The sequence below is a fragment of the Stenotrophomonas sp. STEN020 genome, assembly GCF_056760195.1.
Genome location: NZ_JBRREI010000007.1, coordinates 1 through 57398 on the forward strand (window position 1 = coordinate 1; position 57398 = coordinate 57398).

The window sequence follows — 57398 nt, forward strand, 5'->3', positions numbered from 1 at the left end:
TCGCTCGCCGGGGCGTGGGCGCCCCGGCCCCCTCCTCTTCCTCCTCCTGTTCCCCCCACATCCTCTCCGTCTCTCCTCGCCCCCCCCCCCCCCCCCCCCCCCCCCCCCCCACTACAGTGGTCCGGTTTTCTGCCTGGCATGGCCCGGTATTGCGCTGCAAACATACGCGGCAGTAGGGATTGCGCCAGAACCGGTGCTGCAACTTGGTCGCAGTGGTGAGCTAGACTGTGGGCCCTGTCGTGGCCGTAAGGCCGCCCTGAACGGAATTGTCATCCCGCATGAGTTGGCTCAGCAAGTTGATGCCGTCCGGCATCCGTACCGACAACACGCCCTCCAAAAAACGCAGCGTCCCCGAGGGGCTGTGGGAAAAATGCAGTAGCTGCGGCGCGGCCCTGTACCGCCCGGAGCTGGAAGAAAACCTTGAGGTCTGCCCGAAGTGTGGGCACCACATGGCCATCCGCGCGCGCGCGCGCCTGGCCTCGTTGTTTGATGCTGACAGCACCAGCGAGATCGCCGCCCGTCTCGGGCCGACCGACGTGCTCAAGTTCAAGGACCAGAAGAAGTACGTCGAGCGCATCAAGGCCAGCCAGAAGAACACCGGCGAGTACGACGCGCTGGTCGCCATGCGCGGCCTGCTGAAGGGGCGTCCGTTGGTGGCATCTTCGTTCGACTTCGCCTTCATGGGCGGTTCGATGGGGTCGGTGGTCGGTGAGCGTTTCGCGCTGGCGGCGGAAACCGCGCTGGAGATCGGCTCGCCGTATGTGTGCTTCTCCGCTTCTGGCGGTGCACGCATGCAGGAAGGCCTGTTCTCGCTGATGCAGATGGCCAAGACCTCGGCCGCGCTGGCCAAGCTGCGTGAAGCCGGTCTGCCCTATATTTCGGTGCTGACCCATCCCACCACGGGTGGTGTGTCGGCCTCGTTCGCGATGCTGGGCGATATCAATATCGCTGAGCCGCAGGCGCTGATCGGCTTTGCCGGCCCGCGCGTGATCGAGCAGACCGTGCGTGAAAAGCTGCCGGAAGGTTTTCAGCGCTCGGAGTTCCTGCTCGAGCACGGTGCCATCGACCAGATCTGTGACCGCCGCGAAATGCGCGATCGTCTGGCCGACCTGCTGGCCATGCTGGGGCGTCAGCCGCAGCACGAGGAAGCGGCTGCCTGATGGGCGCGCGCAAGTACTTTGGTACCGACGGCATCCGTGGCCGGGTCGGCAAGGGCGTTATTTCCGCTGATTTCGTGCTGCGCGTCGGCAATGCATTGGGCCGCGTGCTGGTTGCACGCAGTGGCGGCCAGCAGCCGACCGTGGTTATCGGCAAGGACACTCGCATCTCCGGCTATATGTTCGAGTCGGCGCTGGAAGCGGGTCTGGTGGCTGCAGGTGCCAATGTGCAGCTGATTGGGCCGATGCCGACCCCGGCGGTGGCATTCCTTGCGCACACCTTGGGTGCCGATGCCGGCATCGTCATCAGTGCCTCGCACAACCCGCACTACGACAACGGCATCAAGTTCTTCTCGGCCGAAGGCGAGAAGCTCGATGACGCCACCGAACTGGCGCTGGAAGCCGCGATGGATCAGCCGTTCTCGACGGTGGAATCCGAGCAGCTGGGCAAGGCGGTCCGTGCACGTGATGCAGTGGGTCGTTACATCGAGTTCTGCAAGGCCAGTGTGCCGCGCAATTTCTATCTGCGCGGGCTCAAGGTCGTGCTCGATTGCGCCCATGGCGCCACCTATCACGTCGCGCCGCTACTGTTCCGCGAGCTGGGGGCGGACGTGACTGCGATCGGTGCCGAGCCGAACGGCATCAATATCAATGATGGCGTTGGCTCGATGCACATCGACAGCCTGGCGCGCAAGGTGACCGAGGTTGGTGCCGATATCGGCATTGCCTTCGATGGCGATGGCGATCGCGTGCTGATGGTCGATCACACCGGTGCGGCCGTGGATGGTGATGGCTTGCTGTACGTGCTGGCCAAGGCGTGGCAGGCCAATGGCCGGCTGCGTGGGCCGGTAGTCGGCACGTTGATGACCAACTACGGGATGGAGCAGGCGCTGGAGCGTCTGGGTATTCCGTTCGTCCGCGCCAATGTCGGCGACCGTTATGTACACAAGGCGCTGGTCGAGGGCAATGGCGTACTGGGCGGCGAAGCCTCCGGCCATATCCTGTGCCTGGATCGTGCCACCACCGGTGATGCGATTGTCAGCGCGTTGCAGGTGCTGGAAGTGCTCGGCGGTGCCGGTGTGAATCTGCGGCAGGCCCTGCAGGGGCTGGTGATGGTGCCGCAGAAGACGATCAATGTGCGCTTGGAAACGGGTGCGCGCGAAGTCGTTGCCAGTGCCCCGGTGCAGGCTGCGCTTGCGGCCGCTCAGGCAGCGGTGGCCGGGCGGGGCAGGGCATTCCTGCGGCCGTCGGGTACCGAGCCGGTGGTGCGGGTCACGGTCGAGGCCGATGAGGCTGGGCTGATGACCGCCACCCTTGAGGCGCTGGCCGGCGCGGTTCGTTCGGCTGCCGCACAGGTTTGAGCTGGATCATAGTGGTGTTGCCGGGACGTCGGTTTCAATAGCCGGCGTCCCGTTCCCTTCTTTGGAGTTTTGTATGAGTTCCCGTATTCCCACCCTCGATATCACCCGTTTCGATACTGACCGTGACGCCTTCGTGGCCGAACTTGGCGCGGCGTATCGTGAGTGGGGTTTCGCGGGTATTCGCAATCACGGCATTCCGCAGGCGGACATTGACGCCGCATATGACGTGTTCAAGGCGTTCTTCGCCCTGCCGGAAGATGTGAAGAAGCAGTACCACATCGCCGGCAGCGGTGGCGCGCGCGGTTATACCCAGTTCGGTGTGGAAACCGCCAAGGGTTCGGCGCACTTCGATCTGAAGGAGTTCTGGCATATCGGCCGCGAGATCGCCGACGATTCCAAGTACCGCGAGGTGATGCAGCCGAACCTGTGGCCGAGCGAAGTCCCCGGTTTCAAGGAGCACGGGTACGGCCTGTACCAGAAGCTCGACCAGCTGGGTTCGCGGGTACTGTCGGCGCTGGCCCTGCATATCGGTCTGCCGGAGAACTACTTCGCCGACAAGACCAATAACGGCAACTCGATCCTGCGCCCCATCCATTACCCGCCGATCACCACCGATGACATCCCCAATGTGCGCGCTGGCGCGCATGGCGATATCAACTTCATCACCTTGCTGGTCGGTGCCAGTGCGGCCGGCCTGGAAGTGCAGTCGCATGAGGGCGAGTGGGTTCCGTTCACCTCGGACGCCGACACCATCGTGGTCAATATCGGCGACATGCTGCAGCGTCTGACCAATCACGTGTACCCGTCCACCATCCATCGCGTGGTCAATCCCCCGGGTGAGTTGGCACGCAAGCCGCGTTATTCGGTGCCGTTCTTCCTGCACCCGAACCCGGATTTCCTGATCGACGTGCTGCCTTCCTGCATCACTGCGGAGAATCCGAGCCGCTATCCGGAGGCGATCACCGCCCACGGCTTCCTTGAGCAGCGCCTGCGCGAGATCAAGCTGAAGTAAGCCGGCGCTGGCTCCAGCAGCTGTCGCATCGACGCCGCCGCGGCCTTGGCCCGGCGGCGTTTTTGCATCTTGTCTTCCGTTGTCTGCAGTTTGTCCTGTGGATGTCCGCATATCGGCTATCCTTTGCCGATACTTTTTACCGGGGAGTTATGCCTGAATGCGCCAAAAAATCGTTGCTGGTAACTGGAAGCTGCATGGCAGTCGTCAATTCGCCACCGATCTGGTCGGGCAGGTGGCTGCTGGCCTGCCGCTGGCTGGTGTGAGCCTGGTGATCCTGCCGCCGCTGCCTTATCTGGGCGATCTGGTCGAGGATTTCGAGGGTACGGAGCTGCTGTTCGGCTCGCAGGATGTGAGCAGCAACGAAAAGGGCGCCTATACCGGCGAGGTTTCGGCCAGCATGCTGGTGGACGTTGGTGCCACTCATGGCCTGGTCGGCCACTCCGAGCGCCGCCAATACCACAACGAGAGCAGCGAGCTGGTGGCGCGCAAGTTCGTTGCCGCGATCAATGCAGGCCTGATTCCAGTCTTATGTGTTGGTGAGACGCTGGAGCAGCGCGAGGCTGCGCAGACCGAGGCGGTGATTGCCTCGCAGCTGGCACCGGTGTTGGATCTGGCCGGGGTCCAGGCCTTCGCCAAGGCAGTGGTGGCATATGAGCCGATCTGGGCAATTGGCACCGGCCGTACCGCCTCGCCAGAGCAGGCGCAGGCCGTGCATGCGTTCATTCGTGGCGTAGTCGCCGAGCGCGATGCTAGAATTGCCGATTCGTTGTCGATCCTTTATGGCGGCAGCGTCAAGCCCGACAACGCAGCAGAGCTGTTTTCACAGCCTGACGTCGATGGCGGGCTGGTAGGTGGCGCTTCGCTGGTGGCGGCTGATTTTCTGGCCATCGCGAGGGCGGCTGCCAGTCGCTAACGGGTAATTGTCCGGGACGGATTTCAAAAATGCTGATGTTGATCCTCAATGTGGTCTATGTGCTGGTGGCGCTCGCGATGATCGCGCTGATCCTGATGCAGCGTGGCTCTGGTGCTGCCGCTGGTTCGGGTTTTGGTGCCGGTGCGTCGGGTACGGTGTTCGGCGCGCGTGGCGCGTCCAACTTCCTGTCCAAGAGCACCAAATGGCTGGCCGTGGTGTTTTTCGGCATCAGCTTGTTCATGGCGTGGTACGCCAGCCACGGTTCGCGTCCGGCGGACCAGGGTGTGGGCCTGATGAGTGCGGTTGAAACGGCGGCTCCGGCCGCTGCGCCAGCGGCTCCGGCAGGTGAGTTGCAGGCCGTTCCGGCAGTTCCGGCTGCCGCGACGGTGGGTGAAGTGCCGCAGGCAACGGCTCCGGCGGAAAATATTCCTGCCAAGAGCGAAGAAAAGCCCGCTGAACCCGCACAGAAAGACTGAAGACGGTTACAATACGCGGCGCACTGCGAAGCAGCTGCGCTGACGTAAGCCCAGGTGGCGGAATTGGTAGACGCACTACCTTGAGGTGGTAGCGACTTAGGTCGTAGGGGTTCGAGTCCCCTCTTGGGCACCATTGTTTTATGCGGGTACACGGGTTGCAGCAGCTTCCCGTCGTGGCAAGTCCCGTTCATCCCCCATGCCTTGGCACCTGCAGGTGTCCCGGGCAGAGGCAAGAGAGAATCGCTGTGCTGGCCGAATATTTGCCGTCTCTGCTGTTTCTGATCGTCGCCACCGGCATCGGCGTCACGCTGATGTTGATCGGTCGGTTCCTCGCTCCGCGTTCGCCGGACACCGAGAAACTCTCCGCCTACGAGTGTGGCTTCGAGGCGTTCGAAAACGCGCGCATGAAGTTCGACGTGCGTTATTACTTGATCGCCATCCAGTTCATCGTCTTTGACCTGGAAATCATCTTTATTGTGCCCTGGACCCAGGTGTTCATGGAGCTCGGCGCGCGTTCGCTGGTCACCATGGGCCTGTTCGTGGGCATGCTGTTCCTCGGCTTTATCTACGTGTGGAAGAAGGGAGCGCTGGAATGGGAGTGATCCAAACTCTCGACGGCCTGATGAACAACCCCGTTCCGGAAGGGCGGGTTGATGACATTCTGCGGCCTGAAGGCGATAACCCCCTGCTCGAGAAGGGCTATGTGACCACCAGCGTTGATGCGCTGTTGAACTGGGCACGTACCGGCTCGATGTGGCCCATGACCTTCGGTCTGGCCTGCTGCGCGGTGGAGATGATGCACGCCGGTGCGGCGCGTCTGGACCTTGACCGTTATGGCGTGGTGTTCCGTCCCTCGCCGCGACAGTCCGACGTGATGATCGTGGCCGGTACCCTGGTCAACAAGATGGCCCCGGCGCTGCGCAAGGTCTACGACCAGATGCCGGACCCGAAGTGGGTCATCTCGATGGGTAGCTGCGCCAACGGCGGCGGTTATTACCATTATTCCTATGCAGTGGTGCGCGGTTGCGATCGTGTGGTGCCGGTGGACGTCTACGTCCCGGGCTGCCCGCCGACGGCCGAGGCGCTGGTGTACGGCATTTTGCAGCTGCAGAAGAAGATCTGGCGTACCCAGACCATCGCACGCTGACCCCCTTTCAAATCAAGAGCACGCCAGCCCCCATGGCCCAGCAAGCACCTTCTCTCATCGATAAACTTCGCGCCCGTTTTGCCGGTGCGCAGGTTGTGGTGGTCGAACCGCGCGGCGAAGTAACGCTGGAAGTGGCTGTTGCCGATTGGCACGCAACCGCTCTGGCGCTGCGTGATGAATTCGGCTTCGAGCACGCCACCGACCTGTGCGGCGTCGACTACCTCGGCTATGGCAGCGACGAGTGGGATACCTCGGACGTTTCCTCGCACGGCTTCAGCCGTGGCGTGGAAGGCAATGGCGCGGGTCGTTTCGCCTGGGGTGAATTCCCCAGCCACGAAACCGCTGACGGCGCCCAGCCGGACGCAATGCCCAAGCAGCGCTTCGCTGTGGTCTGCCAGCTGCGCTCCTACCAGCACAACCAGCTGCTGCGCATCCGTTGCTACGCCCCCAGCGAATCGCTGCCGGTGGTGGCTTCGCTGACCGACATCCATCCGGGCCTGAACTGGTTCGAGCGCGAAGCGTTCGATCTGTACGGCGTGATCTTCGAAGGACACCCGGACCTGCGTCGCATCCTGACCGACTACGGTTTCGTGGGCCATCCGTTCCGCAAGGATTTCCCGCTGATCGGCAACGTCGAAGTGCGTTACGACGAAGAAAAGAAGCGTGTGGTCTACGAGCCGGTGACTTCGGTCGAGCCGCGCGTAGGCGTGCCGCGTGTTATCCGCGACGATGCCCGCTTCCAGACTGCTGAAGGCGAGCGCGCGCAGACGGAGGCAAGCAAGTGAGTGCGGACGTAAAGAAGGAATTCCACCAGGCCTCGCAGGCCTTTGCGAGCAATCCTGCTGAAGCCAAGCAGGAGATTCGCAACTACACCATGAACTTCGGCCCGCAGCATCCGGCCGCGCATGGTGTGCTGCGCCTGATCCTGGAAATGGACGGCGAAACCATCATGCGCGCCGATCCGCATATCGGTCTGCTGCACCGCGCGACCGAGAAGCTGGCCGAGTCCAAGCCGTTCAACCAGTCGATCGGTTACATGGATCGCCTGGATTACTGCTCGATGATGTGCAACGAGCACGCTTATGTCCGCGCCATCGAAACCCTGGTGGGTATCGAAGTGCCGGAGCGTGCGCAGTACATCCGCACCATGTTCGACGAAGTCACCCGCGTCCTGAACCACTTGATGTGGCTGGGCTCCAACGCGCTCGATCTGGGCGCGATGGCGGTGATGCTGTATGCCTTCCGTGAGCGCGAAGAGCTGATGGACTGCTACGAAGCAGTCTCCGGCGCGCGCATGCACGCGGCCTACTACCGTCCGGGCGGCGTGTACCGCGACCTGCCGGACACGATGCCGAAGTACAAGGAATCGCGGTGGCACAAGGGCAATGCGCTGAAGCGTCTGAACGCTTCGCGCGAGGGCTCGCTGCTCGACTTCCTGGAGAACTTCACCAATGAGTTCCCGGGTCGCGTTGACGAATACGAAACCCTGCTGACCGATAACCGTATCTGGAAACAGCGTACCGTTGGCATCGGCGTGATCACCCCTGAGCATGCAATGGCTTGGGGCATGACTGGCGTGATGCTGCGTGGTTCGGGTATTGCCTGGGATCTGCGCAAGAAGCAGCCGTATGCCAAGTACGACGCGGTCGATTTCGACCTGCCGTTGGGCACCAAGGGTGACTGCTACGACCGTTACCTGGTGCGTATTGCCGAGATGCGCGAATCCAACCGCATCATCAAGCAATGCGTGGCTTGGCTTAAGGCCAACCCGGGCCCGGTGATGGTCAAGAACTTCAAGGTCGCCCCGCCGGCTCGCGCCGAGATGAAGGACGACATGGAAGCGCTGATCCATCACTTCAAGCTGTTCAGTGAAGGCTACTGCGTGCCGGCCGGCGAAACCTATGCGGCGGTTGAAGCGCCGAAGGGTGAGTTCGGTTGCTACCTGGTTTCCGACGGTGCCAACAAGCCGTTCCGCGCCCATCTGCGCGCGCCGGGCTTCGCTCACCTGTCCTCGATCGACTCGGTCGTGCGCGGCCACATGCTGGCCGACGTGGTGGCAATGATCGGCACCTACGACCTCGTATTCGGTGAGGTTGACCGGTAATGCCGGCGGATCAGACATCGTCCGTTGCCTGCGCGGTCCTGCCGCCGCGGGCATCGGTTTTTCAGCTTTTGGTATTCGTTGAGGTCGGCCTATGAAGGCGACGGGTAATTTCGAGGCGGCGCGCAACGTCGACCCGATGGTGGTGTTGAGCGACAAAACGCGCGCTCACATCGATCACTGGCTGTCCAAGTTCCCGCCGGACCGCAAGCGTTCGGCGGTGCTGCAGGGCCTGCATGCCGCACAGGAGCAGAACCAGGGCTGGTTGAGCGACGAGCTGATCGCCGGCGTGGCCAAGTACCTGGACCTGCCGTTCGTGTGGGCGTACGAAGTTGCAACCTTCTACTCGATGTTCGAGACCGAGAAGGTTGGCCGCAACAACGTCGCCATCTGCACCAACGTCAGCTGCTGGCTCAATGGCGCCGACGACATCGTCCGCCATTGCGAGAAGAAGCTGGGCATCAAGCACGGTGAATCGACCGCTGACGGCCGCGTCTACCTCAAGAAAGAGGAAGAGTGCCTGGCTGGTTGCGCTGGCGCACCGATGATGGTCATCAACGGCCATTACCACGAGCGCCTGACGCTGGACCAGGTCGATGCGCTGCTGGACGGGCTGGAGTAAGGCATGGCACACCACGAATCCAAGGGCCCGGTCGGACCGGCGCCGCTTCCGCACAACGTGGTCTACACCACGCTGCATTACGACACCCCGTGGTCGTACGAAAGCTATCTGAAGACCGGTGGCTACGCCGCGCTGCGCAAGATCCTCGAAGAGAAGATCCCGCCGGCCGACGTCATCGAGATGGTCAAACAGTCCGGCCTGCGTGGCCGTGGCGGCGCAGGCTTCCCGACCGGCCTGAAGTGGTCCTTCATGCCCAAGGGTGATGTGCAGAAGTACATCCTCTGCAACTCGGATGAATCCGAGCCGGGCACCTGCAAGGACCGCGACATCCTGCGTTACAACCCGCATTCGGTCGTGGAAGGCATGGCGATCGCCTGCTACGCCACCGGCTCGACCGCGGCGTACAACTACCTGCGTGGTGAGTTCCACCACGAGCCGTTCGAGCACTTCGAGCAGGCCTTGGCCGATGCCTACAAGCACGGCTGGCTGGGCAAGAACGTGCTGGGCAGCGGTTGCGACATCGATATCTATGGCGCGCTTGGCGCCGGCGCTTACATCTGCGGCGAAGAAACCGCGCTGATGGAATCGCTGGAAGGCAAGAAGGGCCAGCCGCGTTACAAGCCGCCGTTCCCGGCCAATTTCGGCCTGTACGGCAAGCCGACCACGATCAACAACACCGAGACCTATGCCTCGGTGCCGGCGATCATCCGCAACGGCGCGGAGTGGTTCAAGAACCTGAGCCTGACCAATAACGGCGGCCCGAAGTGCTTCTCGGTCTCCGGTTGCGTGGCTGTTGGCGGCAACTTCGAAGTGCCGCTGGGCACCACCTTCGACGACCTGCTGGCGATGGCCGGTGGCCTGCGTCCGGGCCGCACCCTGAAGGGCGCAATCCCGGGCGGCGTGTCGATGCCGGTGCTGACCGCCGAGCAGCTCAAGGGTCTGCCGATGGACTACGACACCATCCGTGCACTGGGCTCCGGCCTGGGTTCGGGTGCCATCGTGGTGCTGGATGACAGCGTCTGCTGCGTCAAGTTCGCTTGCCGCATCAGCCAGTTCTTCCACAAGGAATCCTGTGGCCAGTGCACCCCGTGCCGTGAAGGTACCGGCTGGATGCACCGTGTGCTGGAGCGCATCGTCGCCGGCCAGGCCACGATGGAGGACCTGCATCAGCTGAAGACGGTTGCGGGCCAGATTGAAGGCCACACCATCTGTGCGTTCGGTGAGGCGGCAGCGTGGCCGATTCAAGGCTTCCTACGCCAGTTCTGGAACGAATTCGAGTACTACATCGTCAACGGTCATTCGATGGTTGACGGCAAGAAGGTGGAGACTGCTGCCGCATGAGCGCGCAACCGGTAAATCCCAACGTACCACCGGATCACGTGACCATCGATATCGATGGTCAGTCCCTGGTCGTACCCAAGGGTTCGATGATCATCCAGGCCGCCGACAAGGCTGGCATTCCGATTCCGCGCTTCTGCTACCACGAGAAGCTGCCGATCGCCGCAAACTGCCGCATGTGCCTGGTCGACGTTGAAAAGTCGCCCAAGCCGTCGCCGGCCTGCGCAACCCCGGTCATGGATGGCATGAAGATCCAGACCCGCAACGAGAAGGCGCTCAAGTACCAGCGTTCGGTGATGGAGTTCCTGCTCATCAACCATCCGCTGGACTGCCCGATCTGCGATCAGGGCGGCGAGTGCGAGCTGCAGGACGTGTCGCTGGGCTACGGCCGTTCGGTCAGCCGCTTCAACGAGCGCAAGCGCGTTGTGGTCGACGAGGACATGGGGCCGCTGGTCGCCACCGAGATGACCCGCTGCATCCAGTGCACCCGTTGCGTGCGCTTCACCGCTGAAGTCGCTGGCACCTACGAGCTGGGTGGCATGTCGCGTGGTGAGAATCTGCAGATCGGTACCTACGACGGCAAGCCGTTGACCACCGAGTTGTCCGGCAACGTCATCGACGTGTGCCCGGTCGGCGCGCTGACCAACAAGGTGTTCCAGTTCAAGGCACGCCCGTGGGAACTGACCGCTCGCGAGTCGCTGGGTTACCACGACGCGATGGGCTCGAATCTGTTCCTGCACACCCGTCGCGGCGAAGTGCTGCGCGCGGTGCCGCGTGACAACGAGCTGGTCAACGAGTGCTGGCTGTCCGATCGCGATCGTTATTCGCATCAGGGCCTGTATTCGGCCGACCGCGCGGTCAAGCCGCTGCAGAAGGTCAATGGTGAGTGGAAGGAAGTGAGCTGGGCCGAAGGTCTGGCTGCTGCCCGCGAAATCTTCGAAGCCAACCGTGGCGACGAGCTCGGCGTGCTGGTGCACCCGGCGACGTCGAACGAGGAGGGCGCATTGCTGGCCCGCCTGGCCGCTGGCCTGGGTTCGAACAACATCGACCACCGCATCAACAACCGCGACTTCTCCGACGCCCCGGTTGCTGAAGCCTTCGGCATGTCGCTGGCCGACATCGAGCACGCTGATCAGATCGTTGTGCTGGGTAGCAATATCCGCCACGAACTGCCGCTGCTGCACGCCCGTCTGCGCAAGGCGCAGACCACCAACGGCGCCAAGATCCATTCGATCAACCCGGTCGATTTCGACTTTGCGTTCAAGCTGGCTGGCAAGCACATCGTTGCTCCGTCGCGCTTCGTTGAAGCACTGGGCAACGCGCAGCTGGTCGACGCGGTGAAGGGCGGCAACAACACCGTCATCATCGTCGGCGCGATTGCTGAAAATCACCCGCAGGCCGCTGCCATCCGTGCCGCTGCCAGCGCGTTTGCCGCTGCTACCGGCGCCAAGCTGTGCCGCATCCCGCAGGGTGCCAACGCAGTCGGCCTGGCCCGCGCTGGCGTGCTGCCGGCCGGCAAGGACGTCAAAGCAATGCTGGCGCAGCCGCGCAAGGCCTATGCCATCTACGGCATCGAGCCGGGCCTGGACTTCGCCGATACCGCCGCTGCCCGCAAGGCACTGGCCGGTGCCAAGGTTGTGGCCTTCAGCCACTTTGCCTGCACCTCGACCCGCGATGTGGCCGACGTGATCCTGCCGATCGGCGCGCTGCCGGAAATCGACGGCACGCTGACCAATCTGGACGGCCGCGAGCAGAACGCCCGCGCCGGTGGCAAGTTGCAAGGCGAGGCCCGCGAGGGCTGGCGCGTGCTGCGCGCCCTGGGCGGTGACATGCAGTTGGCCGGTTTCGGTTTCACCGATCTGGCAGGTCTGCGTGCTGGCCTGCAGCCGGTCTCGGTCAAGGTTGCCGCTTCGGCGCAGCCGCAGCTGGCAGGCGAGGGCTTTGAAGTGGCTTCGACTCCGGCGATCTACCGTACTGATGCCGTCGTGCGTCGTGCGCAGGCGCTGCAGTCGCATCCGCTCAACAACGATCCGCGCATCGTGCTCAATGCCGATGACGCCGCGCGTCTGCAGCTGAGCGAAGGCCAGATGGCCAAGGTCGGTACCGACGCTGGTCGCGCCACGCTGTCGGTTGTGGTCGACGCGCGCGTCGGCGCCGGTACGGTGTGGATTGAATCGGGCCACGGTGCAACCGCGCCGCTGGGTGCCGCTCGGGTAACGGTGGTGGCTGCATGAACGAGTTGCTGTTAAACGCGATCGACCCCTTGTTCCAGTGGTTCATGTCACTGGGTGACATCGGTATCGTGCTGTGGACGGTGATCAAGATCCTCTTGATCGCCATGCCGGTGATCATTTCGGTCGCCTTCTACGTGTTGTGGGAGCGCAAGCTGATCGGCTGGATGCACGTCCGCCACGGGCCGATGTATGTCGGTCTTGGTGGCTTGCTGCAGGCTTTCGCCGACGTCACCAAGCTGCTGTTCAAGGAAATCATTGCTCCGGCCAGCGCACACAAGGCGATGTACATCATCGCGCCGCTGATCGTGCTGGCACCGTCGTTCGCGGCGTGGGCGGTGGTTCCGTTCGACTACAAGCTGGTGCTGTCCAACGCCAACGTTGGTCTGCTGTACCTGCTGGCGATGACCTCGCTGGGCGTGTACGGCGTGATCCTCGCCGGTTGGGCCTCCAACTCCAAGTACGCCTTCCTCGGTGCGATGCGTTCGGCCGCACAGGTGGTCAGCTACGAAATCGCGATGGGCTTCGCCCTGGTTGGCGTGATGATCGCTGCCGGCAGCTTGAACCTGACCGACATCGTGCTGGCGCAGAAGGGTAACTCGGGTCTGTTCGACTGGTTCCTGCTGCCGCTGTTCCCGTTGTTCGTCGTGTATTGGGTGTCCGGCGTTGCCGAAACCAACCGCGCGCCGTTCGACGTGGTGGAAGGTGAGTCGGAAATCGTTGCCGGTCACATGGTTGAGTACTCCGGTGGTGCGTTCGCACTGTTCTTCCTGGCCGAGTACGCCAACATGATCCTGGTCAGCTTCCTGATCTCGATCTTCTTCCTCGGTGGCTGGCTGAGCCCGCTCCAGGGTTGGATCACGGCCGACATCTCGCCGTGGATCAACTGGATCTGGACCGGCGGTTGGCCGTGGCTGCTGCTCAAGGTGCTGTTCTTCGCCAGTGCGTATATCTGGTTCCGTGCCAGCTTCCCGCGCTTCCGTTATGACCAGATCATGCGTCTGGGCTGGAAGGTGTTCATCCCGTTGACCATTTTCTGGATCGCGGTGACGGCACTGATGGTGTTCTACGGCGTGATCCAGAAGGGCGTTTGATTCATGAATAAGATCACCCACTATTTCAAAAGCCTGCTGCTCCTGGAGTTGCTCGGCGGCTTGTGGCTGACGTTGAAATACACGTTCAAGCCCAAGTACACCGTGATGTACCCGATGGAGAAGTTCCCGCAGTCGCCGCGTTTCCGTGGCCTGCACGCCCTGCGCCGTTACCCCAATGGTGAAGAGCGCTGCATCGCCTGCAAACTGTGCGAAGCGGTGTGCCCGGCACTGGCGATCACCATCGACTCGGCCAAGCGCGAAGACGGCACCCGCCGTACCACGCGTTACGAAATCGATCTGTTCAAGTGCATCTTCTGCGGCTTCTGCGAAGAAAGCTGCCCGGTGGACTCGATCGTCGAGACCCACATTCTCGAGTACCACTTCGAGAAGCGTGGCGAGAACATCATCACCAAGCCGCAGCTGCTGGCAATTGGCGACCGGCTTGAAGCCGAAATCGCCGAGCGCCGCGCCGCCGACGCTGCCTTCCGCTGAGGTCTTGAGATGGATTGGGTAAATATTTGTTTCTGGTTCTTCTCCATCATTGCCGGCATTTCCGCGGCAGCGGTGATCAGCGTGCGCAACCCGGTGTACGCCGTGCTGTGCTTGATCCTGACGTTCTTCTCCATTGCCTGCGTCTGGCTGCTGGTGGGTGCCGAGTTCCTCGGTGTCACCCTGGTGCTGGTCTACGTTGGCGCGGTGATGGTGTTGTTCCTGTTCGTGGTGATGATGCTGGACATCGACACCACCAACCTGCGTGAAGGCTGGGTGCGTTACCTGCCGGTCGGCCTGGTGGTCGCGGTGGTGATGCTGGTGCAGATGCTGACCCTGATCGGCATCAAGGCACGTACCGCGCCGTTCCCGGCGGACAACGCCGCTGCGGTCGCTGCCGACACCTCGAATGTCACCTGGCTGGCACGCAGCCTGTTCACTGAATACCTGCTGCCGTTCGAGTTCGCTGCTGTGATCCTGACCGTGGCCGTGGTGGCAGCTGTGATGCTGACCCTGCGTCGTCGTGAAGGTCTGAAGACGCAGAACCCGACCGAGCAGACCATGACCAAGGCAAAAGACCGCCTGCGCATGGTCAAGATGGCCGCCGAAAAGCCGGTGGTGCAGGTCGATACGCAACATGACGGTGGCGAGGAGGCCAAGCCATGATTTCTCTGGGCCATATGCTCGCGCTGGGCGCGGTGATGTTCTGCATCAGCGTTGCCGGCATCTTCCTCAACCGCAAGAACATCATCGTGCTGTTGATGTCGATCGAACTGATGCTGTTGTCGGTGAACATCAACTTCATCGCCTTCTCGCGTGAGCTGGGCGACACCGCCGGTCAGCTGTTCGTGTTCTTCATCCTGACCGTGGCCGCAGCCGAAGCTGCAATCGGCCTCGCGATCCTGGTGACCTTGTTCCGTACTCGCCACACCATCAATGTGGGCGAAGTCGATTCGCTGAAGGGCTGATCCGAAGATGGAAATCACTCTCTCCAAGAGTCTGTTGATTGCAGTGGTGCTCGCGCCACTGTTCGGCAGCATCATCGCCGGCCTGTTCGGTCGTCAGGTGGGGCGCAAGGGCGCCCAGTACGTCACCATCCTAGGCGTGGCAATCAGCTGCGGCCTGTCGGCTTACATCTTCTCCCAGCTGTTGTGGGGCGGGGCGCAGCCGTACAACCAGAACGTCTACACCTTCTTTGAAGTTGGCCAGTACGCGGCCCACGTCGGTTTCATGATCGACCGTTTGACCGCGATGATGATGGTGGTGGTGACCTTCGTGTCGCTGCTGGTCCACATTTACTCGATCGGCTACATGTCCGAAGACGACGGCTACCAGCGTTTCTTCAGCTACATCTCGCTGTTCACCTTCTCGATGCTCACCCTGGTGATGAGCAACAACTTCCTGCAGCTGTTCTTCGGCTGGGAAGCGGTGGGCCTGGTGTCGTACCTGCTGATCGGCTTCTACTTCAAGAAGCCCACGGCCATCTTCGCCAACATGAAGGCGTTTCTGGTCAACCGTGTTGGTGACTTCGGCTTCCTGCTCGGCATCGCCGGCATCCTGTGGGCCTTCGGTTCGCTGGACTACGCCACCGTGTTCGCCAATGCCAGCACCGTGCTGGGCACTGAAACCACTGGTCACGCCATGGTGCAGCTGATCGGCGACCACCAGTGGAGCGTTGCGACCATCATCTGCATCTGTCTGTTCATCGGTGCAATGGGCAAGTCGGCCCAGGTGCCGTTGCACGTGTGGCTGCCGGACTCGATGGAAGGCCCGACCCCGATCTCGGCACTGATCCACGCCGCGACCATGGTCACCGCGGGTATCTTCATGGTCACCCGTATGTCGCCGCTGTTCGAGCTGTCGCAGACCGCGCTGGACTTCATCCTGTTCATCGGTGCCACCACCGCGTTCTTCACCGGCCTGATCGGCATCGTGCAGACCGACATCAAGCGCGTGGTTGCTTACTCGACCTTGTCGCAGCTGGGCTACATGACGGTTGCACTGGGCGTGTCGGCCTACTCGGGCGCCGTGTTCCACCTGATGACCCACGCCTTCTTCAAGGCGCTGCTGTTCCTCGGTGCCGGTTCGGTGATCATGGGCATGCACCATGAGCAGAACATGATGAAGATGGGCGGCCTGCGCAAATACATGCCGATCACCCACATCACCATGTGGATCGGTACGCTGGCCCTGGTCGGTACCCCGTTCTTCGCCGGTTTCTACTCCAAGGACACCATCATCGAAGCTGCCGCGATGCACGCGCACGCTGCCGATGCTGGTTGGGTTGCCCTCTACGGTTACTGGGCGGTGCTGGGTGGCGTGATCGTCACCAGCTTCTACAGCTTCCGTCTGCTGTTCCTGACCTTCTTTGGCAAGGAACGCTTCCGCGACGCGCATGATGACCACCACGCTGATCATGGCCACGGCCACGATGACCATCATGGTCATGGTGCGCACGAGCCGCATGAATCGCCGCTGGTGGTGACCGTGCCGCTGATCCTGCTTGCTATCCCGTCCATCCTCATCGGCTTCTTCACCATTGGCCCGATGCTGTTTGGTACCGGTTGGGACGGCCATGCCGCCGCTGCCGGCATTCCCGGCCAGACCATGTCGTTCTTCACCGGCATCGTCGACTTCTACGACCCGGCGCGTGACACCATTGCCGAAGTGGGCAAGGAGTTCTGGCACGGTTCGGTGGCCTATGCGATACACGGCATGCAGATGCCGGCGTTCTGGCTGACGGTTGCAGGTTTCGCGCTGGCCTGGGTGTTCTACATCTGGAAGCCGGAACTGGCAGGACAAGCTCGCAAGACCCTGGCGCCGGTGGTTTCGGTGCTGGAAAACAAGTACGGCTTCGACAAGCTCTGGATCGACGGCTTTGCCGGCGGTGGTGTGCAGCTCGGCAAGGCCGCCCGTGCCGTTGATAGCACGGTCGTCGATGGGGTGATGGTCAATGGTTCGGCGCGTCTGGTCGACCTGGCTGCCAACCTGTTGCGCCGCACCCAATCCGGTTTCCTCTACCACTACGCGTTCGCGATGATCATCGGCCTGATTGCCCTGTTGGGCGTGCTGATGCATTTCTGGCGTTGACCTGTACGGAATAGAAGACGTGTCGAACTGGCCTCTACTTAGTATTCTCATTTGGCTGCCGATCATCGGCGGTGCATTGATCCTCGCCTTGCGTAACGCCCAGGCTGCCCGTTGGGCATCCTTGGCGGTGGCATTGCTCACCTTCCTGCTCAGCCTTGGCTTGCTCAGCGGCTACGACCGCGGTGCTGCCGATGTGATGCAGTTCGTCGAACAGCATCCGTGGATCCCGGCGTTCGACATTGGCTACAACCTGGCCGTCGACGGCATCGCCATCGCCCTGATCCTGCTGACCACGCTGATCGGCGTGTTGGCACTGATCGGTGCGTGGGGCGTGGTCGACAAGCGCGTCAATCAGTACGTGGCTGCCTTCCTGATTCTGGAAGGCGTGACGGTCGGCATTTTTGCCGCTACCGACGCGATGCTGTTCTACGTGTTCTTCGAAGCCATGCTGATCCCGATGTTCCTGATCATCGGCGTCTGGGGCGGTCCGCGTCGTATCTACGCGGCGATGAAGTTCTTCCTGTACACCTTCCTCGGCTCGGTGCTGATGCTGGTGGCACTGATCTATCTGTACCTGAAGGGTGGCAGCTTCCAGCTGGTTGACCTGTATCAGCTGCAGTTGTCGGGCAAGGAGCAGACCTGGATATTCTTCGCCTTCCTGATCGCGTTCGCGGTCAAGGTGCCGATGTTCCCGGTACACACATGGCTGCCGGACGCGCACGTTGAAGCACCGACCGCCGGTTCGGTGATTCTGGCGGCGATCGCACTGAAGATCGGTGGCTACGGCTTCCTGCGCTTCAACCTGCCGATCGTTCCCGACGCCAGCCACGAGTGGGCTTGGCTGGTGATCGCGCTGTCGCTGGTGGCGGTGATCTACGTCGGCCTGGTGGCCATGGTGCAGGACGACATGAAGAAGCTGATTGCTTATTCGTCGGTCGCGCACATGGGTTTCGTCACCCTGGGTACCTTCACCGCGCTGTGGCTGGTGCGTGATGCCGGCAACGCCGACGCCGCCCGTCTGGGCCTGCAGGGCGCCATGGTGCAGATGATTTCGCACGGCTTTGTATCCGGCGCGATGTTCTCCTGCGTGGGCGTGCTGTATGACCGCATGCACAGCCGCCGCATCGCCGATTACGGCGGCGTGGTCAATGTGATGCCGTGGTTTGCTGCGTTTGCATTGCTGTTCTTCATGGCCAACTCCGGCCTGCCGGGTACCAGTGGCTTCGTTGGTGAGTTCATGATCGTGCTGGCTGCATTCCAGTGGAACCCGTTGGTTGCCCTGGGCGCTGCTACCACGCTGATCATCAGTGCGGCGTATTCGCTGTGGCTTTACAAGCGCGTGTTCTTCGGTGAAGTGGGTAATGCCCACGTCGCTGAGCTGAAGGACATGAATGGTCGTGAGTGGCTGGTAATGACCGTGTTTGCGGTCGGTACGCTGGTGCTGGGCTTCTATCCCAAGCCGCTGACCGATCTGATGGAGCCGTCCATTGCCCATCTGGCGATGCAGATCGCTTCTAGCAAGCTGCTGTAAGCGGCTCGTCGAGAGTATTGATTCCAGGATTTGATGATGACCACGCCGACGCCCCTGCCGTTGACCATGACCGACCTGCTGCCGTTGCTACCCGAACTGGTAGTGATTGGCGGTGCCTTTGCCCTGCTGATCCTTGATCTGTTCATCAGCACCAGGCACAAGGTCTGGACCCACTTCATTTCGGTGGCGATCCTCGCTGTCGCCTTCATCATGCTGTTGAACGGCGTGGGCGGGCAGGGCGAGGTATTCCACGGGATGTTCATCCGTGACAACGCTGCTGACGTCATGAAGACCGTCGTAGTGCTGGTCAGCGGCCTGAGCCTGATCTACGGCTGGAGCTACCTGCGCGAGCGCAATCTGTACCAGGGCGAGATCCCGGTGCTGATCCTGTTCGCCACCGCCGGCATGATGATCCTGGTCTCGGCCGGCAGCCTGCTGATGGTCTACCTGGGCCTGGAACTGCTGGCGCTGTGCTCCTATGCGCTGGTTGCCAGCAACCGAGAGAACAAGCTCGCGGCCGAAGCCGGCATGAAGTACATCGTGCTCGGTTCGCTGGCCTCGGGCCTGCTGCTGTACGGCATGTCGTTGATCTATGGCGCCACCGGCTCGCTGCACCTTGACGTGATCCATGCATCCATTGCGCATTCCGATGAGCGCCTGCTGCTGTTGACCGGTGCTGTTTTCATGGTTGCCGGCGTTGCCTTCAAGCTGGGTGCAGCGCCGTTCCATATGTGGCTGCCCGACGTCTACCAGGGTGCGCCGGCGCCGATCGCGCTGTTCATCAGCTCAGCACCGAAGCTGGCCGCGTTCGGCATGGCGTACCGCCTGCTGGAAATGGGCGTTGGCCCGCTGTCGACCGAGCTGCAGTATGTGTTGGCCGGCTTGGCCGCGCTGTCGCTGGTCATCGGTAACCTGATGGCGATCGCCCAGAGCAATCTGAAGCGCATGCTGGCTTACTCGACCGTGTCGCACATCGGCTTCCTGCTGATGGGCATTGCTGGGGGCGGCGAGCAGGGCTATTCGGCGGCGCTGTTCTACGCCATTGCCTACGCCATCATGTCCACGGCGGCATTCGGCGCGATCATCGCAATGTCGCGTGCCGGTTTTGAAGCCGAGAACATCGAAGACTTCAAGGGCCTGAACGCACGCAGCCCGTGGATGGCAGGCCTGGTCCTGTGCATCATGGCGTCGCTGGCCGGTATCCCGCCGTTCCTGGGCTTCTGGACCAAGCTGTCGGTGCTGAGCGCGGCCGTCAATGGTGGCCTGCTGTGGCTGGCCATGGTTGGCGTGTTGTGTGCGGTGATCGGTTGCTTCTACTACCTGCGCGTCATCAAGGTCATGTACTTCGATGAGCCGGTGGGTGAGCCGCTGCCGCGCAACAATGACCGTATCCTGGGTATCGTGTTGGGCGTGAATTCGGTGCTGCTGCTGTTCCTGCCGCTCGGTTTGGGCCCGATCATGGAGTGGATGCGCAATTCTTTTGCACATTTGTAATAAAAAACGTTACAAATCTGCGCGAAGTGTGTATTATTCATCTCCTGAGTTGACGGCCTCACCGCCTGGCGGGAAGGTCGGAATCACCTGATAAGTGATTCAGCCGGAAGGGTTTTTCCGGGTTTCTCTAGAGTCTGAAGAGAAACGCGAAGTAAATAAGTCTTGCATTATCGACTTGGTTACTTCATAATTCCGCTTCTGATGCGGGGTGGAGCAGTCTGGCAGCTCGTCGGGCTCATAACCCGAAGGTCGCAGGTTCAAATCCTGCCCCCGCTACCAGCTTCGGTCTTTGCAACACGATGTGTTGATGAGGCAAAAGTTGGGCTCGCAAGAACGGCTGCTTCCGTTCTTGCAACCGGGATCCGGTCATCGGATCCAAACGGACAAAGGGCCCACGTGGGCCCTTTGCTGTTTCTGGAAATCAGAAACCCCGGTTGGGTGACAACCGTTCTCTAACTTACGAATCAAGGCTGGCTGTGAGCGACAAGGCTACTGAAATCGCGAATCTGCTGGGCCCCACCGTGCAGGCGTTGGGGCTCGAGTTGCTTGGCGCCGAGTATCTGCCGGCCCCGGGCGGCGCAACGTTGCGCCTGTATATCGACGTGCCGCTGGCTGAGCAGCCTGAGCGCATGGTCAATGTTGAGGACTGCGAGCGGGTGAGCCGCGAGGTTTCCGCGCAGCTCGACGTTGAAGACCCGATCAGCGGCAATTACACGCTGGAAGTGTCTTCGCCGGGCGTGGACCGTCCGTTGTTCTCGCTGGAGCAGTTCGAGCGCGCCATTGGTGAATCCGCCAAGGTCGGCCTGAAGCTGCCGCAGGAAAACCGCCGTCGCCTGCAGGGCGAGATCGTCGCGGTTGACCACGAACAGGGCACGGTGACTTTTGTGGTCGACAACAAGCCGTTCGTGGCTTCGTTCGACAACATCGACAAGGCGCGCATCATTCCGGACTGGGCCGCTTTGGGCCTGGCACCGACCAAACCAACGGGTCCGGCCCCCAAGCAGGGCAAGACCAAGAATAATTCCAACAACGAAACGGCGGCCAAAAAGCCGCGCGCGGAGTGAGCCGATGAGCAAGGAACTTTTGCTGGTAGTTGACGCAGTCGCCAACGAGAAGGGCGTGCCGCGTGAAGTAATTTTTGACGCGATCGAAGCCGCGCTGGCTTCTGCCGCGAAGAAGCGTTACGCCGAAGAAGAAGTGTTGGCGCGTGTCGTGATCAATCACAAGGACGGCACCTACGAAACTTTCCGTCGCTGGGAAGTGGTCGCTGATGACGTCGTGATGGAGTCGCCGGACCGCCAGATCCGTCTGATGGATGCGGTGGACGAAGCCGACGGCGTTGAAGTCGGTGACTACATCGAAGAACAGATTGAAAACCCCGATTTCGGCCGTATCGCAGCGCAGGCTGCCAAGCAGGTCATCGTCCAGCGTGTGCGCGAAGCCGAGCGCCAGCAGGTGGTGGATGCGTGGAAGGATCGCGTTGGCGAACTGGTCACTGGTGTCGTCAAGCGTGCAGAGCGCGGCAACATCTATGTCGATCTGGGTGGTAATGCCGAAGCCTTCATCCCGAAGGACAAGGGCATTCCGCGTGACGTGCTGCGCGCCGGCGACCGCGTGCGCGGTTACCTGGCTGAAGTGCGTTCGGAGCCGCGTGGCCCGCAGCTGTTCATCAGCCGCGCTGCCCCGGAATTCATGATCGAGCTGTTCAAGCTGGAAGTGCCGGAAGTCGGCCAGGGCCTGGTCGAGATCAAGGCCTGTGCACGTGACCCGGGCGACCGCGCCAAGATCGCCGTGCTGGCCCATGATAGCCGCACCGATCCGATCGGCGCCTGCATCGGCATGCGCGGTTCGCGCGTGCAGGCAGTGTCCAACGAGCTCAATGGTGAGCGCGTGGACATCGTGCTGTGGAACGAGAACCCGGCCAACTTCGTCATCAATGCGATGGCGCCGGCTGAAGTCCAGTCGATCATCGTTGACGAAGAAAAGCATTCGATGGACCTGGCCGTGGCGGAAGACCGCCTGGCCCAGGCAATCGGCAAGGGCGGCCAGAACGTGCGCTTGGCCAGTCGCCTGACCGGTTGGCAGCTGAATGTGATGACCCAGGACCAGGTGACCGCCAAGTCGGAAGCCGAGCAGGGCGTCGCCCGTCAGCTGTTCATGGACAAGCTGGAAGTGGACGAAGAAATCGCCGGCATCCTGGTGTCCGAAGGTTTTGGTACGGTGGAAGAAATCGCCTACGTGCCGGTTGGCGAGTTGCTGGCAGTGGAAGGCTTCGACGAAGATATCGTTGAAGAGCTCCGTGCCCGTGCCCGCGATGCGCTGCTCAATGAAGCGCTGGCGGTGGAAGAGAGTGCTGACGAGGGTGTGCCGGCTGCAGATCTGCTGGCACTGAAGGGCATGGATGAGGCTACCGCGTACGCGCTGGCTGGCCACGGCGTGCGCACAAGTGAGGATCTGTCGGATCTGGCTGCCGACGAGGTTCTGGAGTTCGGCATCGAGGGCATGGATCTGGAGCGCGCCGCGGCGTTGGTCCTGGCAGCCCGCGCCGAGGAGATCGCCCGCCTGGAGCGCGGCGAATGAGCCAGCGATGAACAGTGCCCTGAGCCGCTCAGGGCGTAGACTCCGCGCTGCCTTCGTTCGTGACGAGGGGGCGCAAACAAGATCATAGGATCCGAATGTCGCAGCAAACCACCATCCGCAAGCTCGCCGAACTGGTCAACACGCCGGTCGAGAAACTGCTTGAACAGCTGTCCCAGGCCGGGATGAAGTTCAGCGGTCCCGACCAGGTCGTGACCAGTACCGAGAAAGTTAAGCTGCTTGGCTTCCTCCGCCGTTCGCACGGCAAGGAAGAGCAGCCGGTCGAAGACGCCGAAGCCGCAGCCAAGAAGATCACCCTGAATCGCCGCAAGCATCAGGAAGTGACCGTCAATGCTGGCCGCAGCAAGACCACCGTCAACGTGGAAGTGCGCCAGAAGCGCACTTACACCAAGCCGGAAGGTGGCAAGCCTGCGATGACGCCGGATGAAGAGCGCGCCGACATCCTGCGCAAGCTCGAAGAATCGCGTCAGCGCAATCTCGACGAGCAGCGCATGCTGGCCGAGAAGGATCGCGCCCGCGACGAAGGCATTGCAGCCAAGAAGGCCGCCGAGGAAGCCGAAGCCGCACGTATCGAGGCCGAGAAGGTCGCTGCTGAAGTGGCTGCCAAGGCTGCTGCTGCAAAACCGGCACCGGCAGCTGAAGCACCGGCACCGCGCGCAGCGCGTCCGGCAGCAGCTGCGCCGGCCCGTGCACCTGCCCGCGAAGAGCGCGGCAACAACGCCGGTGCCAATGCTAATGCAAAGCCGGGCAAGCGCAACGAAGGTGGCGATGGCAACCGTTTCGGTGGCCAGCTGCACCTGTCGGCGTCTGACCGTGCCCGTCGTGGCAACAGCAACAACAATAATTCGCGCGGTCGTCCGGGTGCGCGTGCACCGCAAGGCCGCCGTGGCAACGACGCATCGCGTAGCGGTGGCGGCAGCCATGCCTTCGAACGTCCGACCGCACCGGTGGTGCGTGAAGTCGCCGTTGGCGACACCATCACCGTAGCCGATCTGGCGCAGAAGCTCGCGCTCAAGGGTGGCGAGGTGGTGAAGGCGCTGTTCAAGATGGGCGTGATGGCTACCATCACCCAGACCATTGACCATGACACTGCTGCACTGGTTGTCGAAGAGCTCGGCCACAAGGTTGTGCGCGCCAACGCCAACGATGCCGAAGACGCGCTGCTGGCAATCACCGGTGCCGATGAGCGCGTAGCCGTGCCGCGTGCACCGGTCGTGACCATCATGGGTCACGTCGATCACGGCAAGACCTCGCTGCTGGATTACATGCGCCGCACCAAGGTTGCCAACGGCGAAGCCGGTGGTATCACCCAGCACATCGGTGCTTACCATGTGACCACGCCGAAGGGCGTGATCAGCTTCCTCGATACCCCGGGCCACGCCGCGTTCACCTCGATGCGTGCCCGCGGTGCGCAGTTGACCGATATCGTGGTGGTGGTTGTCGCCGCCGACGATGGCGTGATGCCGCAGACCAAGGAAGCCATCCAGCACGCTCGCGCCGCAAACGCGCCGATCGTGGTGGCAATCAACAAGATCGACAAAGCCTCGGCCGACCCGATGCGCGTCAAGAACGAACTGCTTGCTGAGCAGGTCGTGGCCGAAGACTTCGGTGGTGACGTGCAGATGGTGGAAATCTCGGCCAAGACCGGTCTGGGCATCGACGACCTGCTGGACGCGATTTCGCTGCAGGCCGAAGTGCTGGAACTGAAGGCCGTGGCCGACGGTCGCGCCAACGGCGTGGTCATCGAATCCTCGCTGGACAAGGGCCGTGGCCCGATCGCAACGGTGCTGGTGCAACAGGGTCTGCTGAAAAAGGGCGATTACCTGGTGTGCGGTATCCAGTACGGTCGCGTGCGTGCGCTGTTTGACGAAACCGGTGCCCAGGTCTCCGAGGCTGGTCCGTCGATTCCGGTGCAGGTGCTGGGTCTGTCGGGCGTGCCGGAAGCCGGTGATGACTTCGTCGTGGTTGAAGACGAGCGTCTGGCCAAGGACGTCGCGCAGACGCGTGAAACCAAGCGTCGCGAGTCGCGCCTGGTCGCCACTGCCGGCAGCCGCATGGAAGACATCATGTCGCAGCTGGGCAAGGGCGAAGGCCAGCAGGTGTTGAACCTGTTGATCAAGGCCGACGTCCAGGGTTCGGTGCAGGCACTGAGCCAGGCGCTGGTTGCCCTGTCCAACGACGACATCCGCATCAACGTGATCCACTCCGGCGTGGGCGGCATCACCGAGTCCGACGCCAACTCGGCCGTGGCTTCCAAGGCCACCGTCATCGGCTTCAACGTGCGTGCGGATGCTTCGGCCCGTCGCATCATTGAGTCCAACGGCGTTGATCTGCGTTACTTCTCGATCATCTATGACGTGATCGATCAGGTGAAGCAGGTAGCTTCCGGTCTGCTCGGCGTGGAAATCCGCGAAGAGATCATCGGTATCGCCCAGGTCCGCGACGTATTCCGCAGCTCCAAGTTCGGCGCGGTTGCAGGCTGCATGATCATCGAAGGCGTGGTGAAGCGGAACAAGCCGATCCGCGTGCTGCGCGACAGCGTGGTGGTGTTCGAAGGCGAGCTGGAATCGCTGCGTCGCTTCAAGGAAAACGTCGAAGAAGTTCGCAACGGTACCGAGTGCGGTATTGGCGTGAAGGCTTACAACGACGTCAAGCCGGGCGACCAGATCGAGTGCTTCGAGCGTATCGAAGTGCCGCGCACGCTCTGACGGCTGGGATTGGGGAGATGGGAATCGGGATTCGTTGAAGCGGGTCCCGCGAACGGATCCTCTACCGGCCGGGGTCGGGAATCAGGCGCTGTGGTCGTGAATGCGGCTGCAGCGAGCGATCTCCCTCGGTTTCATTGAAATTCAACCTTTATTGCTGATACTTGCCTGATGCCTAAGACTTTCCATCGTACCGACCGTGTTTCTGCACAGATCCGCCGTGATCTGGGCACGCTGGTGCATGCCGCCGTGCGTGAATTCGGCCTGCCTTCGGTCAGTGTGTCGGACGTGGAAGTCACCCGTGACATGGCCCACGCCAAGATCTTCGTGACCGCGCTGATGCCGGAACGAGCGGATGAGGCGATGAAGGGGTTGCGCGAGCTGACCGTTGAGCTGCGTATGTCGCTGGCCAAGGCGATGAAGTTGCGGCATGTGCCGGAGCTGCATTTCCACTACGACGATTCGGTCGACCGTGGTGAGCGCATCGACAATCTGCTGCGCGACCTGGTGCCGCCGGCGGAGCCCGAGTCCGATGCCGACAAAGGCACCGATAAAGAGTAACCGCAGCAGCCCGTAAGGGCTGTTGTCATGTCTGGCCTGCGCGTTGGCGCAGGCGGCTTTTCCGTTTTTCGCCAGGTGCGCCGCGTGCGCGCCGGCCCGCCTATGGTGTTGCATGCGTCCCCGAATCCAATTCCGTCGTTTGGACGGCATCGTTCTGCTCGATAAGCCGGCTGGCATGAGCTCCAACACTGCGCTGCAGGTTGCGCGTCGTCTGTTCCGTGCCGAAAAAGGCGGTCATACCGGTAGCCTCGATCCGTTGGCAACTGGTTTGTTGCCGCTGTGTTTTGGTGAGGCGACCAAGATTGCCGGCCTGTTGCTGGGCTCGGCCAAAGCCTATGACGCTGAAATCCGGCTGGGCAGCACCACGGATACCGATGATGCCGACGGCGCGGTGCTGCGCGAGCGGCCGGTGCCCGAGTTCAGTGATGCGCAGTTGCAGGCGGCTTTGGCCAGCCTGACTGGCACCATCCTGCAGCGGGCGCCGATCTATTCAGCGCTGAAGCAGGGCGGTGAGCCGCTGTATGCCAAGGCCCGCCGCGGCGAGGCCATCGAGGCGCCCGAGCGCGAAGTGCAGGTGCAGGCGATTGAAGTGCTGGCCCATGAAGGCGAGCGCCTGTCGCTGCGCGTGACCTGTGGTTCGGGCACGTATATCCGCAGCATCGCCCGCGACCTGGGCGAGTTGCTGGGCTGTGGTGCACATGTCACCGCGCTGCGCCGGCTGTGGGTGGAGCCGTTCATGGCGCCGAAGATGATTGGCCTGGATGCACTGCGCGCGGTAGCTGAATCCGGCGACGAAGCAGCATTGCTGGACTGGGTGCTGCCAATCGAACAGGGCCTGAGCCAGTTCGCCCGGGTTGAGCTGGATGCCGCCCAGGCAGCGCGCTTCTGCCTCGGCCAACGCCTGCGCAATCCGGCCTGGCCGGTGGGCCTGGTGGTGGTTTACGGCGAAGGCGGCCAGCCGCTGGGCCTGGGCCAAGTGGAAGAGGGTGGGCGGCTGGGGCCGCAGCGCCGCTTCAATCTCTGAACGGGCAGCGGCGGACAGTACCTTTCAAGTCACTTCCGCCTTGTCCCGGATGGTTGTGACCGTTACAATTTTGCGGCCCTAGAAAGGGCAACTGCCCGCCCCGGTGGGCAGCCTATTAATCGGCGAGCTGTGCGGTGCGTCTTGAGACGTTCCTGCTGGCCCCGCATCTGAAGAGAAAAATCATGTCGATCGACACCCAGAAAGTCATTGAAGAAAACAAGCGCGGCGCTGCTGATACCGGTTCCCCGGAAGTCCAGGTCGCCCTGCTGACCGCTCGCATTGAACTGCTGACCGGCCACTTCAAGGAACACAAGAAGGATCACCACAGCCGCCGTGGTCTGCTGCAGATGGTCAACCGCCGCCGTAGCCTGCTCGACTACCTGAAGAACAAGGATGTCGCACGCTATAAAGCATTGATCGAAAAGCTCGGCCTGCGCCGCTAATCGATATCCGCCGCGGCGCAGCGATGCGCCGCGGCTTTGTTTTAAGAGCTTCAAAATCGTAGTAGACCGGCCGGAACCGCCCGGCCAGCCGTTGCCGGCATGGGTTGGCAACGGACCAATCGAAGAAAGCATTTCAAGGATCCCCCGTGGCAAAAATCACCAAAACCTTCCAGTACGGCAAACACACCGTCACGCTTGAAACCGGCGAAGTCGCCCGTCAGGCCGGCGGCGCAGTCATCGTCAAGATGGACGACACCGTGTTGCTGGTCACTGCCGTCGCCGCCAAGAGCGCGCGCGAAGGCCAGGACTTCTTCCCGCTGACCGTTGATTACCAGGAAAAGTTCTACGCCGGTGGCCGTATCCCGGGTGGCTTCTTCAAGCGTGAAGGCCGTGCGACCGAAAAAGAGACGCTGATTTCGCGCCTGATCGATCGCCCGATCCGTCCGCTGTTCCCGGAAGACTACAAGAACGAAGTGCAGATCATCGCCACGGTGATGTCGCTGAACCCGGACGTTGACGGTGATATCGCCGCGCTGATCGGTGCCTCGGCCGCGCTGTCGCTGGCCGGTACCCCGTTCAAGGGCCCGATCGCCGCCGCCAAGGTGGGTTACAAGGATGGCGAGTACATCCTCAACCCGACCGTGTCGGAGCTGAAGGAATCGCAGCTGGAGCTGGTGGTCGCTGGTACCGCCAATGCCGTGCTGATGGTGGAATCCGAAGCCGCACTGCTGTCCGAAGACGTGATGCTGGGCGCCGTGACCTTCGGTCACCGCGAAATGCAGAAGGTCATCAACGCGATCAACGAACTGACCGTTGAAGCCGGCACCAAGCCGAGCGACTGGGTTGCCCCGGCCAAGAACACCGCGCTGATCAGCGCCCTGCAGGAAGCCGTCGGCGGCAAGCTCGGCGAAGCCTTCCAGGTGCGTGACAAGCTGCAGCGTCGTGACGCCATCTCGGCGATCAAGAAGGACGTGGTTGAGACCCTGGCTGGCCGTGTTGCCGCTGAAGGTTGGAACTCGGCCGAGCTGTCGAAGGAATTCGGCGAGCTGGAATACAGCACCATGCGTAACTCGGTGTTGGACACCAAGGTCCGCATCGACGGCCGTGCGCTGGACACCGTCCGCCCGATCGCCGTGAAGACCGGCGTGCTGCCGCGTACCCACGGTTCCTCGCTGTTCACCCGCGGTGAAACGCAGGCCATCGTGACCATCACCTTGGGCACCGCCCGTGATGGCCAGGTGATCGACGCCGTTGCTGGTGAGTACAAGGAAAACTTCCTGTTCCATTACAACTTCCCGCCCTACTCGGTCGGTGAGTGCGGTCGTTTCGGTGCGCCGAAGCGTCGCGAAATCGGCCACGGCCGTCTGGCCAAGCGCGGCGTGCTGGCTGTGATGCCGTCGCTGGAAGCCTTCCCGTACACCATTCGCGTGGTGTCGGAAATCACTGAGTCCAACGGCTCCTCGTCGATGGCTTCGGTCTGCGGTTCCTCGCTGGCCCTGATGGACGCCGGCGTGCCGGTCAAGTCGCCGGTTGCAGGTATCGCCATGGGTCTGGTCAAGGAAGGCGAGCGTTTCGTCGTCCTGTCCGACATCCTGGGTGACGAAGATCACCTGGGCGACATGGACTTCAAGGTCGCTGGTACCGCCGAGGGCATCTCCGCCCTGCAGATGGATATCAAGATCGAAGGCATCACCGAAGAGATCATGAAGCAGGCACTGCAGCAGGCCAAGGCTGGCCGTCTGCACATCCTGGGTGAAATGGCCCATGGCCTGACCACCCCGCGTGCCGAGCTGTCGGATTACGCGCCGCGTCTGCTGACCATCAAGATCCACCCGGACAAGATCCGCGAAGTGATCGGCAAGGGTGGTTCCACCATCCAGGCCATCACCAAGGAAACCGGCACCCAGATCGACATCCAGGACGATGGCACCATCACCATCGCTTCGGTGAACAATGCCGCTGCCCAGGCCGCCAAAGCCCGCATCGAGCAGATCACCTCGGACGTCGAGCCGGGCCGCATCTACGAAGGCAAGGTCGCCAAGATCATGGACTTCGGTGCATTCGTCACCATCCTGCCGGGCAAGGACGGACTGGTCCACGTGTCGCAGATCTCCAGCGACCGCGTCGAGAAGGTTGGCGACGTGTTGAAGGAAGGCGATCTGGTCAAGGTCAAGGTGCTGGAAGTCGACAAGCAGGGCCGTATCCGCCTGTCGATGAAGGCCGTTGAAGAAGGCGAGGGCACCCCGGCCGAATAAGGCTGCGGTGTTGTATCGCTGAGAGAAAAGCGGGCCATGTGCCCGCTTTTCTTTTGCCCGGAAAACAGCAGTTGGACGGCCCGCCATCCCTCCTCCTGTAGTGCCGAGCCATGCTCGGCAGACGCCGTCCCGGTGATCCGTCAGGTTTTGCAGGAGCGGCATAAGCCGCGAAGCCGCGAGCCGACCAGATCGCGGGCATCACCGAAGTTTCGTTACTGCCAGCTTCGCGGCTGATGCCGCTCCCACATGGCATGGCGTGCGAGCACCCGTAGTGCCGAGCCATGCTCGGCAGAGGCATTCCCGACAATCCATCAGGTTTTGTAGGAGCGGCATCAGCCGCGAAGCTGACAGCAGTGAAACGCAGGCCGTGCCTGCAATCTGATCGACTATCGGCTTCGCGGCCGATGCCGCTCCTACAAGGCTGTTGCGGGCCTGACCCAGCGCAGCATGGCTGCGCTCTACAGTTGCTACCCGTTATCCCTGATCCGCCATCACCTGCTCCTGCCGATGGCGTGCGAACACGCGCCTGCCAGCATTCCTCAAGGTGTAAATGGGGGCGGATATGGCAGCTCAGCGAAGTGCGGGTAGTGCGATTCAACATCACTCAATCATCGCGTTTTCCGGAAAGGCCGTAGCTGCCTGCTTTCTGTCCGGTATCTGCATGGCAGTCCTGGCGCCGACGTTACCTCCCGTATGGTTGCGCTGGGCCGCACTATTGGCGGGAGTGCTGTTTTGGCTGGCAACACCGCGCTGGCGCTGGCTGGGTGCGTTGCTGGCCGGCTTGGGCTGGACTTGCCTGCATGCAGGCTGGGGCTTGGATCAGCAGCTGGCAGCGCACAGGGAGGCCCGGGAAATCACTGTGACAGGCGTTGTAAGCAGCCTTCCCCAGCACGAGATCCGTCGTACCCGCTTTCAACTAAGCGTAGACACCAGGACGGATGTCCCTGCCGACCTGCGCGGGCGCGTGGTGCAGGTCGCCTGGTACGACGACTTCGGTGCGACAGAATCTGGTCCACGAATGCAGGTGCATGCGGGCGAACGTTGGCAATTGAACCTGCGTTTGCGTGCACCACGGGGATTGGTCAATCCAGGTGGCTTTGACGCGGAGCGACATGCTCTGGCGCAAGGCTTCGCTGCCAGCGGTATTGTCCGTCAGTCGCCCGCGCCGCAGCTGCTATCGACAGCTGCTGGCCTTGGCGCGTGGCGTGAACGCATGGCGGCAAGAATCGCGGTGCAAGTGCCGGCTGCATCCTCGCGTTATGTACAGGCTTTGGCGCTGGGCGATACACGCGGTCTAGGCGAAGGCGACTGGCAGGTGCTGCGCGCAACCGGCTTGACCCATCTGATAGCCATCTCGGGTTTTCACGTCGGCATGGTTGCACTGTTTGCAGCGTGGTTGGTGGCAGGGCTCTGGCGCCTGCTGCCTTGGTGCGGCCGCTATTGTCCGCGTCCGCAAGCTGTTGCCATTGGTGCGCTGCTCGGGGCCACGACGTACGCGGCAGTCGCTGGGTTCGGCTTGCCAACGGTGCGCACCGTGCTGATGGTTGCGGTGGTGGTGCTGGCACGGCTTGGCCGCAGACCGGTTGATGTGGCCGGCGCATTGGCGCTGGCGGCCTTGGCTGTGCTGTGGCTGGCGCCGTTGTCGGTGCTGACTGCGGGTTTCTGGCTCAGCTTTGCCGGAGTTGCATGGTTGCTGTGGTGCCTTCCCGAGCGCACACATTGGCTGCGCGGGTTTTTGTCGGCGCAGCGCGTTGCGACGCTGGGCCTGTTGCCGCTGACCGTGATGCTGTTCGGCCAAGCCTCGGCGATCGGTCCGCTGGCCAATCTGGTCGCAATTCCCTGGTGGAGTCTGGTGGTGGTGCCGCTGGCGCTTATCGGTACGGCACTGGAGGCGATCTGCAGTGGTGCGGGCGGCTTGGTCTGGCGGGCCTCGGCATGGTGCTTCGATCTGAGCTGGCCGTTGTTCCAGCTGCTGGGTAGTGCTCGCTATTCATTGTGGTGGCTGCCCGAGCCGGTGTGGTTCGCCTTGCCTATGGCGCTGCTCGGCGCAGTGTGGCTGTTGCTGCCGGCAGGGGTTCCGGGCAAGTGCCTGGCGGTCCTGCTGTGGTTGCCGCTATGCCTGCCATCGCGCGACAGGCCAGGGTTCGGCGAGTTCGAGTTGGTCACGCTGGATGTAGGGCAGGGTTTGGCAGTGCTGCTGCGTACCCGTCAGTACACACTGCTGTTCGACACCGGACCGGCGGTAGCTGACGGCTTTGATGCCGGCGACCGGGTGGTGGTGCCTGCATTGCGTGCCTTGGGCGTGCCTCGTCTGGACCGGCTGGTGGTCAGTCATGGCGATCATGATCATGCTGGCGGGTTGCCGGCGGTGCAGGGCGTCCTGCCTCCTGCGCAGGTATTGATGCCGCCAGGACTGGCCTTGGGCGCGGGTGCCGAATCTAGCTGCGAGGCAGGTCAGGCATGGCAATGGGATGGGGTGCTGTTTGAGTTTCTGCACCCCACGCCGGAGTTTCCGTATCTGGGCAATGAGTCCAGTTGCGTGTTGCGGGTACAGGGCGCTTACGGGGCCGCGTTGTTGACTGGCGACATCGGCGAGGTGATCGAGCAGCGCCTGCTCAAGCAAGCGCCGGTAAAAGTGCGCGCGGAGGTGGTGCTGGTGGCGCACCATGGCAGCGGCGGCTCTTCCAGTCATGCTTTTGTGGCAGCGACCGACGCACGCCTGGCGCTGATTTCCAGCGGCCATGGCAACCGTTTCGGCCACCCTCGGCATGATGTGGTGGCGCGCTGGCAGCGTTCAGGGGCCGAGGTGCTGACCACGGCAGGGAGCGGGGCGCTGCACGTCTGGCTGGGCAAGGAGGGTTTACAGCTGCGTGAGCGCAGAATCTGGCGTTCAAGGCTATGGGATGCCGCTGAGCGGGTGCGGGCGGCTGCTATCCTATCTGACATCAAATACACGGCCACGGCGCCGGAGGGTTGAAACGTGTGGGAATTGGTCAAAGCCGGCGGATGGCCGATGGTGCCGTTGCTGTTGTTGGGCGTGCTGGCGCTGGCGATCGTCCTGGAGCGTTTCTGGAGCCTGCGCCGCAACGAGGTGCTGCCGCCGGGTCTGGGCCAGGAGGTCCGCAACTGGGCCGCGCGCGGCAAGCTGGATGCCTCACATATTGACTCCCTGCGCGCCAACTCGCCGTTGGGCGCGTTGCTGGCGGCCGCGCTTGAGGCGCGCAACCGCCCGCGTGACCAGATCCGTGAGCGCATCGAAGACACTGGTCGCCACCTGGTGCACAGGATGGGCCGTTTCCTCAATGCACTTGGCACCATCGCTTCGGCCGGCCCGTTGCTGGGCTTGTTGGGCACGGTGGTCGGCATGATCCAGATGTTCCTGGGTATTCTTGATCACGGCGTTGGCGATGTCGGGCAGCTCGCTGGCGGCATCGGCAAGGCTTTGGTGTGTACCGCAACCGGCATGATGGTGGCGATCCCGGCCTTGATGTTCCATCGTTACTTCCGTGGCCTGATTGATGGCTATGTGATCGAGATGGAGCAGGAAGCCAGCGCGTTGCTGGATGCACTTGATGGTCGCCCAGCGGTAATGGCCGCCAGCAAAGCTGCTGCGCCGCGCCCGGCGGCAACCGAGAAGGCCTGAGCCCATGCGGATTGGTAGCAATAGCACCCAGGATGAGCCACATATCGATCTGGTGCCCTTGATCGATGTGATCCTGGTGCTGATCATCTTCTTCGTGGTCACCACCACCTTTGATGCGCGCTCGACGCTGCAGGTGCAGTTGCCCACGGCCAGCGACCAGAAGACCAGTTCTCCGCAGAGTTCGCTGAGCGTGCTGGTCAACGCCGATGGCCGCTACTTCGTCAACGATCAGGAAGTGCTGCGCACCGACATTGAGTCGCTGAAGCAGATCATCGCGCAGTTGGCCGGTGCCGATCGCGAACAGACAGTATTGCTGCGCGCTGATGCACGCACGCCCTATCAAGCCGTGGTCACCGCGCAGGACGCCTTGGGTCAACTCGGCTTTCGCCGGATCGCGATTGCAACCGCACCGGAAGCCAAACGATGAGTGATAACGACTCGGCTTGGAAGATATACAAGCGCTTGTTGAGCTTCGCCAAGCCCTATCGGCCGCTGTTGTTGATGGCGGGCCTGGGCATGTTGATCGAGGCTGGTGCAGGCAGCGGCTTCCTGATCTTGATGAGCCCGATCACCAATAGCCTGGTGAACCCGAAGGACATCAACCAGTGGATGCCGTTGGCCGTCATTGGTTTGTTCCTGCTGCGTGGTGTGGCCGGTTACCTGACCGACATGGGCATGGGCAAGGCCGCGCGCAGCATCGCCCGTGATTTCCGGGTATTGGTGCTGGGTAAGTACCTGCGGCTGCCAGGGCAGCGTTTCGACTCCGAGCCGGTGCCGTCGATGCTGGTGCGATTGGGCTCGGACAGTGATCAAGTGGCACAGGCCGCGATTGATGCGATGAAGGTGGTGCTGCAGCAATCACTGCAGGCGCTGGGTTCCCTCGCAGTGATGCTGTACTACAGCTGGCAGGTGACGCTCGCGATCTTCGTGCTGGCGCCACCATTGGCCTGGGTGATGAATATCGTGGCCAAGCGCTACCGGCGCATCAGTCATCGTATCCAGGAGAGCGGTGCTGATCTGCTGCAGGCAGCCGATCAGGCCCTGTCCAGCCATCAGGAAGTGAAAATATTCGGTGCGCAGCCGGCTGAGTTGGATCGCTATACCGGGTTGGCCAATACCAATCTGCGGCTGGCGATGAAAGTTGAGGCTACGCGCAGCATTTCTTCCAGCATGGTGCAGTTGATCGGTGCGGTCGGCTTGGCTGCGCTGTTGCTCATCGCTGGCCACGAAGCAGCTGCCGGGCGTTTGACGGTGGGCGACTTTGTCGGCTTGCTGATGGCGATGCTGGCGATCATTCCGGCGCTCAAGCAGCTGACCAACGTACAGAACATGACCCAGCGCGGCATTGCCTCGGCGCAGCGCCTGTTCCATGTGCTTGACGCTAAAGACGAAGTGGATAGGGGCAATCTGTCGCTCCAGCGCGCCAAGGGCCTGTTGGAGTTCCGCCATGTCACTGCCCGTTATGCGGGGCAGACCAGGCCGGCGCTGGAAGACATCAGCTTCGTTGCCAACCCGGGCACGGTAACCGCCATCGTTGGCCGCTCCGGCAGTGGCAAGTCGACCCTGATCAAGCTGATTCCACGTTTCTATGAGATCGAGGCGGGCGAAATCCTGCTCGATGGCCACCCGTTGCAGGACTACAAGCTGGCCGATCTGCGTCGGCAGATCGCCCTGGTTGGACAGCAGGTCACCTTGTTCAATGGCAGCATTGCCGAGAACGTCGCCTATGGTGAGCTGCAGGAGCGCAGCGCCGAGCAGTTGCAGCGGGCAATCGATGGCGCAAACGCCAGCGAGTTCGTTGAGCAGCTGCCGCAGGGTATTGATGCGCCGGTTGGGGCAAAGGGCGGTCGCCTGTCCGGTGGCCAGCGTCAGCGCTTGGCGATTGCCCGCGCAATGCTCAAGGACGCGCCTATCCTGATCCTGGACGAAGCTACCGCTGCACTGGACAACGAATCCGAGCGGCTGGTGCAGGACGCACTGCAGAAGTTGATGCCAGACCGCACTACGCTGGTCATCGCGCATCGCCTGTCCACCATCGAGCACGCCGATCAGGTGTTGGTGATGGATCAGGGGCGCATTGTCGAGCGGGGAACCCATGCTGAACTGCTGGCGATGGGCGGTCTGTACGAACACCTGCATAGCATGCAGTTCCGCGATAGGCAGGAATGATGGCCAAGCTAGGACCGCAAACGCCGGCCTACTGGTATGGCGACGCACCGGTGCCGCTGCTGGCACGACTGGTGGCGCCACTGTATGGCGCAGTAACCGGCCTGCGCCGCAGCCTGTACCGACGTGGCTGGATGCGTACCCGGCAGGTACCGCTGCCGGTGATCGTGGTCGGCAATATCACTGCTGGCGGTACCGGCAAGACCCCGCTGACCATCGAGCTGGTGAACCGCCTGCGCGAAGCAGGCTGGAAACCCGGTGTCGCCAGTCGCGGTTACGGCCGCGATGAGGCTGATACGGCGCGCTGGGTGACCGCAGATATGGACGTGGGTCTGGGCGGTGATGAGCCGGTGCTGATCGCCTGGAAGAGCGGCGTGCCGGTGCGGGTGGACAAGGATCGGGTCGCCGCGGCCAAGGCTTTGCTGGAAGCCGGCTGTGATGTGGTGGTCTGCGATGACGGCCTGCAGCACTACCGGCTGGCGCGGGATATCGAGATCGAAGTGGTGGATGCGGTGCGGCGCTACGGCAATGGTCGGTTGTTGCCGGCCGGGCCGCTGCGCGAACCGGTGTCGCGCGCAGCGCATTGCGACTTCCGCGTGGTCAATCTCGGACAGACCAGTGATGCGTCCACTCAGACGGAAGATTCCGGCTTTGGCGAGTGGGCGATGCGCCTGTCGATCAATTCGGCGCGGCCGCTGAAGGGCGGCCGTGACAAACCCTTGAAGGCATTTGCCGGGCTGCGCGTGCACGCGGTGGCCGGCATCGCCAATCCGCAGCGGTTTTTCCAGATGTTGCGCAGCCGCGATATCGGCGTGGTGCCGCATGCCTTTGCCGATCATCATCGCTACACGCCGCAAGACTTGTCCTTCGGCAGCGAATTGCCGGTACTGATGACCGAGAAGGACGCGGTCAAATGCCAGGGCTTCGCCACGGCGTGGCACTACTCGGTGCCGTTGCAGGCCGAGTTGCCGGCTGCGTTCTGGGTGGCCTTGCTGGATCGCCTGGGTAAGCTTTCCCGCGGCTGAGACAGGCCGTTGTTGCGTGTGTTGGTAAGGAGTTGAGATGAGCAGGATTCCCGAATTCGTGGTGGCCATTCCGGCCCGTTATGCATCCACGCGCTTGCCCGGCAAGCCCTTGGCGCTGATCGCCGGGGAACCAATGGTGCTGCATGTGGCGCGTCGGGCCTTGGACGCGGGTGCTCGCGAGGTGTGGGTGGCCACCGATGACGTGCGGATTGCAGAAGCGGTGGCTGGATTGCCCGACATCCATGTGGCGATGACGGACCCGGCGCATGCCTCCGGTACCGACCGCTTGGCCGAATGCGCCCGTCAGGCCGGTTGGGCCGACGATGTGATCGTGGTCAACCTGCAGGGCGACGAGCCGTTTGCTCCGGCTGTGGGAATCCAGGCGGTGGCGAAGACGCTTGCTGACAGTGGCGCGCCGATGTCGACACTGGCGACGTTGGTGGAGGATGCTCCAACCTTGTTTGATCCCAATGTGGTCAAACTGGTGCGGACTGCGCAGGGCGATGCCCTGTACTTCAGCCGCGCGCCGATTCCCTGGCATCGCGATGGTTTCGCCACCAGCCGCGATGTGCTGCCGGCGGGGCAGTGGCTGCGGCATATCGGTATCTACGGCTACCGGGCCGGTTTCCTGCAGCAGTTTGCCGCCATGCCGCCGGGCAATCTGGAGCAGATCGAATCGCTGGAGCAGCTGCGGGTGCTGGAAGCTGGTTTCCGTATCGCGGTGGCCTTGTCGCCGGCGCCGTTCCCGCCGGGAATCGACACCCCGGAAGATCTGCATCGCGCCGAGGCGCAGATGAGGGCGGGGCAATGAAGCTGCTGGTGGTCTGCCTGGGCAATATCTGCCGCTCACCGATGGGCGAAGGGGTTTTGCGCATGCGGATTGCCGAGGCGGGGTTGAACAACTGGGTGCAGGTTGATTCGGCCGGCACCTCGGGCCATTGGCATGCCGGGCGCGGTCCGGATCCACGTGCCGTTGCCTGTGCCCGCCAACACGGCGTGGACATCTCCGCTCAACGCGCCCGTCAGCTGCTGGTCGAGGATTTCGAGGAGTACGACCTGATCCTGTGCGCGGATAGCGACAATCTGCGTGACGCCCGGGAGCTGGCCCCGGCCGGCTTCGAAGCGCGCGCGGTGTTGTGGCTGCCGTGGGCGGGCACTGATGGAGCGGATGTGGTGCCGGATCCCTATTACGGTGACGTGGGAGATTTCGAGCACAGCTGGGCACTGCTCGATACTGCGGCCCAGGCCACAGTGCGCCGCCTGTCGCGGCGCGATGACTCCGGCATAATCCCAGCATGAACGAAACCCGCGTAACGGAACTGCCCACGTCTGGCATCTGGCTGAACGCAGCGCCTGCGACCCTGCAGGACATGCGCGGCCGCCCGCTGGTGCTGGCCTTCGTCAATGGCGCCTCGGTGTGGTGCATGCAGCGGCTGGCCGAGGTCATGCGCTGGCAGGCACGCAACCCTGGCAAGGTGCAGCTGCTGGTGGTGCAGGTGCCGCGTTTCGAGTTCGAGCGTGAACCGCAGCAAGCGCTGAAGCTGCTGCGCCGGCAGGGCATCAGTGCCCCCATCGTGCTGGACGCGCAGTGGGATGCCTGGCGCCGGTTCGACGTACAGTCCTGGCCAACCCTGCTGATGCTCGATGCCTATGGGCAGGAACAGGAGCGGCTGGTGGGCGCGACCGGTGACTTGGAGCGGGCCTTGAACAGTCTGGGCGAAGGCATGACACGCCCGTTGGACGATGATGCCTACGGCATCCGTGAAATCAACGCCGAGCCGCGCCTCCCGCTGCTGTTTCCGGCCGGACTGGTGGCTACCGCAGATCGCCTGTACGTGGCCGACACCGGTCACCATCGAATTCTCGAGTGCACCCATAACGGCCGCGTTCTGCGTCAGTTCGGCCTGGGCAGCGCCGATCTGATCAATGGCGGCACCGGCGAGGCGGCGTTCAACCGCCCGCAGGGCTTGGCTTTGGTGCGCGAGATCCTGTACGTGGCCGATACCGGCAACCACGCCTTGCGCAGCATCAATCTGATCAGCGGGCAGGTGGATACCTTGTGCGGCAATGGCCGTGCCGGTGACCCGCGCGCCGGTGTGCTGGCCCAGCCTTGGGACAGCCCGCTCAATCACCCTGCGGCAGTTGCGGTGGCGGATAACCAGATCCATATCGCGATGGCCGGTGACAACCACATCTGGAGCTATGACCTGGGCACGCGCGAGCTGCGCTGGCGTGCCGGTGCCGGCGCGGTGGAAGTGCGCGATGGCAGTGGCCATCTGGCCGCATTTGCGCAGCCCTGCAGTCTGGTTGCGGTCCAGCAGGCGTTGTACGTCTGCGACGCGCTGGGTTCGGCGATTCGTTCGGTGCAGCTGCGTGGCGACCTGGTGCAGACCTTGGTCGGGCAGGGGCCGTGGGAGTCGGGCAATGTTGATGGCCCACGCCTGCGTGCACGTCTGCAGTATCCGTTGGCCTTGGCAATGGGGCCGGATTCACCGCTGTTGTGGATTGCCGATGCCGGCAATGGCTCGCTGCGCACCCTGCGCCTGGGCGGTGGTGATCTGTCCACGGTCAATCTGCCGCGTCGTCTGCATGGCCCGGCTGCGTTGGCGGTGGCTGCAGGCGCGATCTGGATTGCCGAAGCCGACGCACACGCAGTGCTGCGTTTTGATCCACTCAGCGGCGAACTGAGTGAAGTGCCGATTGAAGGATGACCGCCGTAGTTGCCAATGAATTCGATGGCAAGGCCTTCGCTGCGGCACTGAGTACCGCGCCAGGTGTGTACCGGATGTACGCTGCCGACGACACCTTGTTGTACGTGGGCAAGGCCGGTGCGCTGCGCAAACGCGTAGGCAGCTACTTCAATGGCTCGCCGAAGAGCCGGCGCATCATGATGATGCTGTCTCAGGTGGCGCGGATGGATGTCACCGTCACCCGCACCGAGGCTGAAGCGCTGCTGCTGGAAAACCAGCTGATCAAGTCGCTGAACCCGCGTTACAACGTCTCGCTGCGTGACGACAAAACCTATCCGCAGGTGCTGCTGACCCGCGAGCAATGGCCGCGGATTGCTTTGCATCGCGGTCCGCGTGCGCTGCCCGGACGCTATTACGGGCCGTATCCGGGCGTCGGCGCGGTGCGCGAAACGCTGAATTTGATGCACAAGCTGTTCAAGCTGCGCAGCTGCGAGGACAGCGTGTTCCGTAATCGTTCGCGGCCCTGCCTGCAGTACCAGATCGGCCGTTGCAGCGCGCCGTGCGTGGAGTTGGTGCCACAGGCCGAATACGACGAGTCGGTGCGGCGCGCAGCGATGTTTCTGGAAGGCAGGAGCGATCAGCTCGCCGAAGAACTGATGCAGGCGATGCAGCAGGCCAGCGATGCACTGGAATTCGAGCGTGCCGCGCGGCTGCGTGATCTGGTGGCTTCGTTGCGCAGCATGCAGAACCGCCAGTACGTGGACGGGCGCGCAGCCGATCTTGACGTGCTGGCCTGTGCAACCCAGGGCGCCAGCGCCTGCGTGATGCTGCTGGCATTCCGCGATGGCCGCAATCTGGGTACGCGCGCGTTCTTCCCGCGCACCAATGGCGAAGACAGTGCCGAAGAAGTGTTGGCGGCGTTTGTCTCGCAGTATTACGTCGAACATGAGCCGCCGGCGGAAGTGTTGTTGGATCGGCAGATTCCGGACGCGGAGATGATCGAGGCTGCGCTGAGCGCGTCGGCCGAGCGCAAGGTGGCGCTGAAGTGGAATGTGCGTGGCGAACGCGCCGGGTACGTGGAATTGGCCAGTCGCAACGCGCAGATCACCCTGGTTGCCGAGATGGACAGCGTCGGTGCGCAGCAGGCGCGCAGCGAAGCCGTGCGCGAGATGCTGGGGCTGGCCGAGCCGGTCAAGCGCGTGGAGTGCTTCGATATCAGTCACACCATGGGTGAGGCCACGGTGGCCTCATGCGTGGTGTTCGATGCCGCCGGCCCGGTGCGCGCGCAGTACCGGCGCTACAACATCAGTGGCATCGAGCCGGGTGACGATTACGCCGCCATGCGCCAGGCCATCGACCGGCGCTTCCGTCGCGCGGTAGAAGAGGGCGGGGTGTTGCCGGATGTATTGCTGATCGACGGCGGTGCCGGACAGTTGGCGCAGGCACAGGCGGCGCTGGCTGACCTCGGTGTGGAAGGGGTGATGCTGGTAGGCGTGGCCAAAGGCGTGGAGCGCCGCGCCGGCCACGAAGCGCTGGTGCTGCCTGATGGCCGTGAGCTGCGCCCCGGCGCGGCGTCCCCGGCCCTGCAGTTCATCCAGCAGGTGCGTGACGAGGCCCATCGCTTTGCCATTACCGGTCACCGCGGGCGTCGGCAGAAGGTGCGCATGACCAGCAAACTCGAAGATATTCCCGGTATCGGCCCGCGTCGGCGCGCCAGCCTGCTCAAGCATTTCGGTGGCATCGCCGGTTTGAAGGCGGCAGGCGAGGCCGAAATCGCCCGCGTGGAAGGCATCAATGCCGCCCTCGCTGCACGTATCTACGCTAACCTTCATGGTCTGTCGGTACCCGATCCGGCGGCGGAGTAATGCTGTAATGAAATTGACCATCCCCACCTGGCTGACACTGCTGCGGATCTTGATGATCCCGGTGCTGGTGCTGGTGTTCTACCTGCCCTACGCCTGGACCAATTTCGCCTCGGCGGCGATTTTCGGCTTGGCGGCGATCACCGATTGGCTGGACGGCTGGGTTGCGCGCAAGTACGAGCAGCATTCGGCGTTCGGTGCGTTCCTGGACCCGGTGGCGGACAAGTTGATGGTGGCGGTGGCCCTGTTCCTGATCGTGCAGGGGCATCCGACGCCGTGGATGGCGTTCTGGGCGGCGGTGATCGTCGGCCGTGAAATCGCGGTGTCGGCGTTGCGCGAGTGGATGGCCGAGATCGGCCAGCGCGCCAAGGTGCGGGTGGCGATGATCGGCAAGGTCAAGACCACCGCGCAGATGGTGGCGTTGCTGTGCCTGCTGTACTCGGTGTCGCCCAATACCTCGTACAAAACCATCTGGATGGGCGAGCCGGTTTTCCACATTGGCGACTGGATGTTGGCCATCGCCGCTTTGCTGACTCTGGTGTCTGCGCTGCAGTACCTGCGTGCGGCCTGGCCGAGCCTGCGTGAAGACGAAAAAGCCGCGCGCAATAGTGCAGTGAAAAAGTGAACAGGCTGTTGACACCGCGGCCAATGCATGTAGAATTTCGCCTCCCAAGCGGGAATAGCTCAGTTGGTAGAGCGCAACCTTGCCAAGGTTGAGGTCGCGAGTTCGAGTCTCGTTTCCCGCTCCAGTTTCAAGCATCGAGTCATGTTCATTCGTGCTTCGATGAGTAAATAGATGTAGCAAGCCTGCGGGAATAGCTCAGTTGGTAGAGCGCAACCTTGCCAAGGTTGAGGTCGCGAGTTCGAGTCTCGTTTCCCGCTCCAGTCTTGCAATACATCTCGAATGTTGGCGCTCTGTTTCGCAGGTGCTGCATTCAATCCGCGGGAATAGCTCAGTTGGTAGAGCGCAACCTTGCCAAGGTTGAGGTCGCGAGTTCGAGTCTCGTTTCCCGCTCCAGATAATGACCGGCAGAGTCCTTGTGATTTCTGCAGGTAAAAAGGAGGCCCCTGACGGGGCCTTTTTTATTGTCTGCAATTTGCCTTCAGCCAGCTGCTGCCGGTGCCGGCAGCAGTGGCAATGCGAGGGATCGCTCAGCGAGCGCCGTGCGGCACCGGCTCTGGAGTAGGTGAGTTGGCAGCCGCACTCCATGCGCGCAGTCCGATCACCGCCAAGCCGAGGAAGAACACGTATAGCGCGGCCGTCACGTGCAGTGACTTGAACAGATACGCGCCCACGTACACCACGTCGACCACGATCCACAGCCACCAGGTGGCGGTGTGGCGACGTGCCTGCCACCACTGCGCGACCAGGCTCAATCCGGTCAGCATCGCGTCCAGCCACGGCAGCGATGCATCGGTGAAGCTGTGCATGCCGGCACCGAGTGCGATGCCGCCAAGCAGGCCAATGCCCAGGTCGCGCAGCATCTTGCTGCGTGACAAGGGCACGATGCGCACGCTGCCTTCGTCGATGGCGTGGCGCCGCCAGTTGATCCAGCCATAGATCAGGAAGACGGCAAAGGCGAGCTGCAGCAGCGTGTCCGAATACAACTTGGCCTCGGCGAACACCAATGCGTACAGCGCAACCGACAACAGGCCAACCGGCCAGGCGATCATCCGCCGTTGCGCCATCAGCCAGACGCCGAGGATGCTGCACAGCGCGGCCGACCATTCGAGCGTGGCGCTGTTCACAGCGCGAAGCTCACCGATACGCGCGCCTGCCGCGGTGCACCCGGGAACAGGTAGTAATCGCCCATGCTGCTGCCGGTGTCGCGCCAGTAGAAGCGGTTGAAGAGGTTGTCTACCGACAGATTCCAGCTCACTGCGTGGCCTTGCAGCTGGTGCTGGAAGCGCAGGCCGGCGTCGAACACGTTGTAGCTCGGTGCGCGTACTGCACCATCAGCACGCGCGGTATTGGCCGAGGCATAGCGCCAGCCGCCGGTCAGGTCCAGGTTTTCGACGAAGGGCAGTGCATAGCTCAGGTGCACGCTGGTGCGCAGCTTGGGTACGTTGACCAGCTGGTGGCCTTCGTAGCTCGGCGTGCCGGTGTCGCGCGCACGCGCCTGCAGCACGCTGGCGCTGGCGATGATCTGCAGTGCATCGGTGAGCTGACCATTGGCGGTCAGCTCCAGGCCGATGTGCGCCTGTTTTCCTTCCTCGACAAAGGTGTAGCCGACATCGCTGTTGTCGGGCTTAGCGTACTGGTACGGCTGGGTGATGCGGAACAGTGCTGCGCCCAGGGTCAACTGCTCGCTGCTGGCATACTTCACACCGACTTCGAGCTGGCGCGATTGCACTGCCGGCAGGAAGGTGTCGGCATTCGCAGTCCAGAACGGTGCCTCTTGACCCAGCGAGATGCCTTCGACATAGCTGGCGTAGGCATTGATGCTGTCGCTGGCCTTCCACATCACCGCAGTCTGCGGCAGGAAGCGCGACAGGCGGCTACGACGTTCTGGATTGCCACGCTTGTCGTAGGCGCGTTCGTCCAGGCGCACGTAGCGGCCGCCGGCCAGCCACTGCCAGTCTTCATTGAGCTGGATGCGGTCCAACGCGAATACGGCGGTCTGGCGGCTGTCCAGGCGACGTGCGGACGCACCCGGCATCAGCGGCGAGGGCTCGAACACCGGTGGCTGTTTGTCGTGGATGTTGACCGTGCCGACGTACTCGTTGACGTTGCGGCGCTTGTCGACGGTGCGGCGGAACTGGTCGGCACCCACGATCAGGTGATGGCCGATGCTGCCGGTGTCGAAGCTGCCGCGCAGCTCGGCGCGCAGTTCCTGATTGCGACGGGTGTCGTCCGGGCTGCGGTAATCGTAGATGTCGTAGTCGCCGTTGGGGGCGAAATAATTGCCGGGCACGCTGCCATCGGCGCATTGCGCGGCGTAGTAGCAGCCATAGGCAAAGGCGACGTTGTCGTCGATCACCGTGCGGCTGTGGCTGACGGCAACGCGTGACTGCCAATTGGCGTTGAAATCGTAGGTGTGCAGCGCGGTGATATTGGTGCTGGCGATGCCTACTGGCTTCTGCCACGGCTGATAGCCGAGCAATTGCTCACGGTCCACGCCGGTCGGCAATTTGCTCGCGCCCAGCAGCTGGTAGCCGGAAGCCGAGCGCTGCGCGCTGGTCTGGTAGTTGGCATCCACTTCGAGCTTGCCGCGCTCGCCGATCAGCCAGTCGGTCGCCAGCGAGTAGAAATTGCGGCGGCCATCGGCATGTTCGATATAGGACGCGCTGTCGTCCCAGGCGGCGTTGAAGCGCAGGCCGATGCGTGGGGTCAGCCAGTGGCCGACGTCGATGGCGGCATAGCGCGAGCCTTCGTTGTCGGTGCCCAGGGTGACGGTGCGCACTTCCGCCGGACGCTTGCCGACGTAGTTGATGATGCCGCCCGGCGCCATCACGCCGGCAGCGAGGCCGGCTTCGCCCTTGAGTACTTCCACGGCCTGCAGGTTCTCCAGCGCCAGGCGCTGCTCGCCGGCAATCGACATGCCGTTGAAGCGGTAGCCCGTGGCGGTATCCAGCGCAAAGCCGCGGATGGCGACGTTCTGGTAATAACCGACCGGTGCGTAGGCATCGCCCAGCGAGGCGTCATTGCTGGCCAGCTCGGACAGCGAGCGCACCTGTTGGTGGTCGAGGAAGTCGCGGTCCAGCACGTTCATCGATGCTGGCGTGCTTTTCCAGTCGCCGCTGCCAAAGCTGTTGGCGCGGGAGTTGTCCGCGTCGGGTTGGCGGGCCTGCACGCGTACGGCGGCCAGTTCAGTCGGGGAGTGTTCGGCAGCAGCATCAAGGCCGGTGTCGCTGGCGTACAGCGGCAGGGCGGTGCTCAGGGCGAGAGACAGCAACGTGGGGCGCAGGCAGCGGTTCATTCGATTCGTCTTCAGGCAACAAGGGAGACGAAGCGAAGGCGCGCATGCGCAGCGCCAATGACGGCGCTGCGGCTGCTGCTCAAAGCTCCCTACGCCGGTGCAAACCGGATCAGGTTCCAAGGGACTCTCTCAGCCTGGCAAATCCAGGCACCCCCGCTTCAGGGCGTCATTTCACTACAAATGCGAATGATTTGCGAGTCGGGCCGCTTCAGGCAGCGGCGTGCAGCGCCTGCAGCAAAGCCTGGCCAGGGGCGCTGGCGAACCATTCGGGGTGGCCGAGCATGAACGGCTGCCAGGCCACATCGGCATTGGCGGTGGAGCCGGTGACGCCTTCGAAATATTCGACTTCGGACAGTGCAAAGTCGAAATGCACCATTGGCAGCAGGTCCGCTAGCAGGTGTACCCGCTCAGCCGACAAGGGTAGTACCCCGCGGTAGCCTTCGAGCAGTGCCAGTGCGATATCGATACGTACCGCTTCGGTGCCGCGCTCCAGTTCCAACCAGGCGATGGCATTGCGCTCGATGGCGGTAGCGAGGTCGAACAGGGCGCTGGTGGGGGAGGCCAGGCCGAAGTCGAACACGCAGCTGACTTCCATGGCGTTCTCGCCATGGCCCCACAGCAGGTTGGAGACATGCCAGTCGTTGTGGGCCCAGAGCCGAGGTTCTGCCAGCAGGCGCGCGGCCAGTCCGGTGTGCCAAGGCAGGACGCTGCGCTGCAGTTGTTGCTCCCAAGGAATGCGTGACAAGTAGCAGGCCAGGGCAGGTCGGTTGCCGAGATCGGCCTTGAGGGCCGCGATCGGGTCCTTCGCACGGATCAGCTCATCACGCGCGACCAGCAGGTGGGTGCTGCGCTGGGGCGCGTCATAGCTGGAGGAGGCGCGGTGCAGGGTCGCCAGCATTCGGCCGGCAGCGCGCGCGCGTTCGACTTCGGTCAGCAGCGTCCACGATGGGGCATCCCGGTACAGGTCCTGGCCATCGGCCACGGCGTGCAGCTCGTAGGTCCAGTCGCGGTGTTCAGTGGCGGTGTGGCCATTGTGGTCATGCAGGAGCTGGGTAACCGGCACCTCTGCCTTGGCGAGGTGGGTGATGAACTGGTGCTCTTCCTGCAGGCAAGTAGCGCTGCGCACCAGTCGGTGGTGCCGTTTGACGAAGACCTTGCCGTGCGGGCCCTGGACAATCGCTGCGGCCGACATCGGTCGCGGGCTGTGCCATAGCAGGGTGCTGCCAGCGTCCAGCTGCGGGTAGCGATTACACAGCCAGGCAAGCTCGGTCGTATTGATGGCGGGCCAGTCGGCGGCCACCTCATCATTGTTCAGGCCTTGCACGCGGTGTGTTTGCTGGGTCATCAGGACAGGGTGGGGCAGGTGTTGCGATGGAGGCGCGATGGTACGCCAGCACCGCCAAGGCTGCTGAATGTAGTGCCGAGCCATGCTCGGCGGGGGCCTTGCCGGTAAAGCAGCCAGGTAGTGCCGAGCATCGGCAAGGGCCTTCCCAGTAGAGCCCCAGCCGAGCATGGCTCGGCTCTACAGGGATTGCAGATCCAGCGCTGACAGCCAAACAACCCGTGTGAAAGGAATTGTTAAAAAGCGCTGGCGCGACTCTGCCGAAGTCTGTATCATTCGCCCCACACCGCGGGAATAGCTCAGTTGGTAGAGCGCAACCTTGCCAAGGTTGAGGTCGCGAGTTCGAGTCTCGTTTCCCGCTCCAAGTTATGATCTACAGACTTCTACTGACGTCTGTAAGTCGTTGAAAAGAGGGGCTTCGGCCCCTTTTTTCATTCCAGCGAGCGCCACGGAAATCCACCCACAGCCAGCCTTTTTTAGGCGCCAATCTAGGCACAGGAATACGGGTGAGACGGCTTCCGGATAGTTGCTGGGGCTGAGCGGGAACCATGACGAGCATAGGGCCTAAGTCATCACTTAGGAGCCTCGAAATGGCACTCTCTGATCTGATCGTCCGGCAGGCCAAGACCACCGGCAAACGCTACACCCTCTACGACAACGACTGCCTGAGCCTGATGGTCTCTGCCGCAGGCGGCAAGTCGTGGATCTTCCGTTACTGCTGGCTGGGCAAGCAAAAGCGCATGTCCCTGGGCAACTATCCCGCCCTCAGCCTGCGCGAGGCCCGCGCCGAGCGGGACAAGGCCCAGGTTCTGCTGGCCAAGGGAATTGATCCCCAGATCGAACGCGACCAGCGGCGGCACGCGGCCAAGCTGGCAGGCGAATACACCTTCAAGAACGTCTTCGACGCCTGGGTCGAGCATCGCCGCAAGGAACTCAAGGAAGGCCGTCAAAGCACGCTTTCGCAGATCCTGCGCATCTTCAACAAGGACGTGTTGCCTACCCTGGGGAAGATGTCGATCTACGACATTCGCCGGCCCCAGCTCGTGGGCGTCGTGGCGGCGATCGAGAAGCGCAAGGCGTTCACCACCGCCGAGAAGGTCCGCACCTGGTTCAACCAGATGTTCCGCTATGCCCTGGTCATCGCCGAGGGGCTGGAAGTCAACCCGGCCGCGGACCTGGACGTGGTGGCCGAGCCCAAGCCTCCGGTGGCCCACAACCCCTATCTACACCTGCCCGAGCTGCCCGAGTTCCTTCAGAAGCTCCGGCTCTACAACCCCCGGGGCTGGCAGACCCAGCTTGGCGTCCGGCTGCTGTTCCTGACGGGGGTGCGCACGGGCGAGCTACGGCTGGCCGAGCCTGAGCAATTCGACCTCGACCGCGGCTTGTGGATCATTCCGCCGCAGGTCGTCAAGCAGCTCCAAGACGAAATGCGCAAGGCCGGCAAGCGGCCGCAGGACGTGCCGCCCTACGTCGTGCCCCTGTCCCTGCAGGCCATCGAGATCGTGCGCTATCTCCTGGGCGTGATGCGGCCGGCGCAGAAGTACCTGTTGTCGCACCGCAGCGAACTCAAGAAGCGCATCAGCGAAAACACCCTCAACAAGGCCGTGCAGCTCATGGGCTACGAAGGGCGCCTGACCGGCCACGGCGTCCGCGGCACCATCTCGACCGCGCTCAACGAAATCGGCTACCCGAAGATTTGGGTGGACGCGCAGCTTTCGCACTCCGACCCGAACAAGGTCAGCTCGGCCTACAACCACGCCAAGTATGTTGAACCGCGCCGCCGGATGATGCAGGACTGGGCCGATCGCCTCGACCTGCTCGAACAGGGCGAAGTGGAAGCCGCGAGCGCGCACCTGACCATCCGTATCGACGGGGTGCCGGCTATGGCTGAAGTGGAGGAAGTGGTGGGCGCGGTCTCCACGGCTGCCGAGCCTGCTGTACCCGGCGTGCCGCCCGTGGTGGCCACGCCCATCGTCGTGACCCCAAACAGCGGCGGAATCACGTTCCAGCGGCTGTCGCAGGTGCCGCCGCCTCCGGTGCATGCCCCGGAGCCGGAAGTGTCCGCCATCCAGCGCGAGCGCGAGGAAATGCTGGCCACCTACGAGTCGCCCAACAATCTGCCCGTGCCGCTGTTCGGCAAGCTGGCCGGCAAGTCCAAGGACCAGATCAACCGCGAGCTGAAAGCCGGCAAGCTGCTGTCCATCAGCCTGGGCAACCGGGGGCAGCGGGTTCCCGACTGGCAACTGGTGCCGCTCAAGCACAAGCTGGCCCAGGTGCTCATGAACCAGTGCCCGCACGCGGATTCGTGGGACCTGTACCGCATGCTGACCCAGCCTCACCCCGACCTGGGGGATCGTGCGGCCATTGATGCGGTTACGCCGACCAACGTGCCCGCGATCATCCGGGTCATCATGGGCGACTACCAGCGCCATGAGGATGCGCACGAAGTCATTGCCATGCGGCCCGTCCCCGAGAATGTGCGGCTGAGCGTCCGTCGGCTGGTGGATAGCGCCGCGGTGCTTGAGGGGGCTTAATCCCTGCTTCAACCTATGGCCAGGGTCATGGCCCCGGCTATAGGGGTGTCATTGCGTGGTGGCGTCAGCCCCGGTGACTTGCAGCGCTCTGCGCTCGAATCGCTCCGAAACGGAGTCGGCTTGCGCGTGGGGCCGCTGCAGGTAGGTCACGATTTCATAGGGGCCTTCGGCGAGGGGGCGCATGGCGATCCCCCACCCATGGGCACGCTCGATGCGCGATCGCGCAGATACTCCGATGCCGTAGCCCGCCGCAACCCATAGCGCCATCATCTCGAAAGAAGTCACCCGCTGGATGATTTTCTGATCCGTCGGCATGAGAGAGGCCAGCATCTCATCGAGCAGGGAGCAAGTCTCCGCCTGCCAGCGGTAGATTGGGTAGTCCTGAAGATCGGTGATGGTAAGCATCTCCTGGTCGATCAGGCGGAACTGCGGCGGCATGGCCACGGCCATGTTCTCGGTCCACAGGGGGTGCGTGATGAGGGCCGGGTCGCTGCCCCCTTGCGATGATACCCCGACGTCGTAGCGGCCCTCGTGAAGTCCCTCAAGCAGAGCGTCACCTGCAACCTCATGAAAGCTGAGGATGACGCCTGGTTCTTCCGCGCGTTGCCGTGCGAGAAGCGCCGAAAGTTGTGCTGAAGCTACGCCTGGCGCTACCGCGAGCCTGAGACCGGGGGGCGGGCTGGTGGCATCGTGCATAAGAGCCCCCAAGAAGAGAATTGATCAAGAAAACAAGGCGACATGATAAGCATGAGTTAAATTTGACGTGGTTAAATTTTAGTCATTGCTCGACGCTTCTGCTAATGCAGAAGCGTACTGTTCAACGAGGTCGTCCCCCAGGCACAACCCGATAAAGCCGAGCCAGCCCTGGCTTTCGGTAAAGCTGTGCGCGCGTTTCGCAAGGATCAGAAAGTTGCCCAAGAGGAGTTGGCTGCGCTGGCTGGGATCGAGCGTTCGCATATGGGCAAGATTGAGCGGGGGGAGCACATGCCCTCCTTGGCCGTGATATTGAAGGTCGCCACTGCGCTCAAGATCAGTGGCACCGAATTGATGGCTGCAACGGAGCGCAACATGAGCTCCGCTGCCGAGTCTTGAGGCTGGCGTCGAGGCGTTAGCCGCCCAAACCTTCGTGTAGGCGAATGATAAATCGCTCCAGCGAGACCGGCACATCGTCACGGTCAGGTCGAAGCAGGTAGGTTGTGATGATCGCTGACTCCACGGCCAAGGGGCGGATCACGACGTCCGGTCGCTGGCTGGCCGGAATCTTGGTCGCCGCTATAAAGCCGACACCGTAGCCGGCGCCGACCAGCGTGAGCATCATGTCCAGAGAGGTTACATGCTCGACGACGTTTTGCCTGTGATCGAGAGGCCCAAGGAGTCGCGCCAGTTCATGGCAGTAGCCCTCGCAAACCCGTGGGTCGCACAGGACGAGCGGATGGCCACCAAGTTCATGGAGAGGAACCTCCTTGTGGGCGAGCAGCTCGTGCCGGGCTGGAATGGCGATGACCAGTGGATCTTCCCAGATTGGCTCAGCAATGATGCCCTCGCCCACATTCGCGGTGTGCGCGAAGCCGAGCATGAAGTCGCCTGATCGGAGGCCACGGAGTTGGTCAGCCAGCGGAACTTCGGATAGACGAACCTCCAATTCCGGTTCTTCTGCACGGCATTGGGCGAGAAACGCTGATAGTCGAGGGTCAAGCGCTCCGTCGGATACAGCTATGCGCAGGCTGCCTCGCATTCCGGCTGCTACAGCTCGGACGTTCTCACGTGCCTGCTCCAATATGGAGAACAGGCGCCGGGTATCTTGCAGGAACGCAGTTCCTGCGGCAGTTAGCTTTGTTCCTCTGCGGTTTCGCTCAAAGAGAAGAACTCCTAGCTCTTCCTCCAGTTCTTTGATTGCACGTGATAGCGGTGGCTGCTCAATATGCGAACGCTCGGCGGCCTGTGTGAAATTCAGCTCTTCTGCCAAAGCGATGAAGTAGCGAAGGTGTCGCAATTCCATGAGCAATGTTCCTATTCAGACGCCCCCAGACCTCTTTCTGTTTGCTCCAAGCTACGCCGGTTGAAAACTACTTTTAAGCGATGTTTCTGCACATGTTCTTTGAGCACGAGATGCGGGCGTTCAACCTTCTCAAATGAAATGTCGGGCTGTGCTTTATCTAGCGTTCAAGAGCCCAGTCAATCTACGGCGCTAAGGTTCAATCTTTACGATGTCACCAATGTCCTGTGCGTATGCGAGTGCATAGCGGTGCAGATGCGGATCCACCGTGAGCAGCTTGTCCAACGTCGATGAGACCATGCGTGCGAAAGACCGCGACGTCACGCTTTCGCCGTCATGGAATCGCTTGTCCTGGCGCATGTACGCCAGGTATGGTGCAACCAGATTCACCTCGCGCGCGCCGAGCTCGCGCGCGGCATCAGCGGCAAAAACCAAAAGCAGGAACTGCTGATCAGGATGGGTCAGCGTGCAAATCAGATCCACGACCTGGCCGGCAGTTTCGCCATGCAGTCGGACATAGCTCTCGCCATCGGGGAATCGGCGCGTTTCGATGCGGCCGACATCGCTGCCATATGTCTGCGAGAGACGTCGGGCGAAATCTTCGTTGCCTGGAATGGCAAGAGTGAGTCGTTGCATGCAGTTGTCTCCTTTCTCAAGGGGTTGTCCTTGGTCGCTTATCGAAACTCGGGAGCTTGGTCGGAGTCGGTGCTTCAACCAGACGTGTGCCGACGAATAACGACGGGATGGCCCGTGTTGAGTCCAGGAAGGAACTGATCTGCATCAGAATTTCCTTCCTACAGTGATCGTTCCGTAGACCGGGATTTCTTTTTGTCCCCGGAATTCGCGTGTGCGGTGGTAGCGGGCTATCGCGATGCGCCAGTTGCCTTGGGTAATCGCGACGCCGTAGCCGACATCCGCCACGAGTGGCCGCTTATCAACGCTATGGCCGGACTTGAAGGTATTGCCATCCAACGTGATGTCGTGCAGAACCCAGCGAGCGTCTAGCGCCACGAAGAGGTGGCCGTTCCAGTTGCTGCCAGCGGTCGTGCGCACGGGCGAGGTGTTCTCTCCGGCAGGCCGTAGCGGTGCCGTGCCTAAATCATCAGGCAGGCGCAGCCCATAGCGCAGTTCTCCACCGACATTCGCGTAGGTGGCGAAGTTGCCGAAGCTGCCACCCCAGTGGCGGGTCAGATCCCAGCCCCAACCGCTGACGTCTTCTTGCCTGAAGACTCGTGTTCGGCGTTCGTGCAGCAACTGCAGCACAGGCTCGTCGCGCAGTTGGTGTCGCCAGCCATTGAATTTGTCGACGCCGATGGTGTCATGCCACCAGTTCTGGGTTTGCCTGGCCAAGGAGGAGGGGCCCACAACACCGACGCGGATTTGTGAGGTACGCAGCGTATCGCCGCGCCGCGCGTTGTAGCCAAGGCTCAACATCATTGCGCCGGCGAAAGGGCGGTCGTCTTTGATCAGATCGCTGCGCGTTTTGTCGCTGGGGGTGTACATCATCTGTCCGAAGCCGATGGTCATGTTCTGTTCGTCAAAACCCTCGGGTTGCAGCACCGTGAGAAAACGATTCAGCCCACGGACGAGACGGGGTAGGCAAGGGTCATCGCGATAGTCCACAAGGTTGGGGGAGACCCAGCTGACGAGAAATCCATTGGAGTAGCCTTGATCTTGTCCAATGCCGCCGAACATGTCGTTGTCGATCCGCAGATTGAGCGTTCCCGTTGAGCGCAGCGGGTTGTCCTGGTGGCAGGACTGGGCCTGTGCGGAGGCGCTCAGCAATAGCAGCAGCAAGGAGGCTGCGACTTCCAGCCTCCATTCAGCGGGGTCGCTGGACTGAACTTTCATCACGCTGGCGTGCCACCCTGCCCAGGGGTTGCAGTCACAATGACCGATTGGGACTGGCGCACCAGCATCACTGGAACTGGTGCGATGCGAGCGAGCTGCTCTGCATCGCTTCCCATCAGCAGCCTGTCCACGCCCCGGCGTCCGTGGGTACCCAACACCACCAACTCGCATTGAGTAGTCAGTGCCTGCTGAGCGATGAGCACCGAGACGCGCTCGCCGTTGCTTTCCAGAAGGACGGTCTCAACCACCAGGCCTCCCTGCCTCAGCCGCAGCGCCGCCTCGTCCAGCAGCTTCTGCCCGGCCGCCAGGAAGCCCGGCCTCACTTCTTCAATATAGATCCTCGGCCTCTCGAAGCCGTTGCTATGCTTCATCTCCTCGATGACGTGCAGCAAGACGATGGTTGCGCCATTCAGGCGTGCCAGCACCGCAGCGTGGTGGAGCGCCAAATCGGCAGTAGGACTTCCGTCGAGCGGAACCAGGATTCTTGAGTACATGAATGTCTCCAGTTATCAGAGTAGAACGGGATGACGAACAGATATTGCGTATACCGTGTCGCAATAGCGGACGCGGGATACGCTTATTCAGTTGCGTACATATTCCCCTGGGGCGTCGCAAACAGTGGGGTATCCACTGGATTCAGCACCTATGAGCGGAGGCGCAACAACATCACCGGAACGCTCTCGCAGCCACGCCGACCATGCGGGCCACCAGGAATCCGGATGCGTCTGCATCGTCGCTTGCCACTCATCCGGCGCCATGTATCCATCACCGGCCGCGCGGGTATGGATTTGATATTGGCGGTTACCTCGGCCGGGCTCGCTCACGATGCCGCCGTTGTGTCCTCCAGTGGTCAGCACGAAAGTCAGCTCGGCCGAAGACAGGAGATGCAGCTTGTAAACCGAGCGCCAAGGCGCAATATGATCCGAGGCAGTGCCGACGCAAAACACCGGTACAGCGATGTCTCCCACTGAAACGGGGCGACCCGTGACGGGATAACGCCCCGCGCTGAGATCGTTATTCAGGTAAAGGCGTCGGAGATACTGCGAATGCATCTTCGCGGGGAGGCGAGTCCCATCGGCATTCCAAGCCATCAGGTCGGTCATTGCCCGGCGATCGCCCAATAGGTATTCGTCAATCATGCGAGACCATATGAGATCGTAGGAACGCAGTAGCTGAAAAGCTCCGCTCATCTGGTCGGAGGTCAAATAACCGGTTTGAGCCATGCTGGCTTCCAACAGCGCCACTTGACTCTCGTTGATGAAAAGACTCAGCTCGCCCGGTTCGCTGAAGTCCGTCTGTGCGGCAAGCAGGCTTACCGACACCAGCCGCGTATCGCCATCACGCGCCATGGCTGAAGCACCAATGGCCAGTAGCGTTCCGCCCAGGCAATAACCAGCCGCGTGGACTCCATGCCCGGGGACAACGGAAGTCACAGCGTCCAGCGCTGCATGCAGGCCGAACTCCAGGTACTCATCCATGCCCAAATCTCGATCCTCAGCATCCGGATTTCTCCAGGAGATGCAAAAAACCGTATGCCCTTGCGCAACCAGATACCGTATCAGCGAGTTATGCGGTGACAGATCCAGTACGTAGTACTTCATGATCCAGGCAGGAATGATCAGGATCGGTTCGGGATGGACTTTCTCGGTAGTGGGCGTGTACTGAATCAGTTCGATCAGTCGATTTCTCAGAACGACTTTTCCTTCCGTGACCGCTACGTCGCGCCCAACGACGAAGTTCTCCGTTCCCGCGGGAGGCTGGCCGGATAGTTGCCGACGCAAGTCGTCGAGAAAGTTGGACGTCCCCCGCGCTAGATTGGCGCCTTGCTCTGCGATGGTTCTTTTCAGGACAACGGGGTTGAAAACCGCAGCGTTGGCGGGCGAAAGCATTTCCAGCCACTGTTTGGCGCCAAACGCCAGCAGGCGTTGGTGTTTCGGATCCACTCCCCACACCCCCTGCGTGGCCTGCTCCCACCATTTGGTCTGATTGACGAATGAACTGCGGAAAAGGTCGTAGGGCCATTGATCCCATGCAGAATCGTTGAAGCGGCGGTCATTGACAGGTGACCGGTCAGGAGCGGTGGCTCCCCGGTTCGGGTTGGCCCGATTCTTCTTCAATACGGCCATCCATTGCTCGGACAGGGAGGCTGCAAACGCCAAAAGCTCGGCTTGCTTGCCAGGACTGTTTGCTAAATGGCTCGCCCAGTCCACCCACGCGAGCAACGATGTCTCCGGCGAAATAGACGACCAAGCCTGTGCCCAAGCGACATGGGCATCCCCATCCAACTTCGGATTGATGGCTGAGTCGATATTGCCGTTCTTTTTATTCGTCAAAGCGTATTACCTCTATTTCTGCACAAGTAGAAAGAGCCCCTTGCTTGAAAACGGGAGTCGATTGCGATTTCCTGGGCGACGACGCCTCGCCAGCGCGTCAGCGATGTATCCATCTGCCAGCTCGCTCCGCTGTTTCGCTTCGCCTAACCGGCCATCAGGCTGATTACCAGTGCGTTCGCAATATCGATGACGAACCCACATACCAAGGGCACCACAATGAACGCCTCGCGTGCCGCACCATGCTCCCGAGTCACCGCCGTCATGTTGGCGATGGCAGTGGCGGTAGATCCCAGCGCAATACCGCCGAAACCCGCGCACACCACGGCGGCTTGGTAATCCTTGCCCATTGCCCGAAAAACAATCAGCAAAACGAATGCGATGACCAAGGCAATCTGCACCAGCATCGCCGCCGTGATGAAGGCGAGCACGGGCTGCAGTTCCCAGAGCCTGAGTCCCATCAGCGCCATGGTCAGAAACAGGCCCAATGACATGTCGGAAACCAGGGCGATGCCTGGCTGCATGCTCGGCCAGTTCCATAAACGTCCGCGCCCACTTGGCCTCATCCAGTCGGCCGCCATGCGCAGGAGAATTCCGGCCAGCAGGCAGCCCACAAAGGCGGGCAGCGTGACGGCGGTACGCGCGACCAAGGCATTGATTCCGTATCCCAACATCAAGGCGAAGTTGAGCCAGAGCAATGCCAGCAGCAGGCCGTAGTAGTCCAGGCGGGCATGCTGCTCATCGCTGTGCAGTGTGCCAATTTCCAGGGCGCTGTCTCCGGAGGCTCGAAGCCGATGCCTGCGCATGAGCAGACTTGCGATCGGGCCACCGATGGTGCAGGCCGCGATCAGGCCGATCATATTCGCCGCCAACCCCAGTTCCTGCGCCTGTGCAATGCCGAGGGTTTCAACGAAGTAGTCGGACCAGGCCAAGGTGGTGCCCACGCCTCCGGTAAGGGAAATCGAACCCACCATCAGCCCGGCGCGCGGATCCAGCCCGAAGGCGCGGGCCGTCTCCATCCCGGCCAGGTTCTGCAGCACCATGAACCCGATGGCCAGCCCCGACAGGATCAGCAAGGGCCGTCCACCATGGCGCAGTGTGCGGGCGTCGGTACTCAGGCCAATAGCGGCAAAGAAGTACAGCAGAAGCGCGTCGCGCGCTTCCAGATCGAAACTGACAACGATCCCCATCCCGTAGTACAGGAGGAAGACAACCAAGGCGCAGGCCAGGCCGCCCACCAGGGATTCCGGGATGCTGTATCGACGCAAGATGCCCGAACGCGCTACCAAGCCCTTGCCAACGAACAACAGCAGAATGGCGAGCGTGAATCCATGGAAGGCATCGATCTTCATCGCACCTTCTCCCTGTCCAGGCCGGACAGCGCATGGTTGGCGGCGATCCACTCTTCATTGGTGGGTTCGATCGCCACGAGGACCTGGCTGTGGTCGGTGGAAATCGTCGCTGCGTGGCTGGCGTTGGCGTCGGTATCCAGGGCAATGCCAAGAAAACCCAGTGCCGCACAGATGCGCTCGCGAATGAAGGCGTTGTGTTCACCGACACCCGCCGTGAACACCAGCATGTCCAGGCCGCCCAGAACAGCAATCAAGGCCCCGATCTCGCGCACGATGCGGCGCACGTAGAGGGCCAGCGCCAAGCGCGCTCGCTCACCCGTTTCGCCTGCATCGTTCTCGTGCCGGACAATGACGCGCGGCTCGGCCGAGATGCCCGAAACGCCGAGCAGACCGGACTCGTGATAGAGGACGCGCCCCACTTGCTCCAGTGAGAGCTTCTCGATTTCCATCAGGTAGAGCACCGCGCCCGGATCGAGCGCGCCGGTGCGGGTGCCCATCATCAGGCCGTCAAGCGCGGAGAAACCCATGGTGGTGGCCATGCTTTTGAGCCCTTGCATGGCGCACAGGCTGGCGCCGCTGCCCAGGTGGGCGACGACGGTGCGTCCCCGTGCAGCGTCGCCATGGCGCTCGGGCAAGGCCACCGCCATGTACTCATACGACAGGCCGTGAAACCCGTACCGGCGCAGACCGCGCTCCCATGCGGCATAGGGCAACGGCAGGATCTGCTCGACCTGGGGCAAAGTGTGGTGGAAGGCCGTGTCGAAGCAGGCCATCTGTGGCAGATCGGGCTGCTCCCGCAGCAGGATCTCCACGGCTTCGAGTGCGAATGGCTGGTGTAGCGGGGCCAGAGGAATGTAGCCCTTGAGGTCGGCCAGGACATTCTCGTCCACGCACACTGGCATGAAATATTTGCTGCCGCCGTGGACGATCCGATGGGCGACCGCACCGATCCGGCGACCGTCGAGCCGCTGACTGACACGATCACGGATGAGGCGCAGCGCGGCAGGATAGGGATGTGCCGTGTCCAGTTTGATCGGGAACGGCG

The 57398-nt window shown here is 62.3% G+C and carries 49 protein-coding genes, 6 tRNA genes, 1 pseudogene and 1 riboswitch (1 of these 57 running past the window's edge); of the genes and pseudogenes, 44 read left to right on the top strand and 12 right to left on the bottom strand.

Annotated elements, in window-relative coordinates; all coding sequences use genetic code 11:
- Nucleotides 1-278: 278 nt before the first annotated feature.
- The 41 genes and pseudogenes from accD (at nucleotide 279) to ACVOLZ_RS04725 (ending at nucleotide 42046) form a co-directional block, all read left to right on the top strand.
- Nucleotides 279-1160: an acetyl-CoA carboxylase, carboxyltransferase subunit beta gene (gene accD / locus ACVOLZ_RS04525; protein WP_481508930.1), complete on the top strand. Its 882-nt coding sequence runs from the start codon at nucleotides 279-281 to the stop codon at nucleotides 1158-1160.
- Complete coding sequence (gene glmM / locus ACVOLZ_RS04530; protein WP_481515236.1) at nucleotides 1160-2518, top strand: phosphoglucosamine mutase; 1359 nt, start codon at nucleotides 1160-1162, stop codon at nucleotides 2516-2518. The genes accD and glmM overlap by 1 nt, the downstream gene beginning before the upstream one ends.
- 73 nt (nucleotides 2519-2591) lie before the next feature.
- Nucleotides 2592-3530: an isopenicillin N synthase family dioxygenase gene (locus ACVOLZ_RS04535; RefSeq protein WP_481515237.1), complete on the top strand. Its 939-nt coding sequence runs from the start codon at nucleotides 2592-2594 to the stop codon at nucleotides 3528-3530.
- A gap of 157 nt (nucleotides 3531-3687) precedes the next feature.
- A complete protein-coding gene (gene tpiA / locus ACVOLZ_RS04540; RefSeq protein WP_481515238.1) occupies nucleotides 3688-4443 on the top strand; it encodes a triose-phosphate isomerase in 756 nt (251 codons plus the stop codon).
- A gap of 29 nt (nucleotides 4444-4472) precedes the next feature.
- Complete coding sequence (gene secG / locus ACVOLZ_RS04545; RefSeq protein ID WP_481515239.1) at nucleotides 4473-4919, top strand: preprotein translocase subunit SecG; 447 nt, start codon at nucleotides 4473-4475, stop codon at nucleotides 4917-4919.
- Between the two features lie 48 nt (nucleotides 4920-4967).
- Nucleotides 4968-5052, top strand: a tRNA-Leu gene (locus tag ACVOLZ_RS04550).
- Between the two features lie 112 nt (nucleotides 5053-5164).
- Nucleotides 5165-5521: an NADH-quinone oxidoreductase subunit A gene (locus tag ACVOLZ_RS04555; protein ID WP_057626704.1), complete on the top strand. Its 357-nt coding sequence runs from the start codon at nucleotides 5165-5167 to the stop codon at nucleotides 5519-5521.
- A complete protein-coding gene (locus ACVOLZ_RS04560) occupies nucleotides 5512-6066 on the top strand; it encodes a NuoB/complex I 20 kDa subunit family protein (RefSeq protein WP_017354657.1) in 555 nt (184 codons plus the stop codon). The genes ACVOLZ_RS04555 and ACVOLZ_RS04560 overlap by 10 nt, the downstream gene beginning before the upstream one ends.
- Nucleotides 6067-6098: 32 nt before the next feature.
- Nucleotides 6099-6851 carry an NADH-quinone oxidoreductase subunit C gene (locus ACVOLZ_RS04565; protein WP_481515240.1) on the top strand — a complete coding sequence of 251 codons (753 nt, stop codon included), beginning with the start codon at nucleotides 6099-6101 and terminating at the stop codon, nucleotides 6849-6851.
- 89 nt (nucleotides 6852-6940) lie between these two features.
- Complete coding sequence (locus tag ACVOLZ_RS04570) at nucleotides 6941-8170, top strand: NADH-quinone oxidoreductase subunit D (RefSeq protein WP_346498010.1); 1230 nt, start codon at nucleotides 6941-6943, stop codon at nucleotides 8168-8170.
- 91 nt (nucleotides 8171-8261) lie between these two features.
- A complete protein-coding gene (nuoE, locus tag ACVOLZ_RS04575) occupies nucleotides 8262-8789 on the top strand; it encodes an NADH-quinone oxidoreductase subunit NuoE (RefSeq protein ID WP_282268404.1) in 528 nt (175 codons plus the stop codon).
- A gap of 3 nt (nucleotides 8790-8792) precedes the next feature.
- The gene (nuoF, locus tag ACVOLZ_RS04580) at nucleotides 8793-10130 is read left to right on the top strand and encodes an NADH-quinone oxidoreductase subunit NuoF (RefSeq protein ID WP_481515241.1); all 1338 of its coding nucleotides are present in this window, start codon (nucleotides 8793-8795) and stop codon (nucleotides 10128-10130) included.
- Entirely contained in the window at nucleotides 10127-12361 is a 2235-nt protein-coding gene (nuoG, locus tag ACVOLZ_RS04585) for an NADH-quinone oxidoreductase subunit NuoG (protein ID WP_481515242.1), read from the top strand. Before nuoF ends, nuoG begins: the two co-directional genes overlap by 4 nt.
- The gene (nuoH, locus tag ACVOLZ_RS04590; RefSeq protein WP_282268407.1) at nucleotides 12358-13452 is read left to right on the top strand and encodes an NADH-quinone oxidoreductase subunit NuoH; all 1095 of its coding nucleotides are present in this window, start codon (nucleotides 12358-12360) and stop codon (nucleotides 13450-13452) included. The genes nuoG and nuoH overlap by 4 nt, the downstream gene beginning before the upstream one ends.
- A 3-nt stretch (nucleotides 13453-13455) precedes the next feature.
- On the top strand, nucleotides 13456-13944 hold the full coding sequence (nuoI, locus tag ACVOLZ_RS04595) for an NADH-quinone oxidoreductase subunit NuoI (protein ID WP_296246079.1): 489 nt from the start codon (nucleotides 13456-13458) through the stop codon (nucleotides 13942-13944).
- A gap of 9 nt (nucleotides 13945-13953) precedes the next feature.
- Nucleotides 13954-14607: an NADH-quinone oxidoreductase subunit J gene (locus ACVOLZ_RS04600; RefSeq protein WP_481515243.1), complete on the top strand. Its 654-nt coding sequence runs from the start codon at nucleotides 13954-13956 to the stop codon at nucleotides 14605-14607.
- A complete protein-coding gene (gene nuoK, locus ACVOLZ_RS04605) occupies nucleotides 14604-14909 on the top strand; it encodes an NADH-quinone oxidoreductase subunit NuoK (RefSeq protein WP_054656949.1) in 306 nt (101 codons plus the stop codon). Before ACVOLZ_RS04600 ends, nuoK begins: the two co-directional genes overlap by 4 nt.
- Before the next feature lie 7 nt (nucleotides 14910-14916).
- Nucleotides 14917-17031, top strand: a complete 2115-nt coding sequence (gene nuoL, locus ACVOLZ_RS04610) for an NADH-quinone oxidoreductase subunit L (RefSeq protein ID WP_481515244.1) — start codon at nucleotides 14917-14919, stop codon at nucleotides 17029-17031.
- A 19-nt stretch (nucleotides 17032-17050) separates the two neighbouring features.
- Complete coding sequence (locus ACVOLZ_RS04615; RefSeq protein WP_481515245.1) at nucleotides 17051-18562, top strand: NADH-quinone oxidoreductase subunit M; 1512 nt, start codon at nucleotides 17051-17053, stop codon at nucleotides 18560-18562.
- Nucleotides 18563-18598: 36 nt separating this feature from the next.
- Nucleotides 18599-20056, top strand: coding sequence for an NADH-quinone oxidoreductase subunit NuoN (gene nuoN / locus ACVOLZ_RS04620; RefSeq protein WP_481515246.1), 1458 nt, complete (start codon nucleotides 18599-18601; stop codon nucleotides 20054-20056).
- A gap of 202 nt (nucleotides 20057-20258) precedes the next feature.
- Nucleotides 20259-20335: transfer RNA gene (locus tag ACVOLZ_RS04625), tRNA-Met, on the top strand.
- Nucleotides 20336-20532: 197 nt separating this feature from the next.
- On the top strand, nucleotides 20533-21120 hold the full coding sequence (rimP, locus tag ACVOLZ_RS04630; protein WP_481515247.1) for a ribosome maturation factor RimP: 588 nt from the start codon (nucleotides 20533-20535) through the stop codon (nucleotides 21118-21120).
- A gap of 4 nt (nucleotides 21121-21124) precedes the next feature.
- On the top strand, nucleotides 21125-22636 hold the full coding sequence (gene nusA / locus ACVOLZ_RS04635; RefSeq protein ID WP_481515248.1) for a transcription termination factor NusA: 1512 nt from the start codon (nucleotides 21125-21127) through the stop codon (nucleotides 22634-22636).
- A gap of 95 nt (nucleotides 22637-22731) precedes the next feature.
- Nucleotides 22732-25362 (top strand): translation initiation factor IF-2, encoded by a 2631-nt coding sequence (gene infB, locus ACVOLZ_RS04640; RefSeq protein ID WP_481515249.1) that lies wholly within the window; start codon nucleotides 22732-22734, stop codon nucleotides 25360-25362.
- 168 nt (nucleotides 25363-25530) lie between these two features.
- Nucleotides 25531-25920: a 30S ribosome-binding factor RbfA gene (gene rbfA, locus ACVOLZ_RS04645; RefSeq protein ID WP_481515250.1), complete on the top strand. Its 390-nt coding sequence runs from the start codon at nucleotides 25531-25533 to the stop codon at nucleotides 25918-25920.
- A gap of 112 nt (nucleotides 25921-26032) precedes the next feature.
- A complete protein-coding gene (gene truB / locus ACVOLZ_RS04650; protein ID WP_481515251.1) occupies nucleotides 26033-26944 on the top strand; it encodes a tRNA pseudouridine(55) synthase TruB in 912 nt (303 codons plus the stop codon).
- Between the two features lie 182 nt (nucleotides 26945-27126).
- Nucleotides 27127-27387 carry a 30S ribosomal protein S15 gene (rpsO, locus tag ACVOLZ_RS04655; protein ID WP_057626688.1) on the top strand — a complete coding sequence of 87 codons (261 nt, stop codon included), beginning with the start codon at nucleotides 27127-27129 and terminating at the stop codon, nucleotides 27385-27387.
- A gap of 146 nt (nucleotides 27388-27533) precedes the next feature.
- Nucleotides 27534-29642 carry a polyribonucleotide nucleotidyltransferase gene (pnp, locus tag ACVOLZ_RS04660; protein ID WP_481515252.1) on the top strand — a complete coding sequence of 703 codons (2109 nt, stop codon included), beginning with the start codon at nucleotides 27534-27536 and terminating at the stop codon, nucleotides 29640-29642.
- Between the two features lie 562 nt (nucleotides 29643-30204).
- Nucleotides 30205-32729 (top strand): annotated as a pseudogene (locus ACVOLZ_RS04665) (DNA internalization-related competence protein ComEC/Rec2); the annotation flags it as partial.
- Nucleotides 32623-33285 (top strand): MotA/TolQ/ExbB proton channel family protein, encoded by a 663-nt coding sequence (locus tag ACVOLZ_RS04670; RefSeq protein ID WP_282270584.1) that lies wholly within the window; start codon nucleotides 32623-32625, stop codon nucleotides 33283-33285. The pseudogene ACVOLZ_RS04665 and the gene ACVOLZ_RS04670, both read left to right, overlap by 107 nt.
- Nucleotides 33286-33289: 4 nt before the next feature.
- Nucleotides 33290-33712: an ExbD/TolR family protein gene (locus ACVOLZ_RS04675; RefSeq protein ID WP_481515253.1), complete on the top strand. Its 423-nt coding sequence runs from the start codon at nucleotides 33290-33292 to the stop codon at nucleotides 33710-33712.
- A complete protein-coding gene (gene msbA / locus ACVOLZ_RS04680; RefSeq protein WP_481515254.1) occupies nucleotides 33709-35454 on the top strand; it encodes a lipid A export permease/ATP-binding protein MsbA in 1746 nt (581 codons plus the stop codon). The genes ACVOLZ_RS04675 and msbA overlap by 4 nt, the downstream gene beginning before the upstream one ends.
- The gene (gene lpxK, locus ACVOLZ_RS04685) at nucleotides 35454-36476 is read left to right on the top strand and encodes a tetraacyldisaccharide 4'-kinase (protein WP_481515255.1); all 1023 of its coding nucleotides are present in this window, start codon (nucleotides 35454-35456) and stop codon (nucleotides 36474-36476) included. Before msbA ends, lpxK begins: the two co-directional genes overlap by 1 nt.
- A 46-nt stretch (nucleotides 36477-36522) precedes the next feature.
- Nucleotides 36523-37287, top strand: a complete 765-nt coding sequence (gene kdsB / locus ACVOLZ_RS04690; RefSeq protein ID WP_481515277.1) for a 3-deoxy-manno-octulosonate cytidylyltransferase — start codon at nucleotides 36523-36525, stop codon at nucleotides 37285-37287.
- The gene (locus ACVOLZ_RS04695) at nucleotides 37284-37775 is read left to right on the top strand and encodes a low molecular weight protein-tyrosine-phosphatase (protein WP_481515256.1); all 492 of its coding nucleotides are present in this window, start codon (nucleotides 37284-37286) and stop codon (nucleotides 37773-37775) included. Before kdsB ends, ACVOLZ_RS04695 begins: the two co-directional genes overlap by 4 nt.
- Complete coding sequence (locus ACVOLZ_RS04700) at nucleotides 37772-39187, top strand: hypothetical protein (protein ID WP_481515257.1); 1416 nt, start codon at nucleotides 37772-37774, stop codon at nucleotides 39185-39187. Before ACVOLZ_RS04695 ends, ACVOLZ_RS04700 begins: the two co-directional genes overlap by 4 nt.
- On the top strand, nucleotides 39184-41031 hold the full coding sequence (gene uvrC, locus ACVOLZ_RS04705) for an excinuclease ABC subunit UvrC (RefSeq protein WP_481515258.1): 1848 nt from the start codon (nucleotides 39184-39186) through the stop codon (nucleotides 41029-41031). Before ACVOLZ_RS04700 ends, uvrC begins: the two co-directional genes overlap by 4 nt.
- A gap of 7 nt (nucleotides 41032-41038) precedes the next feature.
- On the top strand, nucleotides 41039-41653 hold the full coding sequence (pgsA, locus tag ACVOLZ_RS04710) for a CDP-diacylglycerol--glycerol-3-phosphate 3-phosphatidyltransferase (protein ID WP_481508907.1): 615 nt from the start codon (nucleotides 41039-41041) through the stop codon (nucleotides 41651-41653).
- A 48-nt stretch (nucleotides 41654-41701) separates the two neighbouring features.
- Nucleotides 41702-41777 (top strand) — tRNA-Gly (locus tag ACVOLZ_RS04715).
- A 60-nt stretch (nucleotides 41778-41837) separates the two neighbouring features.
- A tRNA-Gly gene (locus ACVOLZ_RS04720) sits at nucleotides 41838-41913 on the top strand.
- Nucleotides 41914-41970: 57 nt separating this feature from the next.
- Nucleotides 41971-42046 (top strand) — tRNA-Gly (locus ACVOLZ_RS04725).
- Nucleotides 42047-42180: 134 nt separating this feature from the next.
- On the opposite strand, the gene pnuC is transcribed toward ACVOLZ_RS04725, so the two are convergent.
- The 3 genes from pnuC to ACVOLZ_RS04740 all read right to left on the bottom strand — a co-directional run bounded on the left by pnuC (nucleotide 42181) and on the right by ACVOLZ_RS04740 (nucleotide 46293).
- On the bottom strand, nucleotides 42181-42777 hold the full coding sequence (gene pnuC, locus ACVOLZ_RS04730; protein ID WP_481515259.1) for a nicotinamide riboside transporter PnuC: 597 nt from the start codon (nucleotides 42775-42777) through the stop codon (nucleotides 42181-42183).
- Complete coding sequence (locus ACVOLZ_RS04735) at nucleotides 42774-44948, bottom strand: TonB-dependent siderophore receptor (protein ID WP_481515260.1); 2175 nt, start codon at nucleotides 44946-44948, stop codon at nucleotides 42774-42776. The genes pnuC and ACVOLZ_RS04735 overlap by 4 nt, the downstream gene beginning before the upstream one ends.
- 69 nt (nucleotides 44949-45017) lie before the next feature.
- Nucleotides 45018-45113, bottom strand: a riboswitch (TPP riboswitch).
- Nucleotides 45114-45156: 43 nt separating this feature from the next.
- Nucleotides 45157-46293: a phosphotransferase enzyme family protein gene (locus tag ACVOLZ_RS04740; protein ID WP_481515261.1), complete on the bottom strand. Its 1137-nt coding sequence runs from the start codon at nucleotides 46291-46293 to the stop codon at nucleotides 45157-45159.
- Between the two features lie 285 nt (nucleotides 46294-46578).
- On the opposite strand from ACVOLZ_RS04740, the gene ACVOLZ_RS04745 reads away from it, so the two are divergent.
- A tRNA-Gly gene (locus tag ACVOLZ_RS04745) sits at nucleotides 46579-46654 on the top strand.
- A 226-nt stretch (nucleotides 46655-46880) separates the two neighbouring features.
- On the top strand, nucleotides 46881-48824 hold the full coding sequence (locus ACVOLZ_RS04750) for a tyrosine-type recombinase/integrase (RefSeq protein ID WP_481515262.1): 1944 nt from the start codon (nucleotides 46881-46883) through the stop codon (nucleotides 48822-48824).
- Between the two features lie 48 nt (nucleotides 48825-48872).
- Here the strand turns inward: ACVOLZ_RS04750 and ACVOLZ_RS04755 are convergent, their stop codons facing one another.
- Entirely contained in the window at nucleotides 48873-49520 is a 648-nt protein-coding gene (locus ACVOLZ_RS04755) for a substrate-binding domain-containing protein (protein ID WP_481515263.1), read from the bottom strand.
- A 78-nt stretch (nucleotides 49521-49598) separates the two neighbouring features.
- A complete protein-coding gene (locus tag ACVOLZ_RS04760) occupies nucleotides 49599-49781 on the bottom strand; it encodes a hypothetical protein (RefSeq protein ID WP_481515278.1) in 183 nt (60 codons plus the stop codon).
- Between ACVOLZ_RS04760 and ACVOLZ_RS04765 the strand changes: the two genes are divergently transcribed.
- Nucleotides 49707-49916, top strand: coding sequence for a helix-turn-helix domain-containing protein (locus tag ACVOLZ_RS04765; RefSeq protein WP_481515264.1), 210 nt, complete (start codon nucleotides 49707-49709; stop codon nucleotides 49914-49916). The two genes, ACVOLZ_RS04760 and ACVOLZ_RS04765, sit on opposite strands and share 75 nt — an antisense overlap.
- Nucleotides 49917-49932: 16 nt before the next feature.
- On the opposite strand, the gene ACVOLZ_RS04770 is transcribed toward ACVOLZ_RS04765, so the two are convergent.
- The 7 genes from ACVOLZ_RS04770 to ACVOLZ_RS04800 all read right to left on the bottom strand — a co-directional run.
- Nucleotides 49933-50823 (bottom strand): LysR family transcriptional regulator, encoded by an 891-nt coding sequence (locus ACVOLZ_RS04770; RefSeq protein ID WP_481515265.1) that lies wholly within the window; start codon nucleotides 50821-50823, stop codon nucleotides 49933-49935.
- 189 nt (nucleotides 50824-51012) lie between these two features.
- Nucleotides 51013-51456: a ribose-phosphate pyrophosphokinase-like domain-containing protein gene (locus ACVOLZ_RS04775; RefSeq protein WP_481515266.1), complete on the bottom strand. Its 444-nt coding sequence runs from the start codon at nucleotides 51454-51456 to the stop codon at nucleotides 51013-51015.
- Between the two features lie 144 nt (nucleotides 51457-51600).
- Nucleotides 51601-52671, bottom strand: a complete 1071-nt coding sequence (locus ACVOLZ_RS04780; RefSeq protein ID WP_481515267.1) for a lipid A deacylase LpxR family protein — start codon at nucleotides 52669-52671, stop codon at nucleotides 51601-51603.
- A complete protein-coding gene (locus ACVOLZ_RS04785) occupies nucleotides 52671-53165 on the bottom strand; it encodes a universal stress protein (protein WP_003050031.1) in 495 nt (164 codons plus the stop codon). Before ACVOLZ_RS04785 ends, ACVOLZ_RS04780 begins: the two co-directional genes overlap by 1 nt.
- A gap of 87 nt (nucleotides 53166-53252) precedes the next feature.
- The gene (locus ACVOLZ_RS04790; protein WP_481515268.1) at nucleotides 53253-55004 is read right to left on the bottom strand and encodes a PHA/PHB synthase family protein; all 1752 of its coding nucleotides are present in this window, start codon (nucleotides 55002-55004) and stop codon (nucleotides 53253-53255) included.
- A 143-nt stretch (nucleotides 55005-55147) separates the two neighbouring features.
- A complete protein-coding gene (gene gltS, locus ACVOLZ_RS04795; protein ID WP_107220001.1) occupies nucleotides 55148-56353 on the bottom strand; it encodes a sodium/glutamate symporter in 1206 nt (401 codons plus the stop codon).
- On the bottom strand, nucleotides 56350-57398 hold the 3' portion of the coding sequence (locus tag ACVOLZ_RS04800; RefSeq protein WP_024161579.1) for an acetate/propionate family kinase. 190 nt of this gene lie beyond the right edge of the window; the window shows 1049 of its 1239 coding nt (coding positions 191-1239); its start codon lies off the right edge, out of view — the gene reads right to left on this strand; it ends in the stop codon at nucleotides 56350-56352. Before ACVOLZ_RS04800 ends, gltS begins: the two co-directional genes overlap by 4 nt.

Bases quoted from the DNA above. Each gene is read 5' to 3' on its own strand.
- accD (WP_481508930.1), top strand. From the start codon at position 279: ATGAGTTGGCTCAGCAAGTTGATGCCGTCCGGCATCCGTACCGACAAC.
- glmM (WP_481515236.1), top strand. From the start codon at position 1,160: ATGGGCGCGCGCAAGTACTTTGGTACCGACGGCATCCGTGGCCGGGTC.
- ACVOLZ_RS04535 (WP_481515237.1), top strand. From the start codon at position 2,592: ATGAGTTCCCGTATTCCCACCCTCGATATCACCCGTTTCGATACTGAC.
- tpiA (WP_481515238.1), top strand. From the start codon at position 3,688: ATGCGCCAAAAAATCGTTGCTGGTAACTGGAAGCTGCATGGCAGTCGT.
- secG (WP_481515239.1), top strand. From the start codon at position 4,473: ATGCTGATGTTGATCCTCAATGTGGTCTATGTGCTGGTGGCGCTCGCG.
- ACVOLZ_RS04560 (WP_017354657.1), top strand. From the start codon at position 5,512: ATGGGAGTGATCCAAACTCTCGACGGCCTGATGAACAACCCCGTTCCG.
- ACVOLZ_RS04565 (WP_481515240.1), top strand. From the start codon at position 6,099: ATGGCCCAGCAAGCACCTTCTCTCATCGATAAACTTCGCGCCCGTTTT.
- ACVOLZ_RS04570 (WP_346498010.1), top strand. From the start codon at position 6,941: ATGAACTTCGGCCCGCAGCATCCGGCCGCGCATGGTGTGCTGCGCCTG.
- nuoE (WP_282268404.1), top strand. From the start codon at position 8,262: ATGAAGGCGACGGGTAATTTCGAGGCGGCGCGCAACGTCGACCCGATG.
- nuoF (WP_481515241.1), top strand. From the start codon at position 8,793: ATGGCACACCACGAATCCAAGGGCCCGGTCGGACCGGCGCCGCTTCCG.
- nuoG (WP_481515242.1), top strand. From the start codon at position 10,127: ATGAGCGCGCAACCGGTAAATCCCAACGTACCACCGGATCACGTGACC.
- nuoH (WP_282268407.1), top strand. From the start codon at position 12,358: ATGAACGAGTTGCTGTTAAACGCGATCGACCCCTTGTTCCAGTGGTTC.
- nuoI (WP_296246079.1), top strand. From the start codon at position 13,456: ATGAATAAGATCACCCACTATTTCAAAAGCCTGCTGCTCCTGGAGTTG.
- ACVOLZ_RS04600 (WP_481515243.1), top strand. From the start codon at position 13,954: ATGGATTGGGTAAATATTTGTTTCTGGTTCTTCTCCATCATTGCCGGC.
- nuoK (WP_054656949.1), top strand. From the start codon at position 14,604: ATGATTTCTCTGGGCCATATGCTCGCGCTGGGCGCGGTGATGTTCTGC.
- nuoL (WP_481515244.1), top strand. From the start codon at position 14,917: ATGGAAATCACTCTCTCCAAGAGTCTGTTGATTGCAGTGGTGCTCGCG.
- nuoN (WP_481515246.1), top strand. From the start codon at position 18,599: ATGACCACGCCGACGCCCCTGCCGTTGACCATGACCGACCTGCTGCCG.
- nusA (WP_481515248.1), top strand. From the start codon at position 21,125: ATGAGCAAGGAACTTTTGCTGGTAGTTGACGCAGTCGCCAACGAGAAG.
- infB (WP_481515249.1), top strand. From the start codon at position 22,732: ATGTCGCAGCAAACCACCATCCGCAAGCTCGCCGAACTGGTCAACACG.
- rbfA (WP_481515250.1), top strand. From the start codon at position 25,531: ATGCCTAAGACTTTCCATCGTACCGACCGTGTTTCTGCACAGATCCGC.
- truB (WP_481515251.1), top strand. From the start codon at position 26,033: ATGCGTCCCCGAATCCAATTCCGTCGTTTGGACGGCATCGTTCTGCTC.
- rpsO (WP_057626688.1), top strand. From the start codon at position 27,127: ATGTCGATCGACACCCAGAAAGTCATTGAAGAAAACAAGCGCGGCGCT.
- ACVOLZ_RS04675 (WP_481515253.1), top strand. From the start codon at position 33,290: ATGCGGATTGGTAGCAATAGCACCCAGGATGAGCCACATATCGATCTG.
- msbA (WP_481515254.1), top strand. From the start codon at position 33,709: ATGAGTGATAACGACTCGGCTTGGAAGATATACAAGCGCTTGTTGAGC.
- lpxK (WP_481515255.1), top strand. From the start codon at position 35,454: ATGGCCAAGCTAGGACCGCAAACGCCGGCCTACTGGTATGGCGACGCA.
- ACVOLZ_RS04695 (WP_481515256.1), top strand. From the start codon at position 37,284: ATGAAGCTGCTGGTGGTCTGCCTGGGCAATATCTGCCGCTCACCGATG.
- ACVOLZ_RS04700 (WP_481515257.1), top strand. From the start codon at position 37,772: ATGAACGAAACCCGCGTAACGGAACTGCCCACGTCTGGCATCTGGCTG.
- uvrC (WP_481515258.1), top strand. From the start codon at position 39,184: ATGACCGCCGTAGTTGCCAATGAATTCGATGGCAAGGCCTTCGCTGCG.
- pgsA (WP_481508907.1), top strand. From the start codon at position 41,039: ATGAAATTGACCATCCCCACCTGGCTGACACTGCTGCGGATCTTGATG.
- ACVOLZ_RS04735 (WP_481515260.1), bottom strand. From the start codon at position 44,948: ATGAACCGCTGCCTGCGCCCCACGTTGCTGTCTCTCGCCCTGAGCACC.
- ACVOLZ_RS04740 (WP_481515261.1), bottom strand. From the start codon at position 46,293: ATGACCCAGCAAACACACCGCGTGCAAGGCCTGAACAATGATGAGGTG.
- ACVOLZ_RS04750 (WP_481515262.1), top strand. From the start codon at position 46,881: ATGGCACTCTCTGATCTGATCGTCCGGCAGGCCAAGACCACCGGCAAA.
- ACVOLZ_RS04755 (WP_481515263.1), bottom strand. From the start codon at position 49,520: ATGCACGATGCCACCAGCCCGCCCCCCGGTCTCAGGCTCGCGGTAGCG.
- ACVOLZ_RS04760 (WP_481515278.1), bottom strand. From the start codon at position 49,781: ATGCGAACGCTCGATCCCAGCCAGCGCAGCCAACTCCTCTTGGGCAAC.
- ACVOLZ_RS04770 (WP_481515265.1), bottom strand. From the start codon at position 50,823: ATGGAATTGCGACACCTTCGCTACTTCATCGCTTTGGCAGAAGAGCTG.
- ACVOLZ_RS04775 (WP_481515266.1), bottom strand. From the start codon at position 51,456: ATGCAACGACTCACTCTTGCCATTCCAGGCAACGAAGATTTCGCCCGA.
- ACVOLZ_RS04780 (WP_481515267.1), bottom strand. From the start codon at position 52,671: ATGAAAGTTCAGTCCAGCGACCCCGCTGAATGGAGGCTGGAAGTCGCA.
- ACVOLZ_RS04785 (WP_003050031.1), bottom strand. From the start codon at position 53,165: ATGTACTCAAGAATCCTGGTTCCGCTCGACGGAAGTCCTACTGCCGAT.
- gltS (WP_107220001.1), bottom strand. From the start codon at position 56,353: ATGAAGATCGATGCCTTCCATGGATTCACGCTCGCCATTCTGCTGTTG.